We start from the raw sequence: 41,911 nt of genomic DNA, 5'->3' as shown, positions 1-41,911 counted from the left end.
GACGGTCGGCGGGCCGCGCCTGGTCCGGCCGGCCAGCCGGACCAGGCATACCGCTTCCGCGGAACCACACAACAATACCAAAACTCAAACAGACAATTCCGGGGCTTCGCAAAGCGAAGAACCCGGAACCCACGACGGGGCGAGCGGACTGCAACTGAACACTTGATGTCTCACCCAGTCGTGGGTTCCGGGTTCACGCCTATGGCGCGCCCCGGAATGACAAGGGCGTGGTTCAAAACCACCCAGATTGAACGTCAACAGCCCACAATGCAGGCTTCGAGTTCGCACAGCACCACATTGTCAGCCTCGCAACGCTCGCAGAGCCTCCGGCGTATCGACATCGATCGCGATCGCCGGGTCCTCGAACGCCACTTCGATGACACGCTCCCCGGCATCGTCGAGCAACCGCCGCGCCCCGCGATCGCCGCTCAGCAGAGACACGGCGGGGAAGATCGCCCGCGCGAGCAGCACAGGATTGCCGCGCTGGCCGAACAGGGTCGGCACGGCCGCGAGCGCCTCAGGCTGCCCGCGATAGGCTTCCGCCAGGCGCTCGATCACCGACGGCGTCACATTCGGCATGTCGCCGAGCGAGATCACCGCTGCCGGCACCGCGGACGGCAGCGCCGCGACGCCGGCCTTGAGCGAGCCGGCGAGGCCGGACGCGTAGTCGGGATTGTGGACGAGCTGGACCGGCAGCTCCGCCAGCGCGGCCTCGACCTCCGCGCGCTGGTGGCCGGTCACCACGATGACGGGGCTCAGGCCCGCCTCGATCTGCGCTTCGACGGCGTGACGCAGGATCGGCTTGCCACGCAACGGTTGCAGCAGCTTGTTCTCCGCGCCCATCCGCGTCGACTGCCCTGCCGCGAGCACGATCCCTGCGAGCGGCCCGCTTTCGGCGGAGCCCGGAGCGCGCGGCTGCGGCCGCGAGACGATCTCCATCAGCAACCCGCCGACACCCATCTTCTGGACATCGCTGCGTCCGACCGGAACGCCGGCAAGATAGCGCTGCAGCACCCAGTCGAAACTATTTTCCTTGGGCGAGCGGGCGCAGCCCGGCGCGCCGATCACCGGCTTGCCGGCGATGCGGCCGAGCATCAGGAGATTGCCGGGATCGACCGGCATGCCGAGATGCTCGACCTCGCCGCCGGCTTCCACCAATGCCTGCGGAATCACGTCCCGCCGATCGGTGATGGCCGACGCACCGAAGACGACGATGATATCGGCCTTCCCCGCCGCCTGCTCGGCGATGGCCTTGGCCAGCAGCTCCGCTTCGTGCGGCACACGCCTGTCGGCGGCCAGCACCGCCTCCGCCGGCTCCAGCCGGTCGCGCATGATGCGCAGGGTCTTGTCGACCACGCTCGGCTTCAGCCCCGGCAGCAGCGTCGAGATCACCGCCACGTTCGACGGGCGATAGGCCGCAACCGAAACCGGCGGCGTGTTGCCGAGCGCATCGAGCGCCTGCTCCACCAGAGCCTGCGGCACGGCATAAGGAATGATCTTCACCGTCGCGACGAGTTCGCCCGCGACGACGGCCTTCAGCGCCGGCAGGGTCGCGACGGTAATCGCCTCGTCGATCGCGTTGAAGGCGTCGATCGCCGCGACGTCGATGCGCAGCACGCCCGCCTGCGTGGCGAACAGATTGACCCGCCCGGTGAAGGGCGGCTCAGCCACGATCGCCGCGCCGACCATCCGCTCGGCCAGTCGCGCCGCCGCGGCGTTCTCGTCGATATCACCCGGCTCCAGCCGGACCGCGACGATCTCGGTAATACCGGCTGCCGCAAGCTTCGCGGCCAGATCGGCCGTCACGGTCGCGCCCTTCTTCACGATGGTTCCATCGGCGCGGATGGTATGCGCCGCGATGCAACCGACGGCGTCGGCAATGGCGACCGGTCCGAATTGCATTCTATACCCTCAGGCCGGCTTGCGGCGCGGGCCGCGCAGCGTCTGGACGATCTCGGCCAGGATCGCGAGCGCGATCTCGGCCGGCGAGACCGCACCGATATCGAGGCCGATCGGCGCATGGATACGGTCCGTCGCGGCGGCATCGAAGCCCGCCTCGGTCAGCCGTTCGAGCCGCCTGCCATGCGTCTTCCGGCTGCCGAGCGCGCCGACATAGAAGCAGTCCGAGCGCAAGGCGGCGACAAGGCCGGGGTCGTCGATCTTCGGATCATGGGTCAGTGCGACGAAAGCGGTATAGGCATCGAGCCCGATCCGCGGAAGCGCCTCCTCCGGCCATTCGGCGAGCAGCGTCACCTCGGGAAAGCGCTCTGGCGTCGCGAAGGCGGTGCGCGGATCGATCACCACGAGATCGAGGTCGAGCGCTTTCGCGATCGGCGCCATCGCCTGCGAGATATGGACCGCACCGGTCACGACCACGCGCGGATGCGGCGCCTGCACGGTCAGGAAATAGGATGTCCCCTCCGCCTCGACCATGCCACTCTTGCCGGAGCGCAATTGCCGCTCCAGCTGTTCCGCCAGCGGATCGCCGGCGATCGCGGCCTGCTTCACCAGCCTCTGTTCGCCCGTGGCGAGATCGCTGACCAGCACGGCCGCGCGGCGCGCCTGCCGCTCGGCATTGAGCGCGGCGAGGGTCGAAAGCTCCACCGGTCAGCCCCTGTCCGTCGCGAGCTTCAGGCCGAGCGCGATCATCAGCGAGCCGCCGATCCAGCGCCCGAAGGCGAAGCTCGCCTTGGTCTTCTTCATCGCACCCACGACGAGCGAGGCCCCGAAGACGGTGACGAGGTCGGCCGAGGAGAAGGCGAAATTCACGATCGTGCCGAGGATCAGGAACTGCACCCAGACCGGCAGCGAGGCCGCCGGGTCGACGAACTGCGGCAGGAGCGCGATGAAGAACAGCGCGACCTTGGGGTTCAGTATCTCGACGATGAAGGAATCGAGCAACGCGCGCTTCACCGTCTTGGGCGGTGCGACCGGCTGGTCGGGCGAGCCCATGCGCGAGCGGATCATGCCGATGCCGATCCAGATCAGGTAGAGCGCGCCCGCGATCTTCACGGCCATGTAGAGTTCCGGCACATGCTTGAACACGGCCGACAGCCCGAAGGCGGCTGCGAAGACATGCAGGTAGCAGCCGAGATGGATGCCGAGCATCGCCATCAGGCCGGCCTTGCGGCCATGGCTGATCGTCTGGGCGGCGGTGTAGAGCAGCGCCGGCCCCGGAAAATAGGCGACGAGGATCGTCACCGTCGCGAAGGCGACGAGGGTTTCCCAGGAGGCCATCTCAGTTCACCTTCTCGACATAGACCTTGATGCGTCCGCCGCAGGAGAGCCCGACCTGCCAGGCCGTCTCGTCGGCAACGCCGAATTCCAGCATCCGCGCCTTGCCGTCGGCGATCACATCGGCGGCCTCGGCCACCACAGCGCCCTCGACGCAGCCGCCCGAGACCGAGCCGAGGAAATTCCCCTCCCCGTCGATCACGAGATGCGAGCCGACGGGGCGCGGCGCCGAACCCCAGGTCTCGACCACGGTCGCGATGGCGACGGCACGGCCGCCGCGCGCCCAATCCTCGGCAGCGCGCAGGATGTCGGTTTCGGTGCTGATCATGATGTCACCTTACGCCTGAATCTGGCCCTTGAGATCATGCCTCAACCAGCTTTCTTCAACCACAGGCGCGGATCGCTCTCCCGCCCTGCATCCAGCGAAAGCGCGGCGCAAAGATCGGCCATCGCCGCGAGATTGTGGATCGGCCGGAACGAGTCGACATGGGGCAGCATCGCCCGGATGCCGCTCGCCCGAGCCGCGAAGGCGTCGTAGCGCAGCAAGGGATTCAGCCAGACGAGCTGCCGGCAGGAGCGGTGCAGCCGGTCCATCTCGAAACCGAGGCTGTCATCGAGATGCCGTTCGAGCCCATCGGTGAAGAGCAGCACGATCGCCTCGCCCGCCAGCACCCGGCGCGACCAGATGCGGTTGAAATCATGCAGGGCCGTCGCAATGCGCGTGCCGCCTTCCCAGTCCGGCGCGGCCTTGCCGGCGAGCGCCAGCGCATCGTCGGGATCGCGTGCCCGTAGCATCCGCGTGACATTGGTCAGGCGCGTGCCGAAGACGAAGGAATGCACGCGCCGGCGCTTCTCGGTCAGCGCGTGCAGGAAATGCAGGAAGATGCGCGAATACTCGGCCATCGAGCCGGAGATATCGACCAGCGCCACCACAGGCGGATGCACCTCGCGCCGCTCGCGGAAGGCGAGATCGATCGAAGCCCCGCCACCCCGCAGCGACTGCCGGAAGGTCCGGCGCGGATCGATGCGCGTGCCGCGATGCGCCGGCCGGAAGCGGCGCGTCACGATGCTGTCGTCGGGCAATCTCAGCTCGGCGATCAACTGCTTGGCCCGCGCGATCTCGGCCGCGCTCATCTGGGCGAAGTCGCGCGATTTCAACATCTCGCGATCGGAGACGGTGAGCCGCGCCGTCAGCTCGGTCAGCTCCTTCGGCGGCTCGTCCTCGCGCGGCGGCGGCGCGAAGGCTTCCGCGACGCGGAGCGCCCCGGCCTCGGCCTTCTCCGGCTGGCTGTCGGCGCGGGGCGAAACCGGCGACATCTGCGCCATGATCTTCTCGATCAGGTTGCGTCGGCGCCAGAACAGCCGGAAGGCCTGATCGTAGACGGGTGAATCCTCGTGCTTCTTCACGAAGATCGCATGCAGCGCCCAGTAGACGTCGTCTCTCCCGCCGAGCGCGCCGCCTTCCAGAGCCGCGATCGCTTCGACCACGGCGCCCGGCCCGACCGGAAGCCCCGCCGCGCGCAGGGCACGGGCGAAATAGGCGACGTTCTCGGCAAGCTTGCCGCTCACGCGCCCCGCGTCTCCGTCATGAACACCTTCTGGACGATCTGCCAGCGGCTCTCGATCTTCAGGAGCGAGAGCAGGTCGGTGAAATAGCGCGGCGGCATCTGGCACTTCACCTTGACCAGCGCCAGCGTCGGCCCGACGAGATCGATGGTCAGGATATGGTCGTCGCGCTGCATCCCCGCTGCCTGCGGCGCCGGCCGGTTGCGCACGGCGTCGAGCCAGGCGTCGCGCGTCACGATCTGGATCGCGCCATCGTCGCGCGCCGTGGTCAGCGCGCTGGTCGGATGGAAGACATGGGCGAGCTTCTCGGCATCGCCTTCATAGAGCCCGTCGAGATAGGTCCGAACCGTCGCCTCGACGGCCTTGATATCGGCGTTCATGGCAGCACCCTCTCGCTTCGCGTGCGGTAGGCCTTAGCGCCCCGCCTCCGCCTTGGCCCGATCCAGAAGCTCCTTCACCTGGGAACCCTGCATCGCCTGGATATCGTCCTGATACTTCAAGAGCGCCCCCAGCGTATCCGAAACGATGGCCGGATCGAGCGTCACCGCGTCGAGCTCGACCAGGGCCGTCGCCCAGTCCAGCGTCTCGGCGACGCCGGGCGCCTTGAACAGCTCCTCCTTGCGGATCGCCTGCACGAAAGCGACGAGCTGCTTCGAGAGCTTGGCCGGGGCATCCGGCACCTTGGCCTTCAGGATCGCCAGCTCACGCACCGCATCGGGATAGCCGACCCAGTGATAGAGGCAGCGGCGCTTCAGCGCGTCATGGATCTCGCGGGTGCGGTTCGAGGTCAGGATCACGATCGGCGGCTCGGCCGCCCGGATCGTGCCGAGTTCGGGAATCGTCACCTGCGCATCGGCCAGCACCTCGAGCAGGAAAGCCTCGAAGGCCTCGTCGGTGCGGTCGAGCTCGTCGATCAGCAGGATCGGCGCCCCACCCTCCTGCGGCTCCAGCGCCTGCAGCAGCGGCCGCTTCACCAGATATTTCTCGGAGAAGATGTCACCTTCGAGCCGCTCGCGATCACCGGCCGCGCCACCAGCCTCCGCCAATCGGATCGCCATCATCTGCCCGGCATAGTTCCATTCGTAGACGGCGGAGGCGAGATCGAGCCCCTCATAGCATTGCAGCCGGATCAGCCGCCGGCCGAGGCCCGCCGCCAGAACCTTGGCGATCTCGGTCTTGCCGGTGCCGGCCTCGCCTTCCAGCAGCAACGGCCGCTTCATCCGCAGCGCCAGGAACAGCACCGTCGCAAGCGCGCGGTCGGCGACATAGCCCTGCGACTGGAGCAGCGCGAGCGTGGCGTCGATGGAGGAAGGCAGCGGGCTGGACATCAAGACACACGTCATGCCCGGGCTTGACCCGGGCATCTCTTGGGGATGAGCGATGAGCTAGGCGTGGAAGAGATGGCCGGGTCAAGCCTTCGAAACGCGGGTCCGCTGTGCTGCCGTCTCCACGTCATGGTCGGGCTTGTCCCGACCATCCACGTCTTCATCGATGCAGTGCGGTGTTCAAGGCGTGGATGCTCGCCACAAGGGCGAGCATGACGGTCAGGGCGGCAGCGCTTCGCTTACTTCCCCGTCGCCTGTGCCACGGCCTGCCTGGTCATCACCCCGATCAGATGGGCGCGATAGTCGGCATCGGCATGGATGTCGCCGTTGATGCCCTTGGCCGTGTGCTTCAACCCGTCCAGCGATTTCGGCGCGAAGCGTGCCTTCAGCGCAGCCTCCGCTTCCGGCCAGCGGAAGACGCCGCCCTCGCCCGCGCCCGTCACCGTGACGCGGATATCGCTGCCGCGCTTGGCGACGAAGACGCCGACCATGGCATAGCGCGAGGCCGGGTTGCGGAACTTGGCATAGCCCGCCTTCGAGACCAGCGGGAACGAGACCTTGGTGATGATCTCGCCCTCGTCCAGCGCGGTCTCGTAGAGCCCGGTGAAGAACTCCTCGGCTGTCAGCTTGCGCTTGTTGGTAACGACGGTCGCGCCGAGCGCCAGCAGCGCCGCCGGATAATCCGCCGCCGGGTCGTTATTGGCGACCGAGCCGCCGATCGTGCCGCGATGGCGCACATGCGGGTCGCCGATGCTGCCCGCGAGGAAGGCGAGCGCGGGGATCGCCTCCTGCACCTCGGCCGAGGATGCCACCTCGGCATGGGTCGTCATCGCACCGATGACGAGGTTGCGGCCCTTCCGGCTGATGCCTTTCAGGTCGGCGCAGGCGCCGAGATCGACCAGCGCGGTCGGCGAGGCGAGACGCTGCTTCATCGTCGGCAGCAAGGTATGGCCGCCGGCCAGAAGCTTGGCGTCCTCCTTCTTGGCGAGCAGCGTCGCCGCCTGCCGGGCACTGGTGGGCTTGTGATAGGTGAAAGCGTACATGGACCTGTCCTTTCAGCTCACTCGGCCGCCTGGCGGCTGATCGACTTCTGCGCCGCGCGCCACACCGCCTGCGGCGTCGCCGGCATCGCGATGTCCTCATGGCCGAGCGCGTCGGTGATGGCGTTGATGACGGCGGGGGGCGAGGCGATGGCGCCGGCCTCGCCGCAGCCCTTAATGCCCAGCGGGTTCGACGGGCACGGCGTCACGGTCATGCCGACATCGAAGGACGGCAGGTCGTCGGCGCGCGGCATGGTGTAGTCCATGAAGCTCGCCGTCACGAGCTGGCCGTCGGCATTGTAGCGGGCGCCTTCCAGCAGCGCCTGTCCGACGCCCTGCGCGATGCCGCCATGGACCTGCCCCTCGACGATCATCGGGTTGATGACATTGCCGAAATCGTCGACCGCAGCCCAGCGCTCGATCCTGGTCACGCCGGTATCGGGATCGATCTCGACCTCGCAGATATGGACGCCGGCCGGGAAGGTGAAATTGGTCGGGTCGTAGAACGCTCCCTCCTTCAGCCCCGGCTCCAGCTCCTGCCCGTTGAACTTGTGCGCGACATAGGCCTGCAGGGCGCAGGAACCGAAATCGAGCTTGCGGTCGGTGCCCTTCACCGAGAAATGCCCGTCCGCGAAGTCGATATCGGCCTCGTCGGCCTCCAGCACATGGGCGGCGACCTTCTTGCCCTTGGCGATGACCTTGTCGAGGGCCTTGAAGATCGCAGACATGCCGACCGCGCCGGAGCGCGAGCCATAGGTGCCCATGCCCATCTGCACCTTGTCGGTATCGCCATGGACGATCGAGACATTGTCGATGGGAATGCCGAGCCGGTCGCTGACCAGCTGCGCGAAGGTCGTCTCATGGCCCTGGCCATGGCTGTGCGAGCCGGTCAGCACCTCGACCGTCCCAACCGGATTGACCCGCACCTCGGCCGATTCCCATAAACCCACGCCGGCGCCGAGCGAGCCGACCGCCGCGGAGGGCGCGATGCCGCAGGCCTCGATATAGGAGGAGAAGCCGATGCCGCGCAGCTTGCCGGCCCGCGCCGAGTCGCGCTTGCGTTTGCCCAGCCCCTTGTAGTCGATCATCTCCAGCGCCTTCTTCAGCGAGGCGCCGTAATTGCCGGCATCGTACATCATGATGACCGGCGTCTGGTGCGGGAACTTCTTGATGTAGTTCAGCATCCGGAACTTGGCCGGGTCCTTGCCGAGCTGGCGCGCGGTGACCTCGATCAATCGCTCGACCACGAAAGTCGCCTCGGGGCGCCCGGCGCCGCGATAGGCATCGACCGGCGCGGTGTTGGTGTAGACCGCATCGACCTCGCAATAGATCGCCGGGATATCGTACTGGCCCGACAAGAGCGGCGCGTAGAGATAGGTCGGCACCGAGGAGGAGAAAGTCGAGAGATAGGCGCCGAGATTGGCGGTGGTGTGCACGCGCATGGCGAGGATCTTGCCCTCGGCATCGGTCGCCAGCTCCGCATGGGTGACATGGTCGCGGCCATGCGCGTCGGAGAGGAAGGCCTCCGTCCGATCCGCCGTCCATTTCACCGGTCGCCCGACCTTCTTGGCCGCCCAGACGCAAACCGTCTCCTCGGCATAGATGAAGATCTTCGAGCCGAAGCCGCCGCCGACATCCGGCGCGATCACGCGCAGCTTGTTCTCCGGCGCGATGCCGATGAAGGCCGAGAGCACGAGCCGCGCCACATGCGGGTTCTGACTGGTGGTGTAGAGCGTGAAGATGCCCTCGCCCGCATCGTAGTCGCCGACGGCCGCACGCGGCTCCATCGCGTTCGGCACGAGGCGGTTGTTGACGAGGTCGAGCCTGGTGACGTGCTTCGCCGCCTTGAAGGCCTTCTCGGTCGCGTCCTTGTCGCCGAGATGCCAGTTGAACACGCTGTTGTCGGGCGCCTCGTCATGGACCACGGTCTTGGCGCCGATGGCCTTGCCGGTGTCGACCACCGCCGGCAGTTCCTGATAGTCGACCGCGATGGCCTCGGCCGCGTCGCGCGCTTGCGCCAGCGTCTCGGCCACGACGACCGCGACATGGTCGCCGACGTAGCGGACCTTGCCCTGCGCCAAGGCCGGATGCGGGCCGGCGCGCATCGGCGAGCCGTCCTTGTTGTGGATCATCCAGCCGCAGATCAAACCGCCAATCTTGTCGGTGGCGAGGTCGTCCCCGGTGAAGATGCCGAGTACGCCCGGCATGCCGGAAGCGGCCTTGGTGTCGATCGACCTGATCTTCGCATGCGCATGCGGCGAGCGCAGGAAATAGGCATGGGCCTGGCCCGGCCGGTTGACGTCGTCGGTATAGCGGCCCTGGCCGGTGATGAAACGGTGATCTTCCTTGCGGCGGACTGCGGCGCCGATTCCCGTGGCGGACATGGTGTTCCCTCCTCGCACGGCGCCTCTGCCGGGCGCCTCACTGCATGGAACGCGTGACGGATGGAGAACCTGCGCCCTGAGGCGCACGGACAGCTTTATTCGGCGGCCTGCCGCAACGGCGTACCTGCCTTGCCCATGGCCTCGGCGCCGGCGGCGATCGCCTTGACGATGTTGTGGTAGCCGGTGCAGCGGCAGATATTGCCGTCGAGATCCTCGCGGATCGTCTTCTCGTCGAGCTCGTGGCCACGGCGGTTCACCATGTCGACGGCGGACATGATCATGCCCGGCGTGCAGAAGCCGCATTGCAGGCCGTGATGCTCGCGGAAGGCTTCCTGCATCGGATGCAGCTTGTCGCCGGCAGCGAGCCCCTCGATCGTCGTCACGGAAGCGCCGTCCACGGAGACGGCGAGCGTGGTGCAGGACTTCACCGCCTTGCCGTCGAGATGCACGAGGCAGGCGCCGCACTGGCTGGTGTCGCAGCCGACATGGGTTCCGGTCAGCCGCAGGTTCTCTCGCAGGAACTGCACCAGAAGGGTGCGCGGGTCGATAGTGGCGGTGACGGCTTTGCCGTTCACCGTCAGCGAAACAGTGGCCATGAGCATATCTCCTGTGACCCGTCTCTGACGCCGATCCGTCCCCTCCCCGGGACTGGACCGTGCTGAAGCCTAAGGAACGGCCGGCCTCATCAGGCAGGCTTTCCTTGGAACAGCTCAAAAATGAATGTGGACCCGCGTTTTTCCGGGGTCAAGCCAAAGACGGCGGGTCGAGATTGGCCATTTAACGCCGTTTCTCGCCGGTTTCGTCGCGTCGACCGGGCTGATTGATGCCGAGGAGGCCCTGCTTACGCCCCCGTTGGCGGAATTTTAACAGAAGCGCCGCAGTGTTAGTCGGCTCGACAGAACGCTCTTGTCGGCGCGGAGGCCGATCGTTGACGTCCATTTCCGATCAGGTCGAACGGCGCTTGCGCTCGACGGGCTATAGCGGGCGGGAGCGCGGCGCGCTGCGGGATTATCGCAGGCTTGTCGGCCACGTCATCAAGGACATCGTCACCGAATCCTTCGCATACGGGCGCCAGATTCATCCCAGTTTGAAAGACCAGCATCAGCCGCTGACGGATGACCTCTGCGAAGCCACGGAACAGCACTTCGCCTTGATCTTCGAAGGCGACTTCGACGAGCGCTATATCAAATCGATGGAGCGCGTATGTCTGCTGGAGCGCCTGGTCAAGGTCGGGACCCGCTCTCGTGTCGCGATCGCGGCCGCCTTGTTGAGGGTCATCGCGACGAAATCCCGATGGGCCTCGTTTCCGTTCCGCCGCCGCTTCGCCAGAGACATGGAGATCATCGAGCATATCCTCGTCATGGACATCAATACCGCGATCACGCAGGACCATACGCTCGAAGCGGCTGAAGCCAGGCATCGCAGCGAAGCGGTCGACACCGCCGCGCATATGCTGAAATCGCGGATCGGCACGCTCGATTCGAGGATCAGCAGTGCCGTCGAGCAGTTCGGCGCCGCTGCCGACGAGACGACGGGCGCCACGGCCTTCATCAGGACGCAGGTTCTCGATGTCACGCGTGCCGCGGAAATGATGCGCGACCGCGCTCTTCAGACCGCCGCCGCGACGGAGGAGATGTCGGCCAACATCGGCGAGATCGAGCACCGTTCGCGTCAGAGCGTCGCCATCGCCACGCGCGCCGTCGGCGACGCGGAGGCCATGAACGATGCGATCGCCCAACTGCGTGAATCGACGGCCCGCATCGGCTCGGTCCTCGGCCTGATCGCCGACATCGCCGCACAGACCAACCTGCTCGCGCTGAATGCCACGATCGAGGCTGCCCGCGCCGGAGAGGCTGGCCGCGGCTTCGCGGTCGTGGCCTCGGAGGTGAAGTCGCTCGCGACGCAGACCGCCAGCGCAACGCAGGAAATCGCGCGCCAAATCACCGAATTCTCGGCAAGCGCCGCCGCATGCGGCGATCGCGCCGCCTCGATCAGCGCCACGATCAGCGAAATTCGGAGCGCCTCGGAAGCGATCTCCGACTCGGTTGCCCATCAAAGCCAGGTCACGGCAGGCATTGCACGGGATGCCTCCGACGTCGCCGGGTGCTCCGATGATGCGATCGCCAGCGCGCAGGCGGTCGGCCAGAGCCTGGAAACGACGGCGCACGCGATCGAGCGCGCCACGCTCGTAGCCTCGCAGATGGCGCTGCAGGTTGGCGCGGCCGAGGCCACGGTCAGCGAGGCCCTCGACGCGCTGCGCGAAGCCTCCTGAGCGCCGCTCAGCCCTCGCTCACCGCCTTGGCGAAATTGGCGAAGAACTCGTCGGCCAGCTTCTTCGAGACCGAATCGATCAGGCGCGAGCCGAGCTGCATCAGCTTGCCGCCGACCTGGGCCTCGACATCGTAGCGCAGCAGGGTCTGGCCGCCCTCGGCGTCGCTCAAGTGAACACGCGCCCCGCCTTTGGCGAAGCCGGCGATGCCGCCCTCGCCCTCCCCCGAGATGCGATAGCCGTTCGGCGGATCGAGCTCGCTGAGCTCGACCTTGCCCTTGAAGGTCGCCTTCACCGGCCCGAGCTTGACCTTCACCACGGCCGAGAGATGCGTGTCGTCGTCCATGGTGAGCTGCTCGCAGCCGGGAATGCAGGCCTTGAGCACCTCGGGATCGTTCAGCTTGGCCCAGACCACGTCCTTGGCGGCCGGCAATGTCGCCTCGCCGTTCATCGTCATCGCCATGGCGCGTCTCCCGCATCAGGTCCCCGCGGCACGGACGATTGCGGCCGGCGCGGTTCGAAGGTTATCCAGTTCTCTATCCATGGTCGCAAAGCCCCTGCCTGCACAAGAGGCGCCCGGCATGGAGGCTCGGCGGATCCGGGAGAACCGATGCTGGAACTCAGCCAAGACGAGCGCGCGATTGCCGGCGGCAACGCCGGCGAAGGCGCGGCCATGGCGATGCGGATCGTCGCCGAGGCCGCCCGCCTGATGGGCGCGCCGCGCCTGATCCCGGTCGCCTCCGCCCATATCGACGGCGCGCTCTACCATGGCGATTCCGGCACGCTCTTCGCCGAGAAGCTGGTCACGGGCGGCGCCCGCGTCGGCGTGCGGGCCAGCCTCAATGTCGGCTCGCTTGCGCCTGCCGGCTGCGCCGCAATCCGTCTGCCTCCGCATGAGCGCGACATGGCCCGGCGCATGATGCGCGCCTATGAGGCGATGGGCTGCGAGCCGAGCTGGACCTGCGCACCCTATCAGGCCGGCCACCGCCCAGCGCAGGGCAGCGACGTCGCCTGGGGCGAATCCAACGCGGTCGTGTTCTGCAATTCGGTGCTCGGCGCCCGCACCAACCGCTATGGCGATTTCCTCGACATCGCCTGCGCCATCAGCGGCCGCGCTCCGGATTACGGCCTGCATCGCCCCGAGAACCGGATGGCGACCCTGCTCATCGATGTCGGCAGCCTCTCCCGCGAACTCCGCTCCTCCGACGTGTTCTACCCCGTGCTCGGCACGATCCTCGGCCGCAGGGCCGGCAGCGACGTCGCCGTGATCGAAGGCCTGCAGGGCTGCACCAGCGAGGACCGGCTCAAGGCGCTCGGCGCGGCCGCCGCCTCGGCCGGCGGCGTCGGGCTCTTCCACGTCGCAGGCGTGACGCCCGAGGCCCCGGACGCCACGACCGCGCTAGGCAACATCGCGCCCCGCGAAACGATGGTCCTGACACCGAACGATATCGCCACCGCCCTCGCCCGGCTCTCGACGGCCGGGCCAACGGAGCGCGTCGATGCCGTCGCCATCGGCTCGCCGCACCTCTCCCTGGCCGAGATCGACGAAGTCGAACGCCTCATGGCCGGGCGCAGGCTCAAGGTGCCGCTCTACGCCAATACCGGCCGCCATGTCGTCGGCCCGCTGGAGGCGCAGGGCCGGCGCGCAAAGCTGGAAGCGGCTGGCGTGGTCTTCGTCGTCGATACCTGCGTCGTCGTCACCCCGATCCTGCCGGAGCTGGAAGGCGCGGTGCTGATGACCAATTCCGGCAAGTTCGCCCACTACGCGCCGGGCAATACCGGCTACGCCGTGACCTATGGCTCGCTCTCCGAATGCGTCGAGAGCGCCATCGCCGGCCGGCTCGTCAGGGAAACCCGCGCATGGAGCTGAAGGCGGAAATCCTCCTGCCCGGCGATGCCGTCGCCGGCACCTGCCTGGCGCTGACCGCTCCGATCAGCTTCTGGGGCGGCGTCGATCCGGCAAGCGGCGTGATCATCGATGCCCGGCATCCCGAGCGCGGGCAGAACATCGCCGGCCGCATCCTCGCCCTGCCCGGCACGATCGGCTCGTCCTCGGCCTCGGCGGTGCTGCTGGAGCTGGTCCATGCCGGCAAGGCGCCGGCCGCCCTGCTGATGGATGCGCCGGACGCCATCCTCCTGCTCGGCCTCGTCGTCGCCCGCGAGATGGGCTGGCCGACACCGCCGGCCTTCCGCCTGCCGGCCGCCGAGCAGCAGACGCTCGCCGACCGCAGGATCGCGATCTCGGCAGAGGGTCGGATCAGCGTCGCGTAAAGCCGCAGGCCGCCGCTAGACCCCGCTGAAACGGCGGTGGCGATAGATCAGCCCCGCCCCGCGCCCGGCGCCGCCAAGACCGGCAACCTCGCCGATGATGATGCGGTGGCTGGCGACGTCATGCGTGGCGACCAGCCGGCAGTCGAAGGCCGAGATCGCATCGAGCAGCACCGGTGCGCCCGTGGCGAGCGTTCCCCAGCGGGCGGTCTCGAAGCGGGCCTCGCCCTCGATACCCCGCCGGCTGGCGAAGATTTCCGCGAGCTCGACGAGCTGCTCCGGCAAGGTGTTGATGCAGAACGCCCCGCTCGCTTCGATCGCAGCCAGCGTGCGGCTGCCCCGCGCGATGCAGGCGAGCACGGTCGGCGGCGAATCGGAAACGGAAGCGACGGCTGTCGCGGTCAGCCCGATGCGCCCGCCCGGCCCGTCGGTGGTGACCACATGCACGGCGCTCGCGACCTGCGCCATGGCATCGCGGAAGACATAGGACTCCGGATGGTCCAGCGGCGGCAGGGGATGGACGGTCTTCGTCATCGGCTCGATCGGTTCACTGTCCCGCATCTGGCGGAACAGCTGTCCATGTAGAGATTCAGGGCTGCCGGCGCCAGCCATCGCGGGCCAAGGCATGGCCCCGGCTATAGCAGCAGCCCCTCTCCATCCGCTAACGGCCCGGCGCAACCGGGCCCCGCGCCCAGCGGCTTGATCTCACGCAGGCGATCCCGCAGGCTCGACCGATGTCGGCTGCTGGCGGCCGGGCCGGAGCCTGATCGGATCACCGGCGCGCCGGCCCCCGATCGAGGAGATCCCAATGGCCTTCACTTGCACGATTCCCGCCACGCCCACCCTCCAGCAGGACGACGAGACGATCCGGATCACCCGCTGGGATTTCGAGCCCGGCGCCGTCACCGGCTGGCACGAGCATGGCTGGCCCTATTTCGTCGTGATGCTCGTCGCCGGCACGCTGCGCATCCATAACGGCACCGATGTCAGCGACGTGCCGCTGGCCCAGGGCCAGGCCTATATGCGCCCCGCCGGCATCCGCCACGACGTCATGAACGGCTCCGACCACCCGATCGCCTTCGTCGAGATCGAGGTGAAGCAGCCCGGCGCCCTCAAGGAACTCACGTTGCCGTAGCGACGGCGACCGCACGACAGCCCTCGCCCGCACGACCGAGACCGGCCGGCCGCGGTGCCGGTCCATGCATTTTTCCAATGCGACGATCAGGTTTTCGTATTCGTCTTTCGGATGATCCACCCTCTGACGCATGGCAGGCAGCCGACGTCGTGACGGCAGGAAATGCGATCCGGCCGAGTTTTCACAGCCCGCCACGCAATCATCATGCGCGGAAAGCACGCTGACCGGCAGAGTATTCTGCACATTTTCGCGCCGTTTGGTTCGTAATTGCTTTTGACAGAAATTTGGCGCGGAGCGATTGTCCCCGGCACGAGCCGTTGGTAGCTCTGCATAGAAATCGCATCCCGCATGCGCCGGTGTCATGCCGGTGACGAGAACGGGAGCTGGTTCGAGGGGTCGGCGTTTTTCATGGAAGTCTTCCTGCAGCAGCTCATCAACGGGCTGACACTGGGATCGATCTACGGTCTCATCGCCATCGGCTACACGATGGTCTTCGGCATCATCGGCATGGTGAACTTCGCTCACGGCGACATTTTCATGCTCTCCGCCTTCATCGCGCTGATCTTCTTCATGCTGATCACGGCGGTCGTCGGCACCGGCGCCGGCATGGTCATGCTGGCGCTGATCGTGGTGCTGGGGCTGGCGATGTTCTTCACCTCGCTGTGGAACTGGACGATCGAGCGGGTGGCCTACCGGCCGCTGCGCGGCTCCTTCCGCCTCGCTCCGCTGATCTCGGCGATCGGCATGTCGATCTTCCTGATGAACTTCGTGCAGGTCGTGCAGGGCCCGCGCAACAAGTCGATCCCGCCGCTGCTCAACAAGTCGATCACCCTGATCGAGAGCACGACCTATTCCGTCCAGATCTCCTACAAGCAGATCGTCATCATCCTGACGACGGCGGTGCTGCTCGCGGCCTTCTGGTATATCGTGCAGAAGACGCCGCTGGGCCGCGCCCAGCGCGCCTGCGAGCAGGACCGCAAGATGGCCGCGCTGCTCGGCATCGACGTCGACCGCACGATCTCGATCACCTTCGTCATGGGCGCGGCGCTCGCGGCAGTGGCCGGCGTGATGTACCTCGTGCTCTATGGCGTCGTGAACTTCGCCGACGGCTTCACGCCCGGCGTCAAGGCCTTCACGGCCGCGGTGCTCGGCGGCATCGGCTCCTTGCCCGGCGCGGTCATCGGCGGCCTGCTGATCGGCCTGATCGAGGTGATGTGGTCGGCCTATTTCACCATCGACTACAAGGACGTCGCCGCCTTCACCATCCTGGCGATCGTGCTGGTCTTCATGCCCTCCGGCCTGCTTGGGCGCCCGGAAGTCGAGAAGGTCTGACGCCATGGCGAACAACCCGACCGCAAATCCGGCCACTCCCGGCCGCGACCTGAAGGCGGCCTTCAAGGAGGCCGGCTTCGCCGCCCTCGTCACGCTGGGCCTCTGCATCCCGATCATCGCCTGGGGCACGCGCCAGAACCTCGACAACGTCCTGGTGCTCGATCCGCGCTGGGATGCCGTCGCCTGGGCCGTCGCCATCGTCTTCGTCGGCCGCTTCCTGGTCGCGCTGCGCAAGCAGGGCCAGCGGGAGGGCAAGGCCACGGTGCGCATCCTGCCTCACGGCACCATCGCCTTCTTCCAGCGTCATTCCCGCATCTTCTCGCTGTTCGGGCTGGGCTTCCTCGTCACCTTCCCGGCGATCGCGATCGGGCTGGCCGGCTGGGGCGGCGCGCTGAAATGGATCGACAATTTCGGCGTCCAGATCCTGATCTACGTCATGCTCGGCTGGGGCCTGAACATCGTCGTCGGCCTCGCCGGCCTGCTCGATCTCGGCTATGTCGCCTTCTACGCGGTCGGCGCCTATTCCTACGCGCTGCTGGCCAAGAATTTCGGCCTGTCCTTCTGGCTGCTGCTGCCGCTCGCCGGCATCCTCGCCGCCTTCTGGGGCATGCTGCTCGGCTTCCCGGTGCTGCGCCTGCGCGGCGACTATCTCGCCATCGTGACGCTGGCCTTCGGCGAGATCATCCGCCTCGTCCTGATCAACTGGACCGAGTTCTCGAACGGCTATGCCGGCATTTCCGGCATTCCGCGCCCGACCTTCTTCGGCATCCCCTTCACGGCAGCGGATAACGGCTTCGCCGCGGTCTTCGGGCTGGAATTCTCGCCGATCTACCGAACGATCTTCCTCTACTACCTCATCCTCTGCCTCGCCCTGCTGACGGCCTTCGTCACGCTTCGCCTGCGCCGCCTGCCTGTCGGGCGGGCCTGGGAGGCCCTGCGCGAGGACGAGATCGCCTGTCGCTCGCTCGGCATCAACACCACCAACACCAAGCTCACCGCCTTCTCGATCGGCGCCATGTTCGGCGGTTTTGCTGGCGCCTTCTTCTCGGCGCGGCAGGGCTTCATCTCGCCTGAATCCTTCGTCTTCATGGAATCGGCGGTCATCCTCGCCATCGTCGTGCTCGGCGGCATGGGCTCGCTCTGGGGCTGCGCCATCGCGGCGATCGCCATGATCGGCGGCACCGAGCTCCTGCGCGAGCTCGAATGGATGAAGCAGATCTTCGGCAACGACTTCGACCCGACGAAGTACCGCATGCTGATCTTCGGCTTCGCCATGGTGGTGATCATGATCTGGAAGCCGCGCGGCCTGATCTCGACCCGCGAGCCCACCGCCTTCCTCAAGGAGAAGAAGAAGATCTCTGCCGACATGGTCCAGGAGGGGCACGGCTGATGGCCACGATCGCTCCCCAATTGACGCCGCAGGGCCGCGCCCTGCTGGAGGTCGAGCAGGTCACCATGCGCTTCGGCGGCCTCACCGCCGTCAATGCGCTGTCCTTCCAGGCCCGCAAGGGCGAGATCACCGCGCTGATCGGCCCCAACGGCGCCGGCAAGACCACGGTCTTCAACTGCATCACCGGCTTCTACAAGCCGACGCAGGGCATGGTCTCGCTCAACCATGACGACGGCACGAGCTACCTGCTCGAGCGCATGCCGGACTTCCGCATCTCCTGGAAAGCCAAGGTCGCCCGCACCTTCCAGAACATCCGCCTGTTCGGCGGCATGACGGTGCTGGAGAACCTGCTCGTCGCCCAGCACAACCCGCTGATGGCGGCCTCCGGCTTCACCTTCCTCGGCGTGCTCGGCGTCGGCGGCTACAAGGCCCGCGAGAAGGAGGCGATCGAGAAGGCCAAGTTCTGGCTCGACAAGATCAACCTCACCCATCGCGCCGACGATCCCGCCGCCGACCTGCCTTATGGCGACCAGCGCCGGCTGGAGATCGCGCGTGCCATGTGCACCGATCCGGTCCTGCTCTGCCTCGACGAGCCGGCCGCGGGCCTGAACCCGCGCGAAAGCCTCGACCTCAACACGCTGCTGCTCTCGATCCGCAAGGACCTCGGCACGGCGCTGCTGCTGATCGAGCACGACATGTCGGTCGTCATGGAAATCTCGGACCATGTCGTGGTCCTCGACTACGGCACCAAGATCGCCGACGGCACGCCGGCCGAAGTACAGGCCGACCCCAAGGTCATCGCCGCCTATCTCGGCGTCGATGACGAGGAGGTCGAAGAGGTCGAAGCGGAGGTCGGCATCTCGTGACTCAAGCCCAGCCTCTTCTGGCCGTCCGCGGCGTCAAGACCTATTACGGCAAGATCATCGCGCTGAAGGGCGTCGATATCGACGTCAATCCCGGCGAGATCGTCACCATGATCGGCGCCAACGGCGCCGGCAAATCCACGCTGATGATGACGATCTTCGGCAATCCGCAGGCGCGCGAAGGCTCGGTCACCTATGAGGGCCGCGACATCACGCGCATGCCGAGCCACGAGATCGCGCGCTTGGGGATCGCCCAGTCCCCCGAAGGCCGGCGTATCTTCCCGCGCATGACGGTGTTCGAGAACCTGCAAATGGGAGCCGCCGTCCGCAATTTCGAGAATTTCGACGAGGATCTCGAAAAGATCTGCGTGCTCTTCCCGCGCATCAAGGAGCGCCTGCAGCAGCGTGGCGGCACGCTTTCCGGCGGCGAGCAGCAGATGGTCGCGATCGCGCGCGCCCTGATGGCGCGCCCGAAGCTGCTGCTGCTCGACGAACCCTCGCTGGGTCTCGCGCCGCTGATCGTGAAACAGATCTTCGAAGCGATCCGCGAGCTCAACAAGACGCAGGGGCTGACCGTCTTCCTGGTCGAGCAGAACGCCTTCCATGCGCTGAAGCTCGCCCATCGCGGCTATGTGATGGTCAACGGCGTCATCACGATGAGCGGCACCGGCAAGGAGCTGCTCGCCAATCCGCAGGTGCGGGCAGCTTATCTCGAAGGCGGGAGGCACTGACGATGCAGGGCATCCTCTACGAAGAACCGACGATCTGGCTCTTCCTGCTGGTGACCGTCGTCATGGGCGGCTGGCTCGCCTGGATGGCGGGCCGCGCGATCGCGCTGACATGGCGGCCGAACTGGCAGCTTTTCGTCTACATGCTGGTGCTCGGCCTGTTCGTGCGCTTCATCCATTTCGCCCTGTTCCAGGCGACGCTGCTGACGCTGCATTACTACATCGTCGACACCATCCTGCTGATGGCCTTCGGCTATGCCGGCTGGCGCTACACCCGCGCCAAGCAGATGACGCGGCAATATCACTGGCTGTTCGAGCCTGCCGGCCCCTTCGGCTGGAAGCCCCGCGCGGGCGTCGAAATCCGGCCGGAACTACTCTGAAAGTCTGAAGAGCTTGTCGCGTGACAGACCATCGGAAAAGCGCAAGACTGCAGCTCACGGTGGCCATAACGCGCCGAGACGGGCGGCCCGTCCAGCCCGTTGATCAATCAATACAGGGGAGTTGCATCACATGAAGAAACTGCTGTTGGGCGGCATTGCGCTCGGCGCGGTCCTCGCCTTCTCCGGCGTGGCCAATGCACAGATCAAGCTCGGTGTCGGCGGCCCGATCACCGGCCCGAACGCTGCCTTCGGCGCGCAGCTCAAGAACGGCGCCGAGCAGGCGGTCGAGGACATCAACGCCGCCGGCGGCGTTCTCGGCCAGAAGATCACGGTCACCGTCGGCGACGACGTCTCCGATCCGAAGCAGGGCGTCTCGGTCGCCAACAAGTTCGTCGGCGACGGCGTGAAATGGGTGCTCGGCCACTTCAACTCCGGCGTCACCATGCCGGCTTCCGAAGTCTATGCCGAGAACGGCATCCTGATGATCTCGCCTTCGGCCACCAACCCGAAGATCACCGAGCGCGGCCTGTGGAACACCTTCCGCACCTGCGGCCGTGACGATCAGCAGGGCGGCGTCGCCTCGGCCTATCTCCTGAAGAACTTCAAGGACAAGAAGATCGCCGTCGTCCACGACAAGACGACCTATGGCCAGGGCCTCGCCGACGAGACCAAGAAGGGCCTCAACGCCGGCGGCGTCAAGGAAGTGCTCTACGAAGGCATCAACGCCGGCGAGAAAGACTTCTCGGCGCTCGTCTCGAAGATCAAGGCCTCCGGCGCCGACTACCTCTACTGGGGCGGCCTGCACACCGAAGGCGGCCTGATCGTGCGCCAGATGCGCGACCAGGGCCTGAAGACGATCCTCGTCTCGGGGGACGGCATCACCACCGACGAGTTCGCCACGATCGGCGGCCCCGGCGTCGAAGGCACCCTCATGACCTTCCCGCCGGACCCGCAGAAGCGCCCGGAGGCGGCTGCCGTCGTCCAGAAGTTCGCTGCCAAGAACTTCAAGCCTGAAGCCTACACGCTCTACAGCTACGCCGCCGTCCAGATCATGGCGGAAGGTGCCAAGCGCGCGAACTCGACCGATCCGAAGAAGATCGCGGCGGCGCTGCATGGCGGCCAGCCGGTCAAGACCGTGATCGGCGATATCGGCTTCGACAAGAAGGGCGACATCACCCGCCCGGACTACACCGTCTACACTTGGAAGAAGGGTGCGGACGGCAAGATCACCTATGTCGAGAATTGATCTCGGCGGCTGATCCAGCCCCCTGAACGAAAGCGCCCGCTTCGGATCATCCGGAGTGGGCTTTTTGCTGGGTTTGCCAAGGTCGACGTTCCCGTTCGCACCGACGGCTCCGCCGCCCTCAATGACGATCTCGCCTGCGGCCGCCGAAGCGGCCGAGCAAGGTCGCCGCTTCGACGAGCGCCATGTTGACGAAAAGGCGCAGGCTCGATGCCTGAGCCGTGTCCGTTTCGCGTCTGGCCTCGATCAGGTGATCGCTGGCACGTTCCAGTGCGGCGACACGATCTTCTTCGTCATCTCCATCCGGTCGTCGTTGCGCTTGCGGCATAAGACGCTCCAGTTCTGGTTCGGGAGATAACGAGCGCGATTTTCGGTTGTTCCGCGCCAATGCCCACGCAGCGCGTGCTTGGAGGAAAGCCGGCTATGCGCGAACCGCGACGACATCGCGAATGAACCCGTCGAGCAGGCTCACCAGCCTGTCCGGGTCCTCCCGATGGGGGACATGGCCGATACCGTCGAGGATCGCCGCCTCTCCCCGCACAGCCGCGATGCGCCTGGCATGCTCGACGGAGCCGTATTCGTCATCCTGCCCATGCACCGCCAAGATCGGGCAGCGGACCCGGGCCAGCGCCTCATCGAGGGAAAACCCGGCGAAGGCCGGGTCGAGCCAGGTCTCGATCCAGGCTGAGACGACCCAGGCGGGATCGCGATGGTAGCGGCCGAGGCGCGCGAGGTTCTCGGGCTTGGCGAACTCGGCCTGCGCCACCCTGATCCCGTCGCGAATGCGATCGTCGACAAGCGCCTGTGCGCCCATCGTGATCAGTCCCACACAGTTCTCCGGGAGATGCGCCGCCGTTTCGACCGCCATCCCGCCGCCGACGCTATGGCCGCAGGCGATGAAGGAGGAAAACCCGAGCTGTTCCTGAAGAAGCGGCACGATCCGGCGCGCCTCCTCCCGAACGAAATTCATCGCAAGCCTGCCGGGAAACGGATCGGATCGCCCGAAGCCGAGCCGGTCATAGGCGATGACGCGCCGACTGGTCGCGGCAGCGAGCTTCTCGGGAAAGCTGCGCCACAGTTCCACGCTTCCAAGGGAATCGTGGAACAGCAGGATCGGAGCGGCAGAGGCTTCCGCGCCCTTCCAGAGCCGGGCGAAGAGCAAACCGTGGCCTGTATCGACCCGCCGGTCCTGAACGTCAATTCCGGTCACGCGAAGGCTCCGAGAGCAGGGTTTGGGGCGCTTCCGCTTATTGACTCAATGTCTGCGGAACCACGCTCAAGCTCTTGAGAAAGCCCGCGAAACGCAACAGCCCGTCCGGCCAGGGGCCATGCCCGGATTCGCTGTTGAGATGGCCGCTATCGCCGGCATCGACGAATTCCGAGCCCCAGGCCTCGGCAAGCGCCTTCGCCTCGTCCTGCGTGCAGTAGGGATCGGTCGCGCTGCCGATCAGCACCGAGGGGAAGGGCAGCTTCTCGCGGCGGTGCACGATGAAGTCCGGGCCCATGCCGGGCACCGCGCCCTTGGCCCTTTCGGAGGCCGGCGCGACGAGGAAGGCCCCGGCGACCTCGCCGGGATGGAGATGCTCGGCGGCGAAGGCGACGGCGCTGCAGCCGGCCGAATGGGCGACGAGCACGACGGGGCGCGTCGCGGAGCGCACGGCCTTCACGATCTCATCGGCCCAGACATGGCGGGAGGGCTTGTACCAGTCCGCCTGCTCGACGCGGCGCGCGGTCTTCAGGCGGGTTTCCCAGCGGCTCTGCCAATGGTCGGGCCCGGAGCCCGACCAGCCGGGGATGATAAGGATATCGACGTCGGAGGATTTCATGATGGATCTGGGCAAGGGCTGTCATCCCGCGCGCGCCGCAGCACGTCAGTGCTGCTGCGCAGATGCGGGACCGCGCTACGGGAAGGCGGCTTCTTCGTGAGACGGTCCCGTGTCTGCGCAGCAGCGTTTCACGCTGCGGCGCGCACGGGATGACGCACTGAATACCGGCCCAAAGTAGGTCGCCCCACCAATCGCTTCAAGCGTCCCCGAACACCCGGCGGAAGATCGTGTCGACATGCTTGAAGTGATAGCCCTCGTCGAACATCGCCTTGAGTTCGGAAGCGGAGAGCTTTGCGGCGACGTCCTTGTCGGCCATCAGGTTGGTCAGGAAGTCCTCGCCATGTTCCCAGGTGCGCATCGCGTTGCGCTGGACCATGGAGTAGCTGTCCTCGCGGCTGGCGCCGGCCTGGGTCAGCGCCAGCAGAACGCGCTGCGAATTATGCAGCCCGCCGAGGCGGTCGAGATTCTTTCGCATGTTCTGCGGATAGACCAGCAGCTTGTCGACGACGCCGGTAAGCCGCGCCAAGGCGAAATCGAGCGTCACGGTGGCGTCGGGGCCGATCATGCGCTCGACGGACGAGTGCGAGATGTCGCGCTCATGCCAGAGGGCGACGTTCTCCAGAGCCGGCGTGACCATGCCGCGCACGAGGCGGGACAGGCCGGTCAGGTTCTCGGTCAGCACCGGGTTGCGCTTGTGCGGCATCGCCGAGGAGCCCTTCTGGCCCGGCGAGAAATACTCCTCCGCCTCGTAGACCTCGGTGCGCTGGAGGTGACGGATCTCGGTCGAAAGCCGCTCGATGCAGGAGGCGACGACGCCGAGCGTGGCGAAATACATCGCGTGCCGGTCGCGCGGGATCACCTGGGTCGAGACCGGCTCGACGGTCAGCCCCATCTTCTCGGCGACATAGGCTTCGACCTGCGGGTCGATATTGGCGAAGGTGCCGACGGCGCCCGAGATCGCGCAGGTCGCGATTTCCGCGCGGGCCGCGACGAGGCGGGCGCGGCAGCGATCGAACTCGGCATAGGCCTGCGCGAGCTTCAGCCCGAAGGTCACCGGCTCGGCATGGATGCCGTGCGAGCGGCCGATGGTCGGGGTCAGCTTGTGCTCGAAGGCGCGGCGGCGGATCGCGGCGAGCAGCGCATCGACATCCGCGATCAGGATATCGGTGGCGCGCGCCAGCTGGACCGAGAGGGTGGTGTCGAGAATGTCCGACGAGGTCATGCCCTGGTGGACGAAGCGCGCTTCCGGCCCGACGATCTCGGCGAGATGGGTCAGGAAGGCGATGACGTCATGCTTGGTGACGCGCTCGATCTCGTCGATGCGTGCGACGTCGAAGACGGCATCCTTGGCCTTGGCCCAGATCGTCGCGGCCGCTTCCCTCGGCACGACGCCGAGCTCGGCGAGCTTGTCGGTCGCATGCGCCTCGATCTCGAACCAGATGCGGAAGCGGGTCTGCGGTTCCCAGATGGCGACCATCTCGGGGCGGGAATAGCGCGGGATCATCGCAAGCCTTTCACTACATTCTCAACGTCATCCCGGGCGGAGCGAAGCGCAGACCCGGGATCCATGCCTGAACCGTTCCGGAATGGATCCCGGGTCTCCCTGCGGTCGCCCGGGATGACGGCGCGTTAGAAACTACACCCACGACCCGCGCGCGGCTTCGGCCGCCTTGCGGATCGCTTCGATATTGCCGGCATAGGCCGAAGGCCCGCCCTTGAACACGGCTGAGCCGGCGACCAGCGTATCGGCGCCGGCCTTGACGACCAGCGGCGCGGTCTCGGGCGTGACTCCGCCATCGATCTCAATGGAGATCGGCCTGTCACCGACCAGCGCCTTCACCTGCGCGACCTTCTCGACCACCGAACGGATGAAGCTCTGCCCGCCGAAACCGGGATTGACGGTCATGAGCAGGATGAGATCGACATCCTCGATCAGGGCTTCGGCTGCGCTCGCCGGCGTGCCCGGATTGAGCACGATGCCAGCCTGCTTGCCCTGCGCCTTGATCGCCTGCAGCGTGCGGTGCGGATGCGGGCCCGCCTCGACATGGAAGGAGATCAGGTCCGCGCCGGCCTTGGCGAAGGCTTCGATGTAGGGGTCGACGGGCGCGATCATCAGATGCACGTCGAAGAACTTCTTGGTGTGCGGGCGGATCGCCTTCAGCACATCGGGACCGAACGTGATGTTCGGCACGAAATGCCCGTCCATCACGTCGCAATGAATCCAGTCGGCGCCAGCAACGTCGACCGCACGCACCTCCTCGCCGAGCTTGGCGAAATCGGCCGAGAGGATCGAGGGGGCGATGCGGATGGGGCTGGTCATGGCCGGGGGTTTAGCCCCGCTGGCCCGCCGCCGCAATCAGGCGGAGCGCAATTTCACCGGAAAGGACAGCCTGCGGTCGGCTTCAGCCGTCTCCGCTACCACCTGAGCGAAAGAGGGGCGCAGTTTGAGCCGCGCATACCACTCCGCCAGCCCCGGATAGCCGTCGAGCGACGGCCCGCCAAGGCGGCGGATGAAGAGCATGCTCATGAAGATCGCGATATCCGCCACCGAAAGCCGGCTGCCGAAGAACGGGCGCCCGGCCAGCTTCTGCTCCAGCACGTCGTAATGGCGCAGCAGCCCCTCCTCGGCGATCAGCGCATCGGCCTCCTGCGCGATGCGGCGGTCGCGATCCGGCGAGGGCGGTTCAGTGCGGTACATCAGCGGCTTCAAGGCCTGAAACAGGATCTCGTCGCCATAGAGCTCGTCGAGCCGGCAGCGCGCGCGCTCGACCGGCGTATCCGGCATCAGCTTGGGCTCGGGATAGGCTTCGTCGAGATATTCGTTGATCACCGTGGAATCGTAGAGGACGAGCCCGCAATCGGTCAGAATCGGCACCTGCCGCTTCGGGTTGAGCGCCAGCACCTCCGGATGACGGGGATCGTAGCCGGTCGTCTGGTTGAACGGCACCATGATGCGCTGGAAGGCGAGCCCCTTCTCGGTCAGCGCGATCTCGACCTTGCGTGAGAACAGGCTCAGCGGCCCGGAATAGAGGGTGATCATGGCGCGGCTCTCCTGCGACGGGGAAAGCCTCGCAAGCCCTTGCGTCAACGCCCGTCAGCAGCCTCCCGGCGCCGAATCCGGGCCGCGATGCCGCCAAGCAGCCAGGGCAGCAGGTAGATCGGGAACTGCGCCAGCGCGAAATAGAGGAAGGTGGTCGGCGAGACCCCTGCTCCCAAAGCTGCGACCAGCAGGCCCATGTTCCGCTGCCCGGTGCCATAGCCGATCATGAAGCGCTCGGAGGCCGGCAGCAGCCGCAGCACCAGCCAGCTCGAGGCTAACCCGGCTGCCGAGACGGCGAAGACGCATCCCAGCACGAAGAGCACGAGCCGGGGATTGTCGAGCGCAGCCTTGGTCACGCCGTCCATCGCGGCGATGGCGAAGATGAAATACATCAGCACGCCGAAGCCATCGAGATTGGCCTTCATCGCCTTGATCCGGGCGAGCCCCAGCCAGAACCGGATCGCGGTCGCGACCGCCATGCCGCCGCCGATGAAGATCAGGAGGCGCAGCGTCAGCGCCCAGCGGTCGAGCGGCACCGCGGCCCCGGCGAGCAATTCGACGAGGATCGGCGCGACGATCGGGCTGATGATCGTGGTCAGGATGACGCTGGCGATGATCAGCGAGGGCTCGAAGCCGTAGAGGATCGCCACCGCCGGCGAGGACATGATCGGCGGCGCCGCGCCCATGATCGCAAGCCCGAGCACGATACCGGGATCGAGGTTCTCGCGCCCGACCAGCAGGAGCGCCCCGCCGATCAGCAGCACCGGCCCCGCGATCAGCCAGGCACAGCTCGCGGCGAGCTTGGCCGGGCGCCGGAGCAGCCCGAGCGTCACGCTCATGTCCAGCCGCATGAACACGACCGTGGTGAAGCAGAAGATCGTGATCGGCAGGGCCGGCCGCGCCATCGCCGAGAATTGCGGCAGCGCGAGGCCGAGGAAGATCGAGAGCGCGAAGCCTTGCGTGCCATGGCGGCCGAGCCACGCGAGCGCGGCAGCAATAAAGGCGGCGGGATGCATCGGCCGGGCTCTGGAATCGTTCGCGAAACAGACGCACACTGGCTGAAGGCGCGGGCAGCGTCACCTCCCGGAGACGCAAGCCAATCCTGCGCCGGCATAAAATTGCGCACTCTTCCGCCAACCGCAGCCCATGATCAGTCACCTTCGGAAGGTTGGCGCAGAAATTGCGAAAGATTGCGCTGTTCCGCGCAAAATCCGGTCACGCCGCTGACAAGCCCGTGCAAACCGGTATCCTTGCGGGAAAAGGGGTTGGCAGGAGCAGGTCATGAAGGTGGATACGATCGTTCTCGGCGCCGGTGTCGTCGGCATTTCGGTCGCGCTTCATCTCCAGAAGGCCGGGCGCGCCACCTTGCTGGTCGACCGTCGTGCGCCGGGCGAGGAGACCAGCTACGGCAATGCCGGCCTGATCCAGCGCGAGGGCGTCTACCCCTACGGCTTCCCGCATGATTTCGGTGCGCTCATCCGCTACGCGATGAACAACACCATCGACGCGCATTACCACTGGAGCGCGATCCCGAAGCTCGCCCCGTTCCTGTTCTCCTACTGGATGCATTCGCGCGCTTCGCAGCATCAGGCCATCGCGCATAAATATGCGACGCTGATCGAGCATTGCGTGAGCGAGCACGATGCGCTCGCGCAGGAAGCCGGCGCTACCAACCTGCTGCGCCGCGACGGCTGGATGAAGGTGTTCCGCACCGAGAAGGAACGCGATACCCGCCTCGCCGAAGCCGCCCGCTGGAACGGCGAATTCGGCCTGAACTACCGCGCGCTCGACATGGCGACCCTCAAGGCCGAGGAGCCGCATCTCGACCATGGCAGCCTGATCGGCGGCCTGCACTGGACCGACCCGACCACCGTCGTCGACCCGCTCGGCCTGTCGAAGGCCTATGTCGCTCTGTTCGAGAAGCTCGGCGGCAAGCTCGCCATCGGCGATGCCGGCACGCTCCAGCAGAACGGCGCCGGCTGGACCGTCACCCTCGCCGACGGCACCACGGCCGAAGCCAAGGACGTTATCGTCGCGCTCGGCCCCTGGGCCGACGTGCTCAGCAACAAGCTGGGTTACCGCCTGCCGCTCGCGGTCAAGCGCGGCTACCACATGCATTACAAGCCGCAGGGCAATGCCGTGCTCAACCACCCGGTGCTGGACACCGAGCGCGGCTATTTCCTCGCCCCGATGCTGCAGGGCATCCGCCTGACCACCGGCGCCGAGTTCGCCGATCGCGATGCACCCAAGACCCCGGTCCAGCTCGCCCGCGCCGAGCCGATCGCGAAGCAGCTCTTCCCGCTCGGCGAGCGTGTCGATGCCGAGCCCTGGCTCGGCCGCCGGCCCTGCACGCCGGACATGATGCCGATCATCGGCCCGGCACCGAAGCACAAGGGTCTGTGGTTCTCCTTCGGCCACGCCCATCACGGCCTGACGCTCGCCGCCGTCACCGGCCGCATGATCGCGGAAATGGTAACGGGCCAGAAGGTCTTCGTGGATCCCACGCCCTTCGCCCCGGCGCGGTTCGCCTAAGGCACCCGTCAAAGGGCGCCTGTCATCCCGTGCGCGCTGCGGCATGCAATGCTGCGGCGCAGACACGGGACCGTCTCCCGGAAAAGGCACCTTCTCGTCGCGCGATCCCGCATCAGCGCAGCAGCACTGACGTGCCGCAGCGCGTGCGGGATGACACTACGAAAGCGCGTGCGGGATGACCGACCTGCGTCCTGCCCCCTCGCCTCCCGGCGCACTCCCTGCCACGATCCGGCTCCCGATTCCCGACCGAGACCTCGCCATGGCCCTCGCCAAACCGCCCGTTCAGGACAATGCCTACGCCGCCGCGCTCGCCCTGCTCGACCGCGTTCCGCTGATCGACGGCCATAACGACCTGCCCTATGTCATCCGCAAGGACGCGAAGGCTAAGGGCGATGTCGCCGCCTACGGTCTCGACAAGGTCCATGCCGAGGGCGACACCGACATCCCGCGCATGCAGGCCGGCAAGATGGCGGCGCAGTTCTTCGCGGCCTATGTCCCGCCGAAGCAGGCCAATCCCGCCGGCTTCGCGCTCGCCCAGATCGCCCTGATGCGCGACATCCTGAAGCGCCACGCGAACGTCTTCCGCCCCGGCCTCTCCGCCGCCGATGTCGAGGCGGCCAAGGCCGAAGGGCGCATCGCCCTGTTCATGACCATCGAGAACGGCTCGGCGGTCGATGGCGAGCTCGACGCGCTCGACGCCTATTTCGATCTCGGCGTGCGCCTGATGACGCTCTGCCACAACGACACCACCGACTGGTGCGATTCCGCCACCGACGCCCCGCGCCATAACGGCCTCACGGCCTTCGGCAAGGACGTGCTGCGCCGGATGAACAAGCTCGGCATGGTCATCGACCTCGCCCATGTCGCGCCGAAGGTGATGCATGACGCGCTCGACGTCTCCAGCGCGCCGCTGGTCTGGTCGCATTCCAACGCCTTCACGCTCTGCGACCATCCGCGCAACGTGCCCGACGACGTGCTTGATCGCGTCGCCGGCAATGGCGGCGTCGTGATGGCGACCTTCGTGCCGGATTTCATCAGCCAGGCTTCGCGCGACTGGCATCGTCCGGCCAAGGACCAGTACGGCAAGAGCCCGGAAGGCATCGACCACGAGAAGGCCGAGGCAGAGATCGAACGCAAATCCGGCCCGCGCCCGAAGGCGACGCTGCCGGAATATTGCGACCATGTCGAATATCTCGCCAGACGCCTCGGCCACGACCATGTCGGCATCGGCTCGGACTTCTTCGGCTGGGTCAATCCCGACGGGCTGGAAGACACCACAACCTTCCCCTCGGTGATCGCCGAACTGATCCGCCGCGGCTGGTCCGAGGAAAACCTCGCCAAGCTCGCCGGCGGCAACATGCTGCGCGTGCTGCGGGCGGTGGAAAAAGCGGCTGGCTAGTTCGAACGAACGATCCGCCGGCCGGATGGCCGGCTCGGGGCTGCTCATGCATCAGAACGTGGGCAGCGACGCGTTCATAGAGTGCTCTTCCCGACAATCGCATCGGCGCTCGATTTCAGGCTGGCGGGATCGACGCCGAGCGCCCGCAGTGCCCTTGGCGCCACGCCCTGCGGCAGCCCCGCGACGATGCTGACGACATGAGCACCGAGCAAGGGCGCGTGATCCCTCCGGGCTTCCGCCAGCTCCTGCATGACGGCCTGCCCGGATGGCGCGGCATGATAGGCGCCGGAATGGGCCGAAACCGGCATGTCGGACGGCGCGTCCGCTGTCAGGCCGATCGACTGAAGGGCATCGCCATATTGTCGTTCGATCGCGGCTTTCAGGGCGTCAGGCTCGGCCCCTGCCCGCTCGAAGGCGAGACGGGCCGTGCCGTCCGGGAGATCGAGCGCGGCCAGCAGGAAATGCTCGGCGCCCGGCTCCCGCTGCTGGTCGTGCAAGGCATGGGCTTCCGCCCGCTCGCAGAGGCGCTTGATCGTACCCATGTCGTCGAGCTTCGACCTGATGCGTTTGAACATCGCATTCTCCCTAGGCGGAGCGATCCTCCGCCACCACATCCGAAAGCCTTTTATGGGCGGCCTGCTTGGTGACCCCGAGGGCCAAGGCAATCCGCGACCACGACCAGCCTTGCTGCAGGGCCGACCGCACGGCCCCGCGCTCGATCCGGTCCGCCAGGCGGCGCAAGGCAACGACGGCCGCCAGCGCTTCCTCGGGGTCGGTCGGGATGGCGATGTTGCGCAGGTCACCCATCCGTCAACATTAGTTGACGACGAAGCGGCCGTCAATAAAAGTTGACAGATACCCTTGGCGGCCCGCGAACGACGCTGCATCCGTGGCTCGCGTCACCCGGCCGGGCTCGCCATGGGAACCGGCTTGACGTATGGCCTCCCCCGGCAGCCCGTTTGGGGGCTGCGCAGAAGATCAGACGAAGCGACTGTCCCATGACCGGTTCCGGCACCGACCGCACCCGCCCGGCCGTCCAGGCCCCTGCCCCGATCGTCATCCTGGTCGAGCCACAACTCGCCGAGAATATCGGCATGTGCGCCCGCGCCATGGCGAATTTCGGCCTCTCCGAGATGCGCCTCGTCGCCCCGCGCGACGGCTGGCCGAGCGGCGGCGGCCTCAAGAAGGGCGCGACCGCGGCAGCCTCCGGCGCGACGCATATTCTTGAGAACGCCAGGCTTTTTGACAGCGCGGCCGAGGCGATCGCCGACCTGAACCACGTCCTGGCGACGACCGCCCGCGAGCGCGGCCAGATGAAGCGCGTGCTGACTCCGGCCGAGGCGATGCCGGAGGTCGCCGGCCGCATCGGCTCGGGCGAGCGCGTCGGCATCCTGTTCGGGCGCGAGCGCATCGGCCTGACCAACGAGGAGATCAGCCTCGCCGACGCGATCCTGACCTTCCCGGTCAATCCCGCCTTCGCCTCGCTGAACCTCGCCCAGGCCGTGCTGCTCAACGGTTATGAATGGTTCAAGACGACGGGGGGCGAGCCGCCCTTCCGCGAGAACAACCCCTCACCGCCAGCCAAGCGCGAGATGATCCTGTCGATGTTCGATTATCTCGAGGCCGAGCTCGACCTCTGCGGCTTCTTCCCGGCCGGCAAGAAGCCGGTGATGACCGCCAATCTCCGCGACATCCTGCACCGGCTCGACATGACCGAGCAGGAGGCCCGGACGCTGCGCGGCGTCTTCAAGTCGCTGGTCGAGGGGCCGAAGAAGGCCCGCCTGCTCGCGCGACAGGCGGGCGAGACGAACCCGACCGAACAATAAAAAAGCCGGCCCCGAAGGGCCGGCTGGTCTAGTCGGGGGGTCTCGAAACGCCCGGTCAGAACTGGTACTTCAGCGTCGCCTTCACGGTGCGGCCCGGCTCGCTGTAATAGTCGCGCGGCTGGACACGCGACAGCGGAACCGACACTGCATCCCAATAGGTCCGGTCGAAGATGTTGTAGACACCGACCTGCAACTCGACATCGGCGATGTGGGGCGCAGGCTTCCACCAGGCCGAGGCGTTGAAGACCGCATAGCCCGGGGCCTTGAAGCCGCTGCCGGTGCCGCTCGGAGCGACGTCGTCGCGCTTGCCGGCGAGCTTGGCCGAAACCTCGGCGCCCCAGCGATCCGTGCCATAGGCCACGGCGACGATGCCCTGCACCGGCGGGATCGAGTTCAGGAAGGTATTGTCGTCCTTGTTCTGGCCGCGGATGTAGGAGAACGAGCCGCGCACCAGCCAGTTCGGCGCGAAGGAATACTGCCCGTTGACCTCCACGCCCTGGATCTCGGCGCGGGCGATGTTCCGGTAGCTCGTGACGCCGTTCTGGAAATACATCCCGCCGAAGCCGGGAGGCGAGACCTGATAGGTGTCGATGAAGTTGCGGTAATTGGTGTGGAAATAAGTCACGGAGCCGCCGAGCGCCTTGTCGCCGAAGCGGAAGCCGACGTCGACGCCATTGCCGATCTCCGGACGCAGGTCAGGATTGCCAGCGCTGAGATAGGTCGTCGGGGAGCCGAACCGGCCGTACAATTCGTTCGCGGTCGGCGCGCGGAAGGTCTTGGCCCACTGCGCGAAGAAGGTGACGTCCTTCACCCAGGGCGCATTCCGGATGATGTCGTATTCCACCCGCAGGCGCGGCGACCAGGCGGAATCGCTCGAAGCCGGCGGCAGCGTGGTCGGACGCGAAAGCCCGTTGAAATAGGCCGGCGTGTTCTGCGGCTTCTCTTCGTACCAGTCATAGCGAACGCCGGGCGTGATGCGCAGGCTGTTATCCAGCATGCCGATCTCGTCATGCAGGTAGAAACCTGCCAGCTTGCCCCTGACGTCCGGCTGCTCGGCCTGGTTGCTGGGCACGTTGTTACAGTTGCCCCAGGGCGCCGTGTAGATGCCGCTGGCCGGCTTGGGCGGGCAAGCGTCGAAGCCGTGGATATACTGCTTCAGCTCCGACATCCGCAGCTCCGTGCCAGCCGTCACGCGGTGGCTGAAGACGCCCGTGTTGAAGCTCTTGATGACATGCGCGTTGAAGCCGTACGCGTTTTCCTCGTTCTCGCCGTCGCGCGCATAGGCGCCGAGGGGTACCGAGGTGTAGCGGTAGCCCCTGGTCAGGTCGTTGCGCTTGAGGCGCTGCCAGTAAAGATTGGCATGGGCTTCGTCGACAATGGCGCCGGGCAACTTGAAATCATAGGTCAGCGAGACGCGGTTGCGCTCGACATCCTCGCCCGTGCTGTACATGCCCGGTCGATAGTTGCCGGTGAGCGAGGTTACCGGATTGACGAGCGGCTGGGTGCGGGTATCGCGCTTGAAGAACTCGCCAGTGATGCCGAAACGGTGCACCTCGTCGACATAGTGATAGACCTTGGCGAGGACACTGTACTGGTTGAAGTCAGCCGGGTTCGGCGCGGTGCGCGTCGCCCCGATCGACTTGTCCGACCCCTTGCTGTCTGTCTCGTGGCCGTCGCGGAAGCCGCCCTGCAGCAGGAAATAGGTGTTGTTCATCCGCGCTGCGACCGCGGCACTGCCGAACCAAGCCCGGTCGGTGCTGTCATAGCCGGTCTTGGCCAGCGCGCCGAAATTGCGGCCGTTGCGGATCAGATCTTCCGGGTCGAGCGTGCGCACGGCGAGCGCACCACCCAATGCGCCATTGCCCAGCGTGGCGGCACCGCTGCCGCCGCGCAGCAAGTCGAGCGTCGACAGCGAGTCGAAATCGAAGGCCGTCGTGCCACCCTTCGAGATGCGCGTATCGATCAGGAAGGGCTGGCGGATGCCGTCCACCGTGGTCAGGACGCGGGCGCCGTCGAGGCCACGGATGTTCAGTGAATTGGTCTGGCGATTGAAGGAGATGCCCGCCTCGACCCGGTTGGCCAGGTCGCTCAGGCTCTGCACCTGCTGACGGTCGAGTTCCGCCCGCGTCGTCCGCGTCGTCGTCGGGCCGCTGAGCAGCGCACCGCCGGGCTGCCCTTCGCCCTGCACGTTGATCTGGTCGAGGACCACGGGCGCCTCGGCGTTCTGCGTCACCGGCGACGTGCGGGCCCGGCCCTGCTGTTGCGCGATGGCAGGGGAAGCCAGCAGCACCACCATCAGCGTGCCGAGCGCGACTCCGTCGCGCAATGTGCTGGAATGCATCCCCATGGCCTTGACCCGTCCTTCTGAACGCCGCGAGCCGAACCCGCCGCGCCTCACCAGTTTTAAATTAATACAAACAAGGTCTTATCCGCCCCGATAAGACAGTATTCGGATATGGAGCGACTCAACGACTGTCAATCAGCCGCCATACGAAGGACATCTTCCGATGCAGGAAGATCACAATAGTAGAATTTTTCTAAACAGTAATATTTGATCGCACCATTCTAAGCTGAGCACCCGCAGCCACCCTGCTCCGCCGCGGGAGGCTCCCGATCTCGTGATCGCGTCTTGCCGCTTGCTCGTCAGCTTGCCGTTGCAATGCGGCATCAAGACTCCAACATGCGGGGCATCATGGGATTCCAAGATGCTTGACCGCCGGACGATCTTGACGGGAACAGGCGCCATGGCCGCGAGCTTCGCCCTTGCCGGCCGCGCGGCTGCCGCGACCGATGTCGATGTCGTGGTGATCGGCGCCGGGGCGGCCGGCATTGCCGCCGCTCAGGCCTTGCGTGCCGCCGGGCGGCAAACTGTCGTGCTCGAAGCGCGCAGCCGCGTCGGCGGGCGCGCCTATACCGATACCTCGCTCGGCCCCGCCTATGATGCCGGCGCGATGTTCATCCACTGGGCCGAGCGCAACCCCTGGGTCCAGATCGCCCGCGACCTCGGCATCGACACGCCCGCCGAATCCTGGGGCACCGGCTTCCGGGTCTTCGCCGACGGCCGGCCCATGGCCGAGCCGGAACGCAACCGCCGCCGAAGCGCCTTCGGCCAGATCGACCGCCGGCTGGAGACGGTCGACCTCAGCCAGCGCGACATGTCGATCGCCGAATTGCTGGGCGATCTCGGCCCGGAGCTGGCCCCCGTCGCGGCGTCGGGCCTGCTGCTCTCGATCGGCGAGGAATCGAGCCGCATCTCCGCGCGCGACTACCAGCGCCTGTGGTCGGGGGAGGATCTCATCGTCCCCTCAGGCTACGGCAATCTCGTCGCGCGCTCGGCCGCCGGACTCGATATCCGCCTGAACGAGCCCGTCGAGACGATCCGCTGGGACGGGCCGGGCGTCACCGTCACCACCCGCTCCGGGACGCTGCGGGCCAATGCCTGCATCGTCACGGTGCCGGTCGGCGTCTTGAAGGCCGGCGCGATCCGCTTCGTGCCGGAACTGCCGGCCTCGACCCGGGATGCCCTCGCCGGCCTGCATATGGGCGCGCTCACCAAGATCGCGCTCAAGGTCGAGGGCGACCGGTTCGGCATCGCGCCGGGCACGAGCTTCCTCGAAGCGGCGGCGCCGGAACGCCTGATGAATCTCGACATGTTCCCCGGCGGACAGGACATCGTCATCGGCTATTGCGGCGGCGACTATGCCCGCAAGCTCTCGGAAGCCGGCACCGAGGAGGCCCGCGCCCATCTCGTCGATCTCCTCGTGAAGATGGTCGGCGCCGATTTCCGCAAGACGGTGAAGGAGGTCTCCTTCCCGGCGTGGTGGACCGATCCCTTCGCCCGCGGCTCCTATTCGATCTGCGACCCCGGCCACGAAGCGGCGCGCGAGGCGCTCGCCCAGCCGATCGGCAACCGGCTCTTCATTGCTGGCGAGGCGACCGCGGGCGGCGGCGCCATGACGGTGGGCGGCGCGACGCTCGCCGGCCGTACCGCAGCGGCCGCGGTCGCCCGACTGAAGGCCTGACGCGTCAGTTGGCGCTCGGCCGGAGCATCAGCTCCCAGTTTTGGCCGACAAGCTCCTTGCCGAACGAATGGTGAGTTTCCTCGGCCACCAGCCGAAAGCCCTCGCCGACATAGATGCCGCGCGCCACATGCAGGATGTCGTTGGTCCAGAGTACCATGCGCCCGTAGCCGGCTGCGCGTGCGAAGCCGATCGCCTCGCGCACAAGCCGCTTGCCGAGCCCCAGCCCATGCGCCCGCTTCTCGACCAGCACGAGCCTGAGCTTGGCCGTCGCCTCATCCTCCTGCACGACGAAGGCCGAGCCCACAGGCTGACCGTCCAGTTCCGCGATGAAGCAACGCTCGCGGCCGGGCTTGAACTCGCGCAGGAACTTCGCGGCGATCTCCGCGACAAGGGCTTCGAAAGAAATGTCCCAGCCATAGTCCTCGGCATAGAACCGGCCATGGGCACCAATCACCCAGCCCATATCGCCAGCGCGATGCTCCCGGATGACGGGAGCCGGGCGATCGCCCTCCTCTCCCGCAAGAAGACGCTCCGTATCGGCAAGCGCCGCGACGAGGCGGACCTGCTCGGACGGCGCGAGCCGCTGAAGGATCGCCCCCGCCTGCGCGCTGGAAGCCTGATCCAACGGCTGGAAGGCCGCCCTGCCCTGTGCCGTCAGGCGCAGCCGCCAGGCCCGGCCATCGGCCGTCGAGCGGTTGCGTTCGAGCCAACCCTGTCCCATGAAGCGCTTGAGGATGCGCGAGAGATAGGCCGGATCGAGATCGAGCGTCCTCGCCATCTCGCCCGCCTGCCAGTCGTCGCGCTGCGCCAGCTCGTAAAGCACGCGCGCCTCGGCCAGCACGAGGCCCGAACCATGCAGGCTGCCGCCGAGCGCGCCCACCCAGCGCGTGTGAAAGCGGTTGAAGCGGCGGATCGCAGCGACGGCTTCGGTCTCGACGGCATCCATGGTTCACCTCCGTCCAGAGCATTTCCGGCGAACACGGGCCCGCCTCCAAAGCTCCATCTCTTCGTTCTCACGCAGTTCCGGGCGTAAAACCGCTACGCAGTTTTGCTGAGCTGCTCGAGATGCCAATCCATTTAATGGACGGAGTCAACTAAATTTCGAGACAGTGGATAAACCCGCCGTTGACCGTCCCTTAACCGCTGTCTGGCGGAGTCGGGTTTTGAAATCCCTCGGCATCACCATGCAAGTCGATCTCCTCGCCGGCACGGGCCACCGCCCTGTTGCGATCCCCCGGCCCCGGCCCACCATCCTCGTCTTCGATTCCGGCCTCGGCGGCCTCACCGTACTGGGGCGCACCACCCGGGCCTGCCCCGGCGCCCATATCGTCTATGCCGCCGACGATGCCGGCTTTCCCTATGGCCGGCTGAGCGAGGACGAACTCGTCCTCCGCGTGCTCGCTGTGATGGAGCGCCTCGTCGCCCGCTTCCACCCCGACCTTGTGGTCATCGCCTGCAACACCGCCTCGACGCTGGTGCTGCCGGCGCTGCGGGCGCGCTTCGCGATTCCCTTCGTCGGCACCGTGCCCGCGATCAAGCCTGCCGCGGCAGCGACCCGCAGCGGCATGATCTCTGTCCTCGCCACGCCCGGCACCGTAGCCCGCGACTACACGCGCGAGCTGATCGAGACCTATGCGGCCAGCCACCGCGTCACGCTCGTCGGCGCGACGCGGCTTGCCGGCCTCGCAGAGCAGGCCTTGAAGGGCGAGGCTGTCGACGACACCGTCCTCGCCGCCGAGATCGCACCCTGCTTCGTCGAGGCGGATGGTCGCCGCACCGATATCGTCACCTTGTCCTGCACGCATTATCCCCTGCTGCTGGAGCGCATGAAGCGGCTCGCGCCCTGGCCGGTCGAATGGATCGACCCGGCTCCCGCGATCGCGCGCCGCGTCGCCGATCTGCTTTCGGGGGCCCGCGAGCCTGATCCGGCCTGCCCCGAGGCTGTCGCCGTCTTCACCAACGGCTCCGGCCTCACCGGTCCCTTGCGGATCGCGCTGGCCGGCTATGGCCTCGCGCAGATCGTCGTCGAGCCGATGCCGCTGGCGAACGGCACTTCGTCATCCCGGAATTGACTCGAAGCCGGCTTTCCGTCATAGGCCCTCTCGTCGCGCGGCTCCTCACGGGGCCGCGTGGCTTTTTCCGCACCCGTGATCCGCTCTTCTTCGGAAGCTGGATCTGTCGCCTCGGCCAATGCCGGGGAGCAGGAGGGCGCGGTCCTCAACTCGCGAACCTGAGAGGACACGCGACATGTCGAAGCGCCATGAGGCTAAGTACAAGATTGACCGCCGCCTCGGTCAGAACATCTGGGGCCGCCCGAAGTCCCCGGTCAACCGTCGTGAATACGGCCCCGGCCAGCACGGCCAGCGCCGCAAGGGCAAGCCGTCCGACTTCGGCACCCAGCTGCGCGCCAAGCAGAAGCTGAAGGGCTATTACGGCTCGATCTCCGAGAAGCAGTTCCGCCGCTACTACGCCGAGGCGATCCGCCTGAAGGGCGACTCGGGCGAGAACCTGATCGGCCTGCTCGAGCGCCGTCTGGACGCGGTGATCTACCGCGCCAAGTTCGTGCCGACCGTCTTCGCGGCCCGCCAGTTCGTCAACCACGGCCACATCACCGTGAACGGCAAGCGCGTCAACATCGCTTCCTATCAGGTGAAGCCGGGCGACGTGATCGCGGTCAAGGAGAGCTCGCGCCAGCTCGCCATCGTCATCGAGTCGGCCGCCCTCGCCGAGCGTGACGTGCCGGATTACATCGACGCCGACCACAGCAAGTCCTCGGCCACCTACACCCGCACCCCGACCCTGTCGGACGTGCCCTACGCGGTGCAGATGGAGCCGAACCTGGTCATCGAGTTCTACTCGCGCTGATCGGCGGCAACGCCCCCGGCCTTCGAGGCCGGGACGAGAATTCAGGGGATGGCCTTCGGGCCGTCCCCTTTTTCGTTCTGGGCCTGCGACGGAATTGGCGGCAAGCTCTGTCGCCGTCGATCGTGATCGGGAGATGTCATGAAGGTCCTGAAAGCGATGCCCGGCACGCTGGCGAGCATCGCCTGCCTGCTCACCATGATCGCCGGGTGGAGCCTGGCACTACCGTCGGCCGCCTCCGCCGAGGTCCGCTTCGGGCGCAATGTCCGTGTCGGCGGGCACGATTTCTCGAACCAGAGCTTCAACCGGAAGCGGCGCGCGGAAATCTACCTCTATGACCGCACGCCGTCGCGATCGGGCTGCGTCTGGCGCTCGGATGGCCGCGGCGGCAAGGTGAAAACCTGTCACCTGCGCCAGATGAGATAAAATGGCCGCATCACGAGACGGCTATGCGGTCCCGGTCGGGGCGAAGCGGGCGATCCGCGGCTCAGAGATGCGAGCCGACCTCGTTGCGGAAGAAGTAGCAACCCACGCCCAGGCAGCCGATCAGGATCGACAACGCGTAGGGCCCGAACAGGCAGACGATGAAGACGGAGCCGATGAAGGCCCGCATCGCCCAGCATGACCATGTCTGCTTCATGGTTCACCTTTCGCATCGCAATCACTGACAAAGCGTAAATGGCGAACCGTGAATCCAACTTGAACAGATATGGTAAATAACTGAATTGCTTTTTGAATTCCGTGCGTTAGGGATTTTGGCGAAAGCAGGGCGGCACCGCTTTTCGTCATATCTCCCGGCCGCGCGGTAGCGTAGCGTCATCTCCCCGGAGAGGAGATTCGCATGAAAAGACTTCTGCTGACGGCCGTCGCCCTGTGCTGCATGGCCGGCGCCGCCCAGGCGCAAAGCTGCAACCTTCAGGCCTCGGACAAGAAGCTCGCGGGCGCCGCCAAGACGAGCTTCCTGACCAAATGCGAGAAGGATGCCGGCGCCGCCTGCGACAAGCAGGCCGCCGACAAGAAGCTGGCAGGCGCCGCCAAGAACAGCTTCACCAAGAAATGCGTCTCGGACGCCGTCGGCACCTGAGATCGAGACACCAGTCGCACGAATGAAAAAAGCCGCGCCCGGATCCGGACGCGGCTCTCTTCAATTCTGAAACTGGGAACAGCTTGAGATCAGGCCTCAATCGTCGTTCTGGTCGTCGCGGTCGCGCCATTGCCTGCGCCCGCCACGGTCGCCGCGCTCGCCACGATCATCGTCATGCCAGCCGCCGCGCCAGGCACGCATCTCGCGGAAACGCTCGCGCCCTTCGGCCATCGCCTCGCGCACCGATCGGCGCAGCACCGTCTTCTGCTCGTCGCTGAGCGTCGTCCAGAGCGGGCGCACGGCATCCGCCAGTTCCTTGGAGCGGGCCGCCCGCTCGCCCTGCCGGTTGGCGGTGGCGTCGAGCCGCTCCATCAGGTCGGCATGGCGCAGCGCCTCGCGCCGTTCGCGCATCTGGTTCCAGCGCTCGCCACGATCGGCGCTGCGCTGCTTGATCAGCCCCTCGACCTTGTCGAACAGGGCCGTCTGCTCGGGCCTCAGCTTGAGATCGGCCCGCACCTTGGACAGGCGCTCGTCGAGCCGCGCCTTGGCGCGCTCAGCCCGACGCTCGCGCCATTCGTCGCGGCGCTGCTCGCGGCTTTCGGTGCGCTCCTGCTTCTGGTCGCCGCCTGCGGGCGGAACCGGCTGCGGCTGCGCCAGCGCGAAGCTACCGGCGAGCATCGCGATCGACGATGCGGCGATGAGGGCGATGGGTTTCACAGGGGCAACCTCCCTTGAAGCAGTCAGATCGAAGCGTCGCGCAGCGGGTCTCGAAGCCGATAGGCGATGACACCAACCTGATCCTGCAGGCCTGACCCGGCAATGGCCAGTAGATGAAAAGATCGTAATGTAGCGACAACGCTTTCGGCGCGATTCGGTTCGCCATCGGGTTTCCCATGCACAATCTCATCACCGATGTCCGCGGCCTGCTCGTCGGCCAGGCGCATGATGCCGCGGCAGCGACGGGCGTCACCGCCGCGATCTTCGAACGCCCGACCATCGCCTCGGTGGCCGTGCTCGGCGGCGCCCCCGGCACCCGCGACACCGCCCTGCTCGACCCCGAGATGACCGTCGAGCATGTCGATGCGTTCGTGCTCTCGGGCGGCTCGGCCTGGGGACTCGGCGCCGCCGACGGCGTGATGCGCTGGCTGGCGAAGGAAGGGCGCGGCTTCCCGGTCGGATCGCTCCGCGTGCCGATCGTCCCGCAGGCGATCCTGTTCGACCTGATGAATGGCGGCGAGAAGCCCTGGGCCCGCGGCGAAGCGGAGACGCCCTATGTCCGGCTGGGCGCCGAGGCTGCCGCCGCGGCTTCCGCCAGCTTCGCGCTCGGAACCGCCGGCGCCGGCTATGGCGCGACGACCGCGACCCTGAAAGGCGGCCTCGGCTCGGCCAGCGCACGGGCCGCGACCGGGCAGGTTGTCGGCGCGCTCGTCGCGGTCAATGCCGTCGGCAGCGCCACGATCGGCGACGGCCCGCATTTCTGGGCTGCGCCCTATGAGCGCGAGGGCGAGTTCGGGGGCCGTGGCTGGCCCTCGACGATCACCCAGGACGACACGGCGCTGCGCTTCAAGGGCGGCACCGGCCAGAACACCACGATCGCCCTCGTCGCGACCGACGCCGTCCTGACCAGGCCGCAGGCCCGCCGCCTCGCGCTCGCCGCCCATGACGGGCTCGCCCGTGCGCTCCGCCCCGCCCATGCCCCGCTCGACGGCGACATCGTCTTCGCCGCCGCAACCGGTTACAGCGGCGCCCCTTCGGATGCCTTCGCGATGACGGAGCTCTGCGCCACCGCGGCCGATGTGCTGGCCCGTGCCGTGGCGCGCGGCGTCCATGCCGCCACTGCCCTGCCCTTCACCGGCGCCAAGCCCGCCTGGCAGGACCGCTTCAGAACCTGAACCGGGGCGCATTCCGCAACGTTAGCGAAACAATTTACCAAGCATAAAGCCGGCCTCCGTAACCTGCCCGCCTAGGTTTCCGTCCGAACGCCCGGACAACCGGAGGAACCCTATGCGCGAGATCGGTTTCGGCCTGATCTGCGGCATCGCGATGGCGGTCGCCGCGCTCCTGATTGCAGCCTGGCCCGCGCCGGGGCGGCCGATGGCGGCCTTCTTCCCCGCGGGAACCGACACGGCGGAGATCGCGCAGGCCGTCACCGGCGCGAGCGGC

45 protein-coding genes (1 of these 45 running past the window's edge) are annotated in these 41,911 nt (G+C 66.8%); 20 read left to right on the top strand and 25 right to left on the bottom strand.

Annotation, left to right across the window (positions count from 1 at the left end; translation table 11 throughout):
- Nucleotides 1-300: 300 nt before the first annotated feature.
- The 10 genes from WFK61_RS22985 to WFK61_RS22940 form a co-directional block, all read right to left on the bottom strand.
- Nucleotides 301-1,902 carry a molybdopterin-binding/glycosyltransferase family 2 protein gene (locus tag WFK61_RS22985; RefSeq protein ID WP_336814382.1) on the bottom strand — a complete coding sequence of 534 codons (1,602 nt, stop codon included), beginning with the start codon at nucleotides 1,900-1,902 and terminating at the stop codon, nucleotides 301-303.
- A gap of 9 nt (nucleotides 1,903-1,911) precedes the next feature.
- A complete protein-coding gene (locus tag WFK61_RS22980; protein WP_336814381.1) occupies nucleotides 1,912-2,604 on the bottom strand; it encodes an XdhC family protein in 693 nt (230 codons plus the stop codon).
- A gap of 3 nt (nucleotides 2,605-2,607) precedes the next feature.
- Entirely contained in the window at nucleotides 2,608-3,237 is a 630-nt protein-coding gene (locus WFK61_RS22975) for a LysE family translocator (RefSeq protein WP_336814380.1), read from the bottom strand.
- 1 nt (nucleotide 3,238) lies between these two features.
- Nucleotides 3,239-3,562: an XdhC family protein gene (locus WFK61_RS22970; protein ID WP_336814379.1), complete on the bottom strand. Its 324-nt coding sequence runs from the start codon at nucleotides 3,560-3,562 to the stop codon at nucleotides 3,239-3,241.
- 41 nt (nucleotides 3,563-3,603) lie between these two features.
- Complete coding sequence (locus tag WFK61_RS22965) at nucleotides 3,604-4,803, bottom strand: vWA domain-containing protein (protein ID WP_336814378.1); 1,200 nt, start codon at nucleotides 4,801-4,803, stop codon at nucleotides 3,604-3,606.
- Nucleotides 4,800-5,180 carry a nuclear transport factor 2 family protein gene (locus tag WFK61_RS22960; protein ID WP_336814377.1) on the bottom strand — a complete coding sequence of 127 codons (381 nt, stop codon included), beginning with the start codon at nucleotides 5,178-5,180 and terminating at the stop codon, nucleotides 4,800-4,802. Before WFK61_RS22960 ends, WFK61_RS22965 begins: the two co-directional genes overlap by 4 nt.
- 33 nt (nucleotides 5,181-5,213) lie before the next feature.
- Nucleotides 5,214-6,128 (bottom strand): AAA family ATPase, encoded by a 915-nt coding sequence (locus tag WFK61_RS22955; RefSeq protein WP_336814376.1) that lies wholly within the window; start codon nucleotides 6,126-6,128, stop codon nucleotides 5,214-5,216.
- Nucleotides 6,129-6,364: 236 nt separating this feature from the next.
- Nucleotides 6,365-7,168 (bottom strand): FAD binding domain-containing protein, encoded by an 804-nt coding sequence (locus WFK61_RS22950; RefSeq protein ID WP_336814375.1) that lies wholly within the window; start codon nucleotides 7,166-7,168, stop codon nucleotides 6,365-6,367.
- A gap of 17 nt (nucleotides 7,169-7,185) precedes the next feature.
- Nucleotides 7,186-9,549, bottom strand: a complete 2,364-nt coding sequence (locus WFK61_RS22945; protein ID WP_336814374.1) for a xanthine dehydrogenase family protein molybdopterin-binding subunit — start codon at nucleotides 9,547-9,549, stop codon at nucleotides 7,186-7,188.
- A gap of 95 nt (nucleotides 9,550-9,644) precedes the next feature.
- Complete coding sequence (locus WFK61_RS22940; protein WP_336814373.1) at nucleotides 9,645-10,145, bottom strand: (2Fe-2S)-binding protein; 501 nt, start codon at nucleotides 10,143-10,145, stop codon at nucleotides 9,645-9,647.
- Between the two features lie 284 nt (nucleotides 10,146-10,429).
- Between WFK61_RS22940 and WFK61_RS22935 the strand changes: the two genes are divergently transcribed.
- Nucleotides 10,430-11,821, top strand: a complete 1,392-nt coding sequence (locus WFK61_RS22935; RefSeq protein WP_336814372.1) for a methyl-accepting chemotaxis protein — start codon at nucleotides 10,430-10,432, stop codon at nucleotides 11,819-11,821.
- Between the two features lie 7 nt (nucleotides 11,822-11,828).
- On the opposite strand, the gene WFK61_RS22930 is transcribed toward WFK61_RS22935, so the two are convergent.
- On the bottom strand, nucleotides 11,829-12,281 hold the full coding sequence (locus WFK61_RS22930; RefSeq protein ID WP_336814371.1) for an SRPBCC family protein: 453 nt from the start codon (nucleotides 12,279-12,281) through the stop codon (nucleotides 11,829-11,831).
- Nucleotides 12,282-12,428: 147 nt separating this feature from the next.
- On the opposite strand from WFK61_RS22930, the gene WFK61_RS22925 reads away from it, so the two are divergent.
- Nucleotides 12,429-13,688: an aconitase X catalytic domain-containing protein gene (locus WFK61_RS22925; RefSeq protein ID WP_336814370.1), complete on the top strand. Its 1,260-nt coding sequence runs from the start codon at nucleotides 12,429-12,431 to the stop codon at nucleotides 13,686-13,688.
- The gene (locus tag WFK61_RS22920) at nucleotides 13,679-14,089 is read left to right on the top strand and encodes an aconitase X swivel domain-containing protein (RefSeq protein WP_336814369.1); all 411 of its coding nucleotides are present in this window, start codon (nucleotides 13,679-13,681) and stop codon (nucleotides 14,087-14,089) included. The genes WFK61_RS22925 and WFK61_RS22920 overlap by 10 nt, the downstream gene beginning before the upstream one ends.
- A gap of 15 nt (nucleotides 14,090-14,104) precedes the next feature.
- Here WFK61_RS22920 and WFK61_RS22915 read toward each other — a convergent pair whose 3' ends face one another.
- Complete coding sequence (locus WFK61_RS22915) at nucleotides 14,105-14,620, bottom strand: flavin reductase family protein (RefSeq protein WP_336814368.1); 516 nt, start codon at nucleotides 14,618-14,620, stop codon at nucleotides 14,105-14,107.
- Between the two features lie 274 nt (nucleotides 14,621-14,894).
- On the opposite strand from WFK61_RS22915, the gene WFK61_RS22910 reads away from it, so the two are divergent.
- The 7 genes from WFK61_RS22910 (at nucleotide 14,895) to WFK61_RS22880 (ending at nucleotide 21,160) form a co-directional block, all read left to right on the top strand.
- On the top strand, nucleotides 14,895-15,221 hold the full coding sequence (locus tag WFK61_RS22910; RefSeq protein WP_336814367.1) for a cupin domain-containing protein: 327 nt from the start codon (nucleotides 14,895-14,897) through the stop codon (nucleotides 15,219-15,221).
- Nucleotides 15,222-15,629: 408 nt separating this feature from the next.
- Nucleotides 15,630-16,553: a branched-chain amino acid ABC transporter permease gene (locus WFK61_RS22905; protein WP_306222740.1), complete on the top strand. Its 924-nt coding sequence runs from the start codon at nucleotides 15,630-15,632 to the stop codon at nucleotides 16,551-16,553.
- 4 nt (nucleotides 16,554-16,557) lie between these two features.
- Nucleotides 16,558-17,943 carry a high-affinity branched-chain amino acid ABC transporter permease LivM gene (gene livM, locus WFK61_RS22900; protein WP_336814366.1) on the top strand — a complete coding sequence of 462 codons (1,386 nt, stop codon included), beginning with the start codon at nucleotides 16,558-16,560 and terminating at the stop codon, nucleotides 17,941-17,943.
- A 65-nt stretch (nucleotides 17,944-18,008) separates the two neighbouring features.
- Nucleotides 18,009-18,809, top strand: a complete 801-nt coding sequence (locus WFK61_RS22895; RefSeq protein WP_442896360.1) for an ABC transporter ATP-binding protein — start codon at nucleotides 18,009-18,011, stop codon at nucleotides 18,807-18,809.
- Nucleotides 18,806-19,537 carry an ABC transporter ATP-binding protein gene (locus WFK61_RS22890; RefSeq protein ID WP_336814364.1) on the top strand — a complete coding sequence of 244 codons (732 nt, stop codon included), beginning with the start codon at nucleotides 18,806-18,808 and terminating at the stop codon, nucleotides 19,535-19,537. The genes WFK61_RS22895 and WFK61_RS22890 overlap by 4 nt, the downstream gene beginning before the upstream one ends.
- A 2-nt stretch (nucleotides 19,538-19,539) precedes the next feature.
- A complete protein-coding gene (locus WFK61_RS22885) occupies nucleotides 19,540-19,914 on the top strand; it encodes a DUF6867 family protein (RefSeq protein WP_336814363.1) in 375 nt (124 codons plus the stop codon).
- A 130-nt stretch (nucleotides 19,915-20,044) separates the two neighbouring features.
- Complete coding sequence (locus tag WFK61_RS22880) at nucleotides 20,045-21,160, top strand: branched-chain amino acid ABC transporter substrate-binding protein (protein WP_336814362.1); 1,116 nt, start codon at nucleotides 20,045-20,047, stop codon at nucleotides 21,158-21,160.
- A 118-nt stretch (nucleotides 21,161-21,278) separates the two neighbouring features.
- Here WFK61_RS22880 and WFK61_RS22875 read toward each other — a convergent pair whose 3' ends face one another.
- The 7 genes from WFK61_RS22875 to WFK61_RS22845 form a co-directional block, all read right to left on the bottom strand.
- Nucleotides 21,279-21,485 carry a hypothetical protein gene (locus WFK61_RS22875; protein ID WP_336814361.1) on the bottom strand — a complete coding sequence of 69 codons (207 nt, stop codon included), beginning with the start codon at nucleotides 21,483-21,485 and terminating at the stop codon, nucleotides 21,279-21,281.
- Nucleotides 21,486-21,578: 93 nt separating this feature from the next.
- A complete protein-coding gene (locus WFK61_RS22870) occupies nucleotides 21,579-22,367 on the bottom strand; it encodes an alpha/beta fold hydrolase (protein ID WP_336814360.1) in 789 nt (262 codons plus the stop codon).
- Nucleotides 22,368-22,404: 37 nt separating this feature from the next.
- Complete coding sequence (locus WFK61_RS22865) at nucleotides 22,405-22,983, bottom strand: RBBP9/YdeN family alpha/beta hydrolase (RefSeq protein WP_336814359.1); 579 nt, start codon at nucleotides 22,981-22,983, stop codon at nucleotides 22,405-22,407.
- 196 nt (nucleotides 22,984-23,179) lie between these two features.
- The gene (gene purB, locus WFK61_RS22860; RefSeq protein WP_336814358.1) at nucleotides 23,180-24,487 is read right to left on the bottom strand and encodes an adenylosuccinate lyase; all 1,308 of its coding nucleotides are present in this window, start codon (nucleotides 24,485-24,487) and stop codon (nucleotides 23,180-23,182) included.
- Nucleotides 24,488-24,619: 132 nt separating this feature from the next.
- Entirely contained in the window at nucleotides 24,620-25,303 is a 684-nt protein-coding gene (rpe, locus tag WFK61_RS22855; protein WP_336814357.1) for a ribulose-phosphate 3-epimerase, read from the bottom strand.
- A gap of 36 nt (nucleotides 25,304-25,339) precedes the next feature.
- Complete coding sequence (locus WFK61_RS22850) at nucleotides 25,340-26,023, bottom strand: glutathione S-transferase family protein (protein WP_336814356.1); 684 nt, start codon at nucleotides 26,021-26,023, stop codon at nucleotides 25,340-25,342.
- A 44-nt stretch (nucleotides 26,024-26,067) separates the two neighbouring features.
- A complete protein-coding gene (locus tag WFK61_RS22845) occupies nucleotides 26,068-27,039 on the bottom strand; it encodes a hypothetical protein (protein ID WP_336814355.1) in 972 nt (323 codons plus the stop codon).
- A gap of 265 nt (nucleotides 27,040-27,304) precedes the next feature.
- Here WFK61_RS22845 and WFK61_RS22840 point away from each other — a divergent pair, with 265 nt between their 5' ends.
- A complete protein-coding gene (locus tag WFK61_RS22840) occupies nucleotides 27,305-28,555 on the top strand; it encodes an NAD(P)/FAD-dependent oxidoreductase (RefSeq protein WP_336814354.1) in 1,251 nt (416 codons plus the stop codon).
- Between the two features lie 259 nt (nucleotides 28,556-28,814).
- On the top strand, nucleotides 28,815-29,954 hold the full coding sequence (locus WFK61_RS22835; protein WP_336814353.1) for a dipeptidase: 1,140 nt from the start codon (nucleotides 28,815-28,817) through the stop codon (nucleotides 29,952-29,954).
- A gap of 74 nt (nucleotides 29,955-30,028) precedes the next feature.
- On the opposite strand, the gene WFK61_RS22830 is transcribed toward WFK61_RS22835, so the two are convergent.
- Together WFK61_RS22830 and WFK61_RS22825 are read right to left on the bottom strand one after the other, a co-directional pair.
- On the bottom strand, nucleotides 30,029-30,529 hold the full coding sequence (locus tag WFK61_RS22830) for a Clp protease N-terminal domain-containing protein (protein WP_336814352.1): 501 nt from the start codon (nucleotides 30,527-30,529) through the stop codon (nucleotides 30,029-30,031).
- Between the two features lie 10 nt (nucleotides 30,530-30,539).
- Nucleotides 30,540-30,761 (bottom strand): hypothetical protein, encoded by a 222-nt coding sequence (locus WFK61_RS22825; RefSeq protein WP_336814351.1) that lies wholly within the window; start codon nucleotides 30,759-30,761, stop codon nucleotides 30,540-30,542.
- A 191-nt stretch (nucleotides 30,762-30,952) separates the two neighbouring features.
- Between WFK61_RS22825 and WFK61_RS22820 the strand changes: the two genes are divergently transcribed.
- Entirely contained in the window at nucleotides 30,953-31,780 is an 828-nt protein-coding gene (locus tag WFK61_RS22820) for an RNA methyltransferase (RefSeq protein WP_336814350.1), read from the top strand.
- A 55-nt stretch (nucleotides 31,781-31,835) separates the two neighbouring features.
- Here WFK61_RS22820 and WFK61_RS22815 read toward each other — a convergent pair whose 3' ends face one another.
- Nucleotides 31,836-34,127 (bottom strand): TonB-dependent hemoglobin/transferrin/lactoferrin family receptor, encoded by a 2,292-nt coding sequence (locus tag WFK61_RS22815; protein ID WP_336814349.1) that lies wholly within the window; start codon nucleotides 34,125-34,127, stop codon nucleotides 31,836-31,838.
- 397 nt (nucleotides 34,128-34,524) lie between these two features.
- Between WFK61_RS22815 and WFK61_RS22810 the strand changes: the two genes are divergently transcribed.
- Nucleotides 34,525-35,802: a flavin monoamine oxidase family protein gene (locus tag WFK61_RS22810; RefSeq protein WP_336814348.1), complete on the top strand. Its 1,278-nt coding sequence runs from the start codon at nucleotides 34,525-34,527 to the stop codon at nucleotides 35,800-35,802.
- Nucleotides 35,803-35,806: 4 nt separating this feature from the next.
- Here WFK61_RS22810 and WFK61_RS22805 read toward each other — a convergent pair whose 3' ends face one another.
- Nucleotides 35,807-36,748: a bifunctional helix-turn-helix transcriptional regulator/GNAT family N-acetyltransferase gene (locus WFK61_RS22805; protein ID WP_336814347.1), complete on the bottom strand. Its 942-nt coding sequence runs from the start codon at nucleotides 36,746-36,748 to the stop codon at nucleotides 35,807-35,809.
- A gap of 238 nt (nucleotides 36,749-36,986) precedes the next feature.
- Here WFK61_RS22805 and murI point away from each other — a divergent pair, with 238 nt between their 5' ends.
- The 3 genes from murI (at nucleotide 36,987) to WFK61_RS22790 (ending at nucleotide 39,090) form a co-directional block, all read left to right on the top strand.
- Nucleotides 36,987-37,874, top strand: a complete 888-nt coding sequence (gene murI, locus WFK61_RS22800) for a glutamate racemase (RefSeq protein WP_336814346.1) — start codon at nucleotides 36,987-36,989, stop codon at nucleotides 37,872-37,874.
- 175 nt (nucleotides 37,875-38,049) lie between these two features.
- Entirely contained in the window at nucleotides 38,050-38,667 is a 618-nt protein-coding gene (gene rpsD, locus WFK61_RS22795; protein ID WP_257732236.1) for a 30S ribosomal protein S4, read from the top strand.
- A gap of 138 nt (nucleotides 38,668-38,805) precedes the next feature.
- Nucleotides 38,806-39,090, top strand: coding sequence for a hypothetical protein (locus WFK61_RS22790; RefSeq protein ID WP_336814345.1), 285 nt, complete (start codon nucleotides 38,806-38,808; stop codon nucleotides 39,088-39,090).
- A gap of 61 nt (nucleotides 39,091-39,151) precedes the next feature.
- On the opposite strand, the gene WFK61_RS22785 is transcribed toward WFK61_RS22790, so the two are convergent.
- The gene (locus WFK61_RS22785; RefSeq protein WP_170843344.1) at nucleotides 39,152-39,304 is read right to left on the bottom strand and encodes a hypothetical protein; all 153 of its coding nucleotides are present in this window, start codon (nucleotides 39,302-39,304) and stop codon (nucleotides 39,152-39,154) included.
- Nucleotides 39,305-39,505: 201 nt separating this feature from the next.
- Here WFK61_RS22785 and WFK61_RS22780 point away from each other — a divergent pair, with 201 nt between their 5' ends.
- On the top strand, nucleotides 39,506-39,748 hold the full coding sequence (locus WFK61_RS22780; RefSeq protein ID WP_257732238.1) for a hypothetical protein: 243 nt from the start codon (nucleotides 39,506-39,508) through the stop codon (nucleotides 39,746-39,748).
- 96 nt (nucleotides 39,749-39,844) lie between these two features.
- Here WFK61_RS22780 and WFK61_RS22775 read toward each other — a convergent pair whose 3' ends face one another.
- A complete protein-coding gene (locus tag WFK61_RS22775; protein ID WP_336814344.1) occupies nucleotides 39,845-40,465 on the bottom strand; it encodes a Spy/CpxP family protein refolding chaperone in 621 nt (206 codons plus the stop codon).
- Between the two features lie 176 nt (nucleotides 40,466-40,641).
- Here WFK61_RS22775 and WFK61_RS22770 point away from each other — a divergent pair, with 176 nt between their 5' ends.
- Both WFK61_RS22770 and WFK61_RS22765 read left to right on the top strand, forming a co-directional pair.
- Nucleotides 40,642-41,640 carry a P1 family peptidase gene (locus tag WFK61_RS22770; RefSeq protein ID WP_336814343.1) on the top strand — a complete coding sequence of 333 codons (999 nt, stop codon included), beginning with the start codon at nucleotides 40,642-40,644 and terminating at the stop codon, nucleotides 41,638-41,640.
- Nucleotides 41,641-41,752: 112 nt separating this feature from the next.
- Nucleotides 41,753-41,911, top strand: partial view of a hypothetical protein gene (locus WFK61_RS22765; RefSeq protein WP_336814342.1) — the 5' portion only. Its footprint extends 156 nt past the window's final position; only the first 159 of its 315 coding nucleotides appear in the window; its start codon is at nucleotides 41,753-41,755; the stop codon falls past the right edge of the window.

Origin of the sequence: Allobosea sp. MMO-172, assembly GCF_037147855.1 — a bacterium.
Taxonomy (GTDB): Bacteria; Pseudomonadota; Alphaproteobacteria; order Rhizobiales; family Beijerinckiaceae; genus Allobosea.
The sequence above is the reverse complement of the archived record's forward strand: the minus strand, read 5'-3'. Positions and strand labels throughout refer to the sequence as shown.

Coding starts and splice junctions, on each gene's coding strand:
- WFK61_RS22985 (WP_336814382.1), bottom strand. CDS start 1,902: ATGCAATTCGGACCGGTCGCCATTGCCGACGCCGTCGGTTGCATCGCG.
- WFK61_RS22975 (WP_336814380.1), bottom strand. CDS start 3,237: ATGGCCTCCTGGGAAACCCTCGTCGCCTTCGCGACGGTGACGATCCTC.
- WFK61_RS22970 (WP_336814379.1), bottom strand. CDS start 3,562: ATGATCAGCACCGAAACCGACATCCTGCGCGCTGCCGAGGATTGGGCG.
- WFK61_RS22960 (WP_336814377.1), bottom strand. CDS start 5,180: ATGAACGCCGATATCAAGGCCGTCGAGGCGACGGTTCGGACCTATCTC.
- WFK61_RS22955 (WP_336814376.1), bottom strand. CDS start 6,128: ATGTCCAGCCCGCTGCCTTCCTCCATCGACGCCACGCTCGCGCTGCTC.
- WFK61_RS22950 (WP_336814375.1), bottom strand. CDS start 7,168: ATGTACGCTTTCACCTATCACAAGCCCACCAGTGCCCGGCAGGCGGCG.
- WFK61_RS22945 (WP_336814374.1), bottom strand. CDS start 9,549: ATGTCCGCCACGGGAATCGGCGCCGCAGTCCGCCGCAAGGAAGATCAC.
- WFK61_RS22940 (WP_336814373.1), bottom strand. CDS start 10,145: ATGGCCACTGTTTCGCTGACGGTGAACGGCAAAGCCGTCACCGCCACT.
- WFK61_RS22930 (WP_336814371.1), bottom strand. CDS start 12,281: ATGGCGATGACGATGAACGGCGAGGCGACATTGCCGGCCGCCAAGGAC.
- WFK61_RS22925 (WP_336814370.1), top strand. CDS start 12,429: ATGCTGGAACTCAGCCAAGACGAGCGCGCGATTGCCGGCGGCAACGCC.
- WFK61_RS22920 (WP_336814369.1), top strand. CDS start 13,679: ATGGAGCTGAAGGCGGAAATCCTCCTGCCCGGCGATGCCGTCGCCGGC.
- WFK61_RS22915 (WP_336814368.1), bottom strand. CDS start 14,620: ATGACGAAGACCGTCCATCCCCTGCCGCCGCTGGACCATCCGGAGTCC.
- WFK61_RS22910 (WP_336814367.1), top strand. CDS start 14,895: ATGGCCTTCACTTGCACGATTCCCGCCACGCCCACCCTCCAGCAGGAC.
- WFK61_RS22905 (WP_306222740.1), top strand. CDS start 15,630: ATGGAAGTCTTCCTGCAGCAGCTCATCAACGGGCTGACACTGGGATCG.
- livM (WP_336814366.1), top strand. CDS start 16,558: ATGGCGAACAACCCGACCGCAAATCCGGCCACTCCCGGCCGCGACCTG.
- WFK61_RS22895 (WP_442896360.1), top strand. CDS start 18,009: ATGCGCTTCGGCGGCCTCACCGCCGTCAATGCGCTGTCCTTCCAGGCC.
- WFK61_RS22885 (WP_336814363.1), top strand. CDS start 19,540: ATGCAGGGCATCCTCTACGAAGAACCGACGATCTGGCTCTTCCTGCTG.
- WFK61_RS22880 (WP_336814362.1), top strand. CDS start 20,045: ATGAAGAAACTGCTGTTGGGCGGCATTGCGCTCGGCGCGGTCCTCGCC.
- WFK61_RS22875 (WP_336814361.1), bottom strand. CDS start 21,485: ATGCCGCAAGCGCAACGACGACCGGATGGAGATGACGAAGAAGATCGT.
- WFK61_RS22865 (WP_336814359.1), bottom strand. CDS start 22,983: ATGAAATCCTCCGACGTCGATATCCTTATCATCCCCGGCTGGTCGGGC.
- purB (WP_336814358.1), bottom strand. CDS start 24,487: ATGATCCCGCGCTATTCCCGCCCCGAGATGGTCGCCATCTGGGAACCG.
- rpe (WP_336814357.1), bottom strand. CDS start 25,303: ATGACCAGCCCCATCCGCATCGCCCCCTCGATCCTCTCGGCCGATTTC.
- WFK61_RS22850 (WP_336814356.1), bottom strand. CDS start 26,023: ATGATCACCCTCTATTCCGGGCCGCTGAGCCTGTTCTCACGCAAGGTC.
- WFK61_RS22845 (WP_336814355.1), bottom strand. CDS start 27,039: ATGCATCCCGCCGCCTTTATTGCTGCCGCGCTCGCGTGGCTCGGCCGC.
- WFK61_RS22840 (WP_336814354.1), top strand. CDS start 27,305: ATGAAGGTGGATACGATCGTTCTCGGCGCCGGTGTCGTCGGCATTTCG.
- WFK61_RS22835 (WP_336814353.1), top strand. CDS start 28,815: ATGGCCCTCGCCAAACCGCCCGTTCAGGACAATGCCTACGCCGCCGCG.
- WFK61_RS22830 (WP_336814352.1), bottom strand. CDS start 30,529: ATGTTCAAACGCATCAGGTCGAAGCTCGACGACATGGGTACGATCAAG.
- WFK61_RS22825 (WP_336814351.1), bottom strand. CDS start 30,761: ATGGGTGACCTGCGCAACATCGCCATCCCGACCGACCCCGAGGAAGCG.
- WFK61_RS22820 (WP_336814350.1), top strand. CDS start 30,953: ATGACCGGTTCCGGCACCGACCGCACCCGCCCGGCCGTCCAGGCCCCT.
- WFK61_RS22815 (WP_336814349.1), bottom strand. CDS start 34,127: ATGGGGATGCATTCCAGCACATTGCGCGACGGAGTCGCGCTCGGCACG.
- WFK61_RS22810 (WP_336814348.1), top strand. CDS start 34,525: ATGGCCGCGAGCTTCGCCCTTGCCGGCCGCGCGGCTGCCGCGACCGAT.
- WFK61_RS22805 (WP_336814347.1), bottom strand. CDS start 36,748: ATGGATGCCGTCGAGACCGAAGCCGTCGCTGCGATCCGCCGCTTCAAC.
- murI (WP_336814346.1), top strand. CDS start 36,987: ATGCAAGTCGATCTCCTCGCCGGCACGGGCCACCGCCCTGTTGCGATC.
- rpsD (WP_257732236.1), top strand. CDS start 38,050: ATGTCGAAGCGCCATGAGGCTAAGTACAAGATTGACCGCCGCCTCGGT.
- WFK61_RS22790 (WP_336814345.1), top strand. CDS start 38,806: ATGAAGGTCCTGAAAGCGATGCCCGGCACGCTGGCGAGCATCGCCTGC.
- WFK61_RS22785 (WP_170843344.1), bottom strand. CDS start 39,304: ATGAAGCAGACATGGTCATGCTGGGCGATGCGGGCCTTCATCGGCTCC.
- WFK61_RS22780 (WP_257732238.1), top strand. CDS start 39,506: ATGAAAAGACTTCTGCTGACGGCCGTCGCCCTGTGCTGCATGGCCGGC.
- WFK61_RS22770 (WP_336814343.1), top strand. CDS start 40,642: ATGCACAATCTCATCACCGATGTCCGCGGCCTGCTCGTCGGCCAGGCG.